The organism is Chromobacterium sinusclupearum, from assembly GCF_002902845.1.
Taxonomy (GTDB): domain Bacteria; phylum Pseudomonadota; class Gammaproteobacteria; order Burkholderiales; family Chromobacteriaceae; genus Chromobacterium; species Chromobacterium sinusclupearum.
The window spans coordinates 1-57671 of the sequence record NZ_PPTF01000005.1; the positions used below are offsets into that span (position 1 = coordinate 1).

The window sequence follows — 57671 nt, forward strand, 5'->3', positions numbered from 1 at the left end:
TGGGCCGTCCACTGGGCCAGGGCACTGTCCCAGTGCGCCGCTCGCTGCATGATCACATGCGCGCATTGCACCAGCAGCCGGCGCAGCGATTTGTCTCCGCGTTTGCTGATGCCTAACAGCTTGGCCTTGCCGCCTGTCGAGTGCTGCCGCGGCACCAGACCCAGCGAGGCGGCAAAGTCGCGCGCATGGCCGTACCCCTTGGCATTGCCTGCATCGGCCGCCAACTGGCTGGCGGTGATCGGGCCGATGCCCGGCACCGTCATCAAGCGCCGCGCCACATCATCCTGTTTAGCCTGAGCAGCGATCTCGCGATCCAGCGTCTCGATCTCCTGCAGCAGCAGATCGTGGTGCTGCAACTGTTTCTCCAACACGCGCCAGGCGCCTTCGGGCAAGGCGGCATCGTGTTCTCTCAGCAGCACATGCGCTTGCTGCAGCCCGCGCACTCCCTGCGGCAGCGCCAGGCCGAACTCCAGCAGCAAGGCGTGAATCTGGTTGCTGGTCTGCACCCGCTCGCGGATGCGCGCTTCACGCAAACGGTGCAGCGCCGACTGAGCCTGCTGTTCGGGCGATTTCACGGCGACGTAGCGCATGGTGGGACGCGATGCGGCTTCGCAAATGGCCTGGGCATCGAGAAAATCGTTCTTGTTGCCTTGGACGAAGGGACGCACGTATTGCGGCGCGATCAACGGGACGGCATGGCCGAAGCCGGCCAGCTTGCGGGCCAGCCAGTGCGCGCCGCAGCAGGCCTCCATGACGATGCGGCAGGGCGGGTGGCGGGCGAGGAAGTCGATCAGGGAGTGGCGGCCAAACTGGCGTTTGAGCAAGATATTGCCGTGGACATCGTGTGCCACCAAGTAAAAGCTGTGTTTGCCGATATCGATGCCGATGAGGGTGACGGTAGCCATGAGGACCTCCTGCGCAGAAAGGGAAACCGCCCTGCTAGCTTACGCCAGCAGGGCGGTTGAGTCGGGCTGACCATCACATTAGCCCCGCCGGAAGCGGGGCTTGCTGCTTGCAACGCGCTGTCAGTTGCTGTCGCTCAGCGACTGTTTGCCAGCGGTGACCGGATACTTCTCGCGCAGGGTCTTCAAATAAGCGCCCAGTTGACCATCGGCGCTGACCTGGCCCAGCTGGCCGCCCAGCTGGGCGCGCTCGGCATCGCTGATCGCCGGCGCGGCAATCACCTTGTTGACGCGATAGATCACATACTCGCCGGTATCGTGGCGCACGCCGGCAAAGCCGGGCAGCTTGGCCGCGCCCACCGCGAATACGGCGCGCATATCGGCCTGCGGCAGGCTGGGCGCGCGGCGGGACACCGTCTGCGCCGGCGTCCACTGCTGCGCGTCGATGTTTTTGCCGGCCTTCAGCTCGGCCAGCAGGGCCTGGCCCTTCTTGTCGGCCAGCTTGGCGCCGTCGCGGGCGATCAACTCGCCCTTGATCTGGTCGCGGACTTCCGCGATCGGCAGCTGACGCTCCGGCTGATGATCGGCGACGCGCGCCACCACCAAGCGGCCGCCGCCGACATCCACCACCTCGCTGTTATGCTTCTTCTTCAGCACGTCGTCGCTGAACACGGCCTGCAGCAGCTTGGTGTTGCCCAGCAGATCGTCCTGGGCAGGCTGGTTGCGCTGGATCCAGCCGGAATGCTTGACCTCCAGCTTCAACGCCTCCACCACGCCCTTCAGCGAATCCGCCTGCTGATAGGAAACCTCATTCAGCTTGTCGGATTGCTCGCGGAACAACGCGGCCGCCTTCTGCTTCTGCAGCTTGTCGATGATGGCGCCCTTCACCTGATCCAGCGTCTGGCTCTTGACCTCGTCCAGCTTGATGATGTGGAAGCCGTACTCGGTTTCCACCAGATCGCTGATCTGACCCGGCCTCATGGCGAATACCGCGTCATCGAACGGCTTGACCATCACGCCGCGGGCGTTGAAACCAAGGTCGCCGCCCTTCTCGGCCGAGCCCGGATCCTGCGACTTGGCCTTGGCGATTTCGGCAAACTTGGCCGGGTTGGCGCGCACGTCCTTCAGAATGGCTTCCGCCTCAGCCTTGATCTTGGCTTTCTGTTCCGGCTTGGCGCTCTTGTCCACCGCCAGCAGGATGTGCGAGGCGCGGCGCTGTTCGCCGGCCAAGTCCGCCTTGTGCTGGTCATAATACTTCTGCACGTCGGCATCGCTGATCTTGATGCCCTGCGCCACGGCGTCCTGCGACAACAGCACGTAGTCCAGCTTCACCTGCTCGGCGCTGCGGAAACGCTTGGCATTGGCATCGTAGAAGGCCTTGATCGCGGCGTCATCGGTCTTCACCTCGGCGGCGAAGTCGGACGGCTTGATCAGCAAGGCCTGCAGCTCGCGGCCTTCGCCCAGCAGCGCGGCCACATGGTTGACGATGACGTCAGGAACGAACTGGGTTCCGGCAACGCTGTCCAGTTGGCTGCGCACCAGCAGGTCGCGGCTGATTTCCGCCTCGAAAGCCTCGGCCGACGGGTAGCGGCTCTTCAGGAACTCGCTATAGCGGTCCGGACTGAACTGGCCGTTTTCCTGAAAGATGGGGATGGCCGCGATGAACTTGCGCAACTGATCCGGGCTGATGGTGCCGCCATGGTCGCGCGCGTCGGCCAGCAGCAGTTCGCGGCGGATCATGTTTTCCAGCATGGCCTGGCGGGTGGCCGGATCGCTGGATTGGCCCTCGAGCGCGCGATCGAGGTCACGCTTGTAGATCTTGGTGCTGCCCACTTTGACCAGATATGGGTCATCGGTCGCGCCGGTGTAGCTGCTGACGCCGAAGCCGACGAAGGTCAGGGCCACGGCGCCCAGGATCACTTGAATAACGGTTTTGTTGTTCTGGACAAACTCGAACATGGCAATTGGCTCTAGCCATCCCTTAAAAAAAAAGGTGAACGGGTTGAACCGGTTCACCTTCTCTCGTGTATTTGGCGGAGCGGACGGGACTCGAACCCGCGACCCCCGGCGTGACAGGCCGGTATTCTAACCAACTGAACTACCGCTCCGAGCTGTGGTGGGCGTTGACGGAGTCGAACCGCCGACATTCTGCTTGTAAGGCAGACGCTCTACCAACTGAGCTAAACGCCCTTACTTCGCCACCGTCTCAGACGACGGCGAAGCCGCGATTATAGCGCGTCTTTCAGTGCCTTGCCAGCACGGAACTTCGGAGAACGTGCCGCCGGGATCTTGATGGTTTCGCCGGTCTTCGGATTGCGGCCGCTGCGCTCGGCGCGCTCGCCCACATAGAAGGTGCCAAAGCCCACCAGAGTCACGGTATCGCCTTTCTTCAAGGCATCGGTAACGGCAGCAACCATGCCGTCCAGTGCCTTGGCGGCAGCAGCCTTGGAAATGTCGGCCTCTGCGGCGATGGCGTCAATCAGTTCAGACTTGTTCACGTAAGTCCCCTTTCGTCGTTCTTCGGTCTACGTAATTCGGATAAAAACGCTTGCTTTATAGCAAGCCGGAAATCCTTGTGTCAAGCGGCTTCCACGGGTGTTTTGCTATTCAGCAAGCCCATTTGCAAGTTGCGAAATCCAAGGATATTCACAGCTTCGCTAAGGTCATGATTCTTAATGCTTCAAAACCGAGAGTCCGCCACTGGCGTCCTGTGCCGGGGGAATCTCGCCAGATTGTTCTTCTTGCGACAATTCTTCCGGTTGACGCTCCAATGCCAGCGCGAGAACCTCGTCAATCCACTTGACAGGGTGGATTTCCAGCTTCTGCTTGATGTTAGCCGGAATCTCCGCCAAGTCTTTTTCGTTGCCTTTGGGAATCAGCACGTGGCGAATGCCGCCGCGATGAGCCGCCAACAACTTCTCCTTCAAACCGCCGATCGGCAACACCTCGCCGCGCAGCGTGATTTCGCCGGTCATCGCCACATCGGCGCGCACCGGAATGCCGGTCAACACCGAAACGATGGCCGTCGTCATCGCAATGCCCGCGCTCGGGCCATCCTTGGGCGTCGCGCCTTCCGGCACGTGGATGTGCATGTCGCACTTCTCGTAGAAGTCCGGCTTGATGCCCAGGCTGCGCGCCCTGCTGCGCACCACGCTCATCGCCGCCGTGATCGACTCCTGCATCACCTCGCCCAACTGGCCGGTGCGCACGATGCTACCCTTGCCCGGCAGCGATACTGCCTCGATGGTCAGCAATTCGCCGCCTACCTCGGTCCAGGCCAGGCCGGTAACCTGGCCGATGCGGTTTTCCTCTTCGGCCAAGCCGTAGTCGAAACGCCGCACACCCAGATACTTGTCCAGATTCTTGGCCGACACCGTAACCTTGCCAGTCTTGCCCGGCTTGAGCAAGGCCCCTGTCACAACCTTGCGGCAGATCTTGGCGATTTCGCGATCCAGACTGCGCACACCGGCCTCACGGGTATAGTAGCGCACGATGTCGCGGATGGCAGACTCCTGCACCAGCAACTCGCCCTCGCGCACGCCATTGGCCTCGATCTGCTTCGGCAGCAGGTACTTCAGCGCGATATTGACCTTCTCGTCTTCTGTGTAGCCTGACAAGCGGATGATTTCCATCCGATCCAGCAGCGCGGGCGGAATGTTCAGCGAGTTGGCCGTAGCGACGAACATCACATCGGACAGGTCGAACTCGACTTCGGCGTAATGATCGATGAAGGCATGGTTCTGTTCCGGATCCAGCACTTCCAGCAGCGCCGAGGACGGATCGCCGCGGAAATCGGCGCCCATCTTGTCCACTTCGTCCAGCAGGAACAGCGGGTTCTTGACGCCTACCTTGGACATATTCTGCAACACCTTGCCCGGCATGGAGCCGATATAGGTGCGGCGATGGCCGCGGATCTCGGACTCGTCGCGCACGCCGCCGAGCGCCATGCGCACGAACTTGCGATTGGTGGCGCGGGCCAAAGACTGCCCCAGGGAGGTCTTGCCGACGCCCGGAGGGCCGACCAGGCACAGGATGGGCGCCTTCAGGCGATCGACGCGCTGCTGCACCGCCAGATACTCCAGAATGCGTTCCTTGACCTTTTCCAGGCCAAAGTGATCCTCATCCAGCACTTCCTCGGCCTTGGCCACGTCTTTGCTGATCTTGGTCTTCTTCTTCCACGGCAGCTCGAGCAGCGTGTCGATGTAGTTGCGGACCACGGTGGCCTCGGCCGACATCGGCGACATCATCTTCAGCTTTTTCAGCTCGGACTGCGCTTTTTCGCGGCCTTCCTTGCTCATGCCGGCCACTTTGATGCGGCGCTCCAGCTCGTCCAGGTCGCTGGCCTCGTCCATCTCGCCCAGCTCTTTCTGGATGGCCTTGACCTGCTCGTTCAGGTAGTACTCGCGCTGGCTCTTTTCCATCTGGCGCTTGACGCGGCCGCGGATGCGCTTTTCCACCTGCAGGATGTCGATTTCGCCTTCCAGCTGCGACATCAGGTGCTCGAGGCGGGTCTGCACATCGAACATCTCCAGCACTTCCTGCTTCTGCTCCAGCTTCAGCGGCAGATGGGCGATGATGCTGTCGGCCATGCGGCCGGCGCGATCGATCCCAGCCAGCGAGTTCAGCACCTCCGGCGGGATCTTCTTGTTCAGTTTGACGTATTGTTCGAACTGGGCGAGCAGCGCGCGGCGCATCGCCTCGGTCTCATTGGTTTCTTCCAGCTCGCTGGACAGCGGCGTGAACTCTGCGACGAAGCAGCCATCCTCCTCGCCCACCTGCTTGATGGTGGCGCGCTGACGGCCTTCGACCAGCACCTTGACGGTGCCGTCCGGCAGCTTGAGCATCTGCAGCACGGCCGCGATGGTGCCGACGCTGTATAGATCCTCGGCCGAAGGCTCATCCTTGGAGGCCGAACGCTGGGCCACCAGCAGGATCTGCTTGCCTTCGTCCATCGCCAGTTCCAGCGCGCGGATGGACTTGGCCCGCCCGACGAACAGCGGGATGACCATATGCGGGAAGACCACCACATCGCGCAAGGGCAGCAGCGGCAGCGTGGTCTCTTCTCTGATTTCTGCGGGTTGCGGCATATCACCTAACCTTAGCTTGGGAATACAATGCTTGGGAAATGGGGCTCGATACCAAAATATCAACACCCCATACTAAAACAGATTACGACGGTGACAAATAAAAAACCGCCCTGCCGGGCGGTTCAGTCATTCAGGCCAGGCCTTCAGGCGGATTGTGCCACACCGCCGCCCTCGCGGTAGATGAAAAGCGGCTTGTCGCCCTTCTCGATCACCTTCTCGTCCACGACGACTTTCTCCACGTCCTGCATGGACGGCAGTTCGTACATCGTGTCCAGGAGCGCGCGCTCCAGGATGGAACGCAGGCCGCGGGCGCCGGTCTTGCGAGCCAGCGCCTGCTTGGCGATGACGCGCAGCGCGGACGGACGCACTTCCAGGTCCACCGATTCCAGCGAGAACAGCTTCTGGTACTGCTTGATCAGCGCGTTTCTCGGCTGGGTCAGGATGGAAACCAGCGCCTCCTCGTCCAGCTCTTCCAGCGTGGCGACCACCGGCAGACGGCCAATCAGCTCCGGAATCAGGCCGAAACGGATGATGTCCTGCGGCTCGACTTCCTGGAACAGCTTGGTCAGGCTCTTTCCGTCATCCTTGGAGGAGACTTCGGCGCCGAAGCCGATGCCGCCCTTTTCGGAACGCTGGCGGATGATCTTGTCCAGACCATCGAAAGCGCCGCCGCAAATGAACAGGATGTTGGTGGTGTCCACCTGGATGAATTCCTGGTTCGGATGCTTGCGGCCGCCTTGCGGCGGAACCGAGGCGACCGTGCCCTCGATCAGCTTCAACAGCGCCTGCTGCACGCCCTCGCCCGATACATCGCGGGTGATGGACGGGTTTTCCGACTTGCGCGAGATCTTGTCGATCTCGTCGATGTAGACGATGCCGCGCTGGGCCTTGTCCACATCGTAGTCGCACTTCTGCAGCAGCTTCTGGATGATGTGCTCGACATCCTCGCCCACGTACCCCGCCTCGGTCAGCGTGGTGGCGTCGGCGATGACGAAAGGCACATCCAACAGGCGCGCCAGCGATTGGGCCAGCAGAGTCTTGCCGGAGCCGGTCGGGCCGATCAAGAGGATGTTGCTCTTGGCCAGTTCGACGTCGTCCTTGCCGCCCTTGTTGTAGAGGCGCTTGTAGTGGTTGTACACCGCCACAGACAGGGTCTTCTTGGCGAAGTCCTGCCCGATGATGTACTGGTCCAGGTCCGCGCGAATCTCCTGCGGCGTCGGCAGCGGGCGCTCGGCGGAAACTCCGCCCAGCGTCTCGATGCTGCCGCCTTTTTCCAGCTCCTCGCGGATGATGTCGTTGCACAGCTCGACGCATTCATTGCAAATGAACACCTGCGGGCCGGCGATCAGCCGCTGCACCTCATGCTGGCTCTTTCCGCAGAAGGAGCAGTACAGAAGCTTTTCGTTGCTGTTTTTGTCAGCCATTAGCCAATTCCACTACTTACGCCGTCACGTCCCGGCGGGAAGACAGCACTTTATCGATCATGCCGTAGGCGCGGGCCTCTTCGGCAGACATGAAGTTGTCGCGCTCGGTATCGGCCATCACCCGCTCCAGCTCCTGGCCGGAGTGCTTGGCCAACAGCTCGTTCATCTTGGCCTTCACCTTGACCAGCTCGCGAGCATGGATCTCGATGTCGGTCACCTGACCGGACAGACCGCCGCCGTACAGCAGCGGCTGGTGGATCATCACCCGGCTGTTTTCCAGCGCGAAACGCTTGCCATGGGTGCCTGCGGCAAGCAGGAAGGCGCCCATGCTGGCCGCCTGCCCGATGCACAGGGTGGAAACATCCGGCTTGATGAAGTTCATCGTATCGTAGATCGACATGCCGGCGGTAATGGAGCCGCCCGGCGAGTTGATGTAGAAGTGGATGTCCTTGTCCGGGTTTTCCGATTCCAGGAACAGCATCTGCGCCACAACCAGGTTGGCCGACTCGTCGGTGACGGGGCCGACCAGGAAGACGATACGCTCTTTCAGGAGGCGCGAGTAGATGTCATAGGCGCGTTCGCCACGACCACTCTGCTCCACCACCATGGGCACCAGGCCCAGACCTTGCGGTTCCATCATAGATTTCATCGGCCACTCCACTTGGTTATCAGGCTTGGCTGCCCATCAGTTCGTCGAAGGACAGCTCCTTCGATACTACATTGGCCTGAGACAGCACAAATTCAACCACGTTGTCTTCCAGAACCATGGAAGTCGGGCCTTCCAGGCGGTCTGCGCTCTCATAGTACCAGGCCAGCACGTCTTCCGGCTGCTCGTAGCTGTCGGCGAACTCGGTGATCATGGCGCGAACCTGTTCCGGCTTGGCTTCCAGCTTGTTGGCTTCCACCATTTCGGACAGGATCAGACCCAGCTTGACGCGACGCTCGGCCTGGGCGGCGAACAGTTCCGGAGGGAACGGCATATCCTTGACGTTCATGCCGCGCTGTTGCATGTCGCGACGGGCCTGCTCGACCAGACGGCCGATCTCCAGGCTCACCAGAGCCTTCGGCAGTTCGATTTCGGTCGCGTCGATCAGCGCTTGCATCACGTTTTCCTTGATGCGGGCCTGCAGGCGGCGCTTCACTTCGCGCTCAACGTTCTTGCGGATTTCGGCGCGCATCTTTTCCACGTCGCCTTCGGCGATGCCCAGCGCCTTGGCGAAGTCGGCGTCGACTTCCGGCAGCACGGCTTCGGCGACGTTCTTCACCAGGATTTCGAACACGGCGGTTTTGCCGGCCACGTCCTTGCCGTGGTAATCAGCCGGGAAGCTCACTTCCACGCTCTTGATGTCGCCTTCTTTGGCGCCGATCACGCCGGCTTCGAACTCGGCCAGCATCTGGCCTTGGCCCAGCACGAACGGGAAGTTCTCGGCGGAACCGCCTTCGAAGGCCACGCCATCGATGACGCCCTTGAAGTCGATGATCACGCGGTCGCCGTTGGCCGCTTCGCGCTCAACGCGGTTGAAGCGGGTGCGCTGCTTGCGCAGGATGTCGATGGTCTTTTCGATCTCGGCATCGCCCACGGTGACGGTCGGCTTTTCGATTTCCTTGCCGGCCATCTCGGCTACCTTGACTTCCGGGTAGACTTCAAAAGTAGCGGCAAACTTGAAGTTTTCCTTGTCTTCGCCAGCGGCAACCGGCTCGAAGCGCGGGTAGCCGGCCACGCGCAGTTTCTGCTCGGTCACGGCTTGGTAGAAGCCTTGCTGCACCTGCTCACCCATCACTTCTTCACGCACCTGGGCGCCGTAGTTCATTTCCACGATCTTCAGCGGAGCCTTGCCCGGGCGGAAACCTTGGATCTTGGCGCCGCGAGCCACGCGCTTCAGGCGTTCGGCCACTTGCGTTTCGATGGCGGCCATCGGCAGGGCGATGTTCATGCGGCGCTCAAGATTGCTCAGAGTTTCCAGCTGTACTTGCATGTTGATTCCTTAGAGTGTGACAGGTTGTAGTCATCTGGGACGGTACGACGCCCGGCCAAGCCCGTCGCGGCGTTGCCGGCAGGCATGGAATCGGGCGCTGCGCGGAGTTACACCACGCACCCAACGAAACGAACAGTATATCACGCGTCGCGGGCTTGTCTGCTGCTTCACAGATAGGGCCTGCATGGATTGGTCCTTAACGCGCCGGCCTGGGATTCTTTCCGCCAAGCAGCGCGCAGCAGTTGCCGATTGATATTGCTCGGGATTTTTCTGGCGCGGCGCGATGGGCGGAATCGTCTGATATCATGAGCAGGCATGCAAATTGCCATTTTCATCGGTAAAAATATTCTCTAAGAATGACAACAATGCTCGGTGGACCATGTCACCGCCGCCCATCTTGAAAGCTCAGGCCATGAAAATACTCGCGCGCGCCGCGCTGACCGTCGCCCTTTTCATCCATGCCGTCGGCGCGGCTGCCGGCGTCGTCACTTTCAGTCCGCAGGGCGAAGTGAAGGAAGTCAGCCAGGTCCGGGCCACCTTTTCTTCCAGCATGATCGCGCTGGGCAATAGCGCGGCGCCGGCGCCGTTTGCCTGGAGCTGCGGCCTGAAAGGCAAAGGCCATTGGGTAGACGACAAGACTTGGGCGCTGGACCTCCCGGAAACCCCGCCCGCCAACACCGACTGCCGCTTCACGCTGAAACCCGGCCTCAAGGATCAGCAGGGCGACCCCGTCAGCGGACCGGCCTTCCGCTTCTTCACCGGACAGCCCATCATCCGCCAAAGCTGGCCGGACAACGGCCGCATCGAAGAAGACCAGGCCTTTGTGCTGCGCTTCAACGCGCCCAATGTGCAGCCGTCCTCGCTGTATTGCCAGTCCTCCAGCCTGCCGGAACGCATCCCGGCGCGCCCGCTTTCTGCGCCGGACCGCGCAGCGCTGCTCAAGCATCTGAAACTGGAAAAGGACGCCGCGCGCATGCTGACCGTCCGCTGCGATCAGCGGCTGGCGCCGGACAGCGCATTGTCGCTGATCCATCTGCGCGGCGCCGGCAAGCCGGACAAACTGGACTTTCAGGTCCGCCCGGCCTTCAGCGCGGCCATGCGCTGCCAGCGTGAAAACGCCAAAGGCCCTTGCACCCCGTTCAAGGCCATCGAGCTGAATTTCAGCTCTCCGGTGCCGGAAAAACTGGCGATGGCAGCGCGGCTATCCGGCGCCGGCGCGGAGCGCGCGCCGCAGGCGCAACAGCGCGTCAAGGGCGAGCCGGTGGACAGCATCCGCTTCGAGCCGCCCTTCCCGCCGCTGGAAACCTTGACCCTGACCCTGCCCAAGGACTTCCGCGACGAAATCGGCCGCACGCTGCTCAACGCCGGCCGCTTCCCGCTGGCGATCAAGCTCGGCGATTATCCGCCGCTGGCCAAGTTTGCCGCCGCGCCGTTCGGCATCATCGAATCCGGCGCGGATGCCGCGCTGCCGATCACCTTGCGCGGCGTGGAGCCGAACCTGGGCATCAAGACCGTGCAACTGGGCGGCCAGGCGCTGCGGCTCTCTCGCGACGCCGACATCATGAGCTGGCTGGCCAAGGTGCAGCGCTACCATGAAAGCTATCTGCCGGCCGGCAAGGACAAGACGATAGAGAGCCGCCGCGTCTCGCTGCTGAACAAAAACCGCGACGCCGCGCCGCTGAAGCTGCCCAGCCAGCCGGACAAAAGCGGCAAGTGGCCGTTCGAGGTGGTGGGCATCCCCCTGCCCAAGCCCGGCCTGTATGTGGTGGAAGTGTCGTCGCGCCTGCTCGGCAAGTCCTTGCTGGGCGCGGACAAGCCGATGTATGTGCGCTCCGCTGCCCTGGTCACCAATATGGCCGTGCATCTGAAACGCTCCGGCGAAAACGCGTCGGTGTGGGTCACCACGCTGGACAAAGGCAAGCCGGTGCCCGATGCCGCCATCCATATCTACAACTGCAAGGGCGAGGCCTTGTGGGCCGGCAAAACCGACAAGAACGGCATCGCCACGGCCGGCATGCAATTGAACGGCGGCGAATGCTCCAACGAGGAGCTGTCCGGCCTGTTCGTCACCGCACGCGCCAGGGATGCCCAGGGCGATGATGATGTCTCCTTCGTCCGCTCCAGCTGGAACCGCGGAATCGAGTCCTGGCGCTTCCCGTTCCCGACGCAATGGAACGACACCCCTTCCATCCTGGCGCATACCATCCTGGACCGGCCGCTGTTCCGCGCCGGCGAAACCGTCTCGATGAAACACCTGCTGCGCGTGCAGACCGGCAAGGGCCTGGGCCAATTGCGCCCGAATCAGTTGCCGCAGCAATTGCGCATCGTCCATGACGGCAGCGGCGACGAAATCAAGCTGCCGCTGACCTGGCGCGCAGGACGCTATGCCGAAAGCAGCTATGCCATCCCCAAAGAGGCCAAGCTGGGCGAGTACACGCTGTACCTGGAACGCAAGGGCACGCGCAGCCCGGACGACCAAGGCAAGCCGTCGAGCCCGGAGCTGGACGGCTACTCGCTGCAAAGCGGCGGCTTCCGCGTGGAGGAATTCCGCCTGCCGGCGATGACCGGCCGCATCTTCACCGCTAAAGGCGCGAACATCGGCGCCAAGCAGGTGCCGCTGAGCGTGTCCATGGCCTGGGGCAACGGCGGACCGGCCAAGGACTGGCCAGTGGAAGTCAGCGCCATGCTGGCCGACAGCTACACCCACATCAAGGCGTATTCCGACTTCAGCTTTTCCCCGCCGCAACGCGGCGCCGACCGCAGCGATGCCTCGCTGGACGGCAAAGTGGTGCTGGACAAGGCTGCGCTGAAGCTGGACGCCAATGGCAACGGCAAGGCGCTGATCGACAAGCTGCCCAAACTCGATCGCCGCTACGACCTCGTCACCGAAGCCGCCTACCGCGATCCTAACGGCGAAACCCAGACCATCAGCCGCCGCATCCCCTTGTGGCCGGCCGCGCTGCAGGTGGGCGTCAGCGTGGACAGCTGGATCACCGCCGGCCGCGCGCTGAAACTGAAAGCCGTGGTGCTGGACACCGCCGGCAAGCCCCTCGCCAAGCAGGACGTCAAAGTCACGCTGCGCGAGCATCGCTACTTGTCCAGCCGCAAGCGGCTGGTCGGCGGCTTCTACGCCTGGGACCACAACGAGGAGACCGAAGACAAGGGCAAGGTATGCAGCGGCACCACCGACGCGCGCGGCCTGGTATTCTGCGACATCAATCTGAAAGACGCCGGCGACATGGAGCTGATCGCCGAGGCCAAGGATGAGCAAGGCAACGTCGCCCAGGCCGCGCAGTCGGTGTGGGTCAGCAAGCACGACGAGCTGTGGTTCGACGTCGACAACAACGACCGCATAGACATCCTGGCCGAGAAAACCAGCTATCTGCCCGGCGAAACCGCCCGCTTCCAGGTGCGCATGCCCTTCCGCAAGGCCACCGCCTGGCTGGCGATCGAGCGTGAAGGGATTCTGGAAACCCGTGTGCTGGAGCTGGAAGGCAAGAACCCCACCATTGAATTAAAAGTTGAGCCGGACTGGACGCCCAATGTCTACGTCTCGGTGCTGGCGGTGCGCGGCCGCGTGCGCGACGTGCCGTGGTATTCGTTCTTCACCTGGGGCTGGAGGAGCCCGTCGGAATGGTGGGACGCCTACTGGAACGAAGGCGGCGACTACGCGCCGCCGACAGCGATGGTGGACTTGTCGCGCCCGGCCTTCAAGTACGGCGTCGCCGAAATCCAGGTAGGCGACGCCGCCAAGCGCCTCGACGTGTCAGTCACCCCGGCTCGCAAAACCTACGGCATACGCGAGAACGCCGAGGTCGCCATCCAGGTGAAGCTGCCCAACGGCAAACCGGCGCCGGCCGGCACCGAGGTGGCCTTCGCCGCCGTGGACCAAGCCCTGCTGGAGCTGCAGCCCAACCACAGCTGGGAACTGATGCAGGCCATGTACCAGCGCCACAGCTACGGCGTGGAAACCGCCACGGCGCAGCTGGAAGTGGTGGGCAAGCGCCACTATGGCCGCAAATCGTTGCCGCCGGGCGGCGGCGGGGGCAAGGCGCCGACGCGGGAGCTGCTGGATACGCTGCTGACCTGGCAGCCGCGCGTCGTGCTGGACGCCAACGGCAGCGCCCGGATCAAGGTGCCGATCAACGACGCCCTCACCCGCTTCCGCCTGGTAGCCGTGGCCGACGTCGGCAATGATCTGTTCGGCAGCGGCGAAGCCGAGATCAACGTCACGCAGGACCTGCAGCTGACATCCGGCATTCCGCCGCTGGCGCGCGAGGGCGACCAGTTCGCCGCCGGCGTCACCGTGCGCAACGGCGGCGACAAACCGCTGCAGGTCAAGGTTTCCGCCAGCGCGCCCGGCCTGCCGGCGCTGCCGCCGCGCCAGATCAGCCTGCCGGTGGGCGAAGCCCGTCCCATCAGCTGGCAGGTCACGGTGCCGGAAGGCGTCAAAACGCTGCAATGGACCTTCGCCGCGCAACAGGTGGACGGCAAGGCGGCCGACAAGCTGGCCATCAGCCAGCAGATCGATCCCGCCGTGCCGGTGACGGTGGAACAGGCCACGCTGCAACGCGTGTCGCCGGAGCTGTCCATTCCGGTGGCGCCGCCCCCGGGCGCCCTGCCGGGACGCGGCGGCATCCGCGTCAGCCTGCAAGCCAAGCTGGGCAACAGCCTGCCCGGCGTTCGCCGCTGGTTCGAAGACTATCCATATGTGTGCCTGGAGCAACGCAGCTCCGTCGCGCTGGGCCTGGCCGACGCCAAGCGCTGGAGCCAGCTGATGAGCGAACTGCCGCTGTACCTAGACGGCAACGGCCTAGCCGCCTACTTCCCGCTTGGCGAAGGCGCGCCGGACCGCGGCAGCGACGTGCTGACCAGCTATCTGCTGGCCGCGTCGCATGAGGCCGGGATGGCGATTCCGGAAGGTCCGCGCGGCAAGATGCTGGATGGGCTATCCGCCTTCGTCGAGGGCAAACTCAAGCGCGATTTGCCCAGCAGCCGCCAGGATGCAGACGCGCGCCGCCTCGCCGCCATGGAGGCGCTGGCGCGCTACGGCCGTTTCCACCCGGCCATGCTGGACGTGCTGGACCTGAACCCGCAGAAAATGGGCACGGCCATGCTGGTGGACTGGCTGTCGCTGCTGAACCACGTGGCAGACATCCCGCAGCGCGCCAGCCGCATCAGCGAGGCGTCCAATCTGCTGCGCGCGCGGCTCACTTATCAAGGCGCCAGGATGGGCTTCAGCACCGAGGCCAGCGACAACGCGTGGTGGCTGATGGGCAATGGCGACGTCAACGCCGCCAGGCTGCTGTTGGCCGCCCGCCAATTGCCGGACTGGCAGACCGACTTGCCCAGGCTGCTGACCGGGCTGCTGGGCCGCCAGCAGCGCGGCCACTGGAGCACCACCACCGCCAATCAATGGGGCGCGCTGGCGGTCGGGCAGTTCTCGCGCCAGTTCGAAACCACCCCAGTGAGCGGCCAGACCCGCGCGCAACTCGGCAAAACCAGCCTGAGCCTCCCCTGGCCGCAGGAGGGCGTGAAACAGCTGGGCTTGCTGCCGTGGCCTGCCGGCCCGGCCAGCCTGCAGCTGAAGCACGCCGGAGCCGGCGCGCCATGGGCCACGATCCAGGCCGAAGCGGCCATCCCGCTGAAAACTCCGCGCTACGCCGGCTACAGCATCAAGAAGACGCTGACGCCGGTGAGCCAGAAAGCAGCGGGCCGATATCAACCGGGCGACGTGGTGAAAGTCACGCTGGACATCCGCGCGCAGAGCGATATGAGCTGGGTGGTAGTGGACGACCCGATCCCCGCCGGCGCCACCATACAAGGCGGCGGCCTGGGCCGAGACTCCGCCATCGACGCCAAATCCGGCAGCGACGGCGACTACGCCGACTACATCGAACGCCGCTTCGCCGGCTACCGCGCCTACTACGGCTACGTGCCGCGCGGCGAGCTGAAGGTGGAATACACCATGCGCCTGAACAACCCGGGCGTCTTCAAGCTGCCGCCGACACGCGTCGAGGCAATGTATGCGCCTGAGGTGTTCGGCATGCTGCCGAATCCGCTGTTCAAAGTCGTAGATGACGGCAAATGATGCCGCGCGGCCCCTCTCCAGATGTGGGGAGGGGCCGCGTCATCCGCCCACCCTGCCTGGATTAGGACGGACCGGCGTGCCGAAAGACATTTTGCCAAATTGCTAATTTTTGCTTTAAAACGAATTGAAATTGCAATATGGATTTTGCAAAATGTCCAAACAGCCACTACTGGCCAGGCGGAGTAGAGAGATCATCCGCAAGCCAGAGGGCTCAAGGCAGGCAGGAAACGCCGGCGTTTTATCGTTAACAACCATTGATGGATTTGCTGCTGCCGCTCAGCCGCCCCGACCATGCCGCACCGCCTCACAAGATCGCCGCTCTGCCGGTTGCTCAACCTTCTCGCTTGTGCGGCATGCGCGTTCCTGACTGCTTTATCCGCTCACGGAGCGAACGAATCGACGCTAAGATGCGCGCCATCCGGCGCGCTCTACGACTACCGCTGGGCCTTGCTGAAATTAGCGCTGGATCATACCCGGCCCACGGGCAGCCCCTACCGGATCGACCAGGTGGACAGTTCCCGGACTACGCAATCTCGCCTGATGGCGATGATGCAAGCCGGGGCGCTGGATGTGATGGCCTTGCCGCCCAACCCGGAGCGGGAAGCGCATATGCGGCCGATCCGCGTCGACATACTGCGCGGCATGCTGGGCTATCGCGTCTTGCTGATCCGCAAGTCTGATGCGGCATGGTTCCAACGCCTGCAGCCCGTCGATCTGAAAAGCAAAATCAAACTCGGCTTCAACAGCCAGTGGGCGGATCTGGCCATTCTGCAGGCCAATGGCTTCCAGGTGGTGGCCAGCCCCGGTTACGAGGGCTTGTTCGCCATGCTGGATGCCCGTCGCTTCGATGCCTTTCCGCGCGGTCTCAACGAATTCTCCAAAGAGTTGACGCAGTACGGCTCGCGCTATCCCGAGCTGGCCGTGGACAAGACTTATGCCTTCTTCACGCCGTATCCGGTGTATTTCTGGGTGCGCCGCGGCAATGAGGCCTTGGCTCGGCAGATAGAAAACGGCCTGAACCTGGCGCTGCGCGATGGCTCTTTCAAGAAACTCTTCATCCAATACCATCAGCAGGAGATAAGCCTGCTGAAACGAGAAAATCACCGGGTGCTGTTTCTCAACAATCCCATGCTGCCGCGCCAGGGCGCGGATCAAGATTACAGCTGGTGGCTGCCTAAATCCGTCAAGATAGAGCGCTTGCCTTAGCAGCCGCGCCAAGGATTTGTCAGCAACCATCCCGCCGCTTCCCGTATCATGCCAAGCATTCCTTCCCCTCTGCGTTAGGCATGGCACGTTCATACCCTTGCTGGCTTCACCCCTTGCTCCCAAGCCGGGCGGCTCTATTTTTCATGGCCATTGGCTCCGCGCCCCGGCCATGGTCGATCTGCGCGCTTTGCCTGGCGCTGCTGACCACGCCCGCCTGGAGCCAACCATCCTTCAAGGAGGTCAAGGCCGCCTGGCAGCCATCCGACGTCGTGCTGTTGGACCGTCATGGCCAAACGCTTCAGCGCTTGCGCATCGACAAGCAGGCGCGGCGGCAGGACTGGGTCAGCCTGGCCGACACCTCGCCGGCGTTTCGCCAGGCGCTGGTGATGTCCGAAGACAAGCGTTTCTACCAACACAGCGGGGTGGACTGGTCCGGCGCGGCTGCGGCGGCCTGGGCCAACCTGTGGAACACCCGCACCCGCGGCGCCTCCACGCTGACCATGCAACTAGCCGGCCTGCTGGACGAGGATCTGAAGGTGGCCAAGGGCGGGCGCAGCCTGTGGCAGAAGATGGGCCAAACCTGGTCAGCCGCCTGGCTGGAGCGGCACTGGACCAAGGCGGAAATCCTTGAGGCGTATCTGAATCTAGTCGGCTTTCGCGGCGAGCTGGTGGGGCTGTCCGCCCTGTCGTCTACGCTATTCGGCAAATTGCCGGCCGGGCTGAATCTGGAAGAGTCCGCCATTGCGGTGGCGCTGATCCGCGCGCCGAATGCCGCCCCGGACCGGGTGGCGGCGCGCGCCTGCCGCATTCTGCAAGACATGGGCCGCAAGCCGGACTGCAACGTGGTAACCGTGCGCGCCAGCCAGGCGCTGGCCAAGAGCCGCGCCGCCAATCCGCTGGCGGAACAGGACGCGCCGCACTTTGCGCGCAAGCTGCTGCAGACGCGCGGCTACGCCGCAGGCAGCCGCGTCGCCACCACGCTGGACCTGCCGTTGCAGCGCTTCGCCGCCGCCGCGCTGCGCCGCCATCTGGCGGCGTTGTCGCAGCGCAATGTGCAGGACGGCGCGCTGGTGGTGCTGGACAACCGCAGCGGCGACATCCTGGCCTGGGTCGGCTCCAGCGGACGCGGCCTGTCCAATGCATCCGAGGTGGACGGCGTGACCGCCTTGCGCCAGGCCGGCTCCACGCTGAAACCGTTTCTGTATCAGCTGGCGCTGGAGAAGCATTACCTGACCGCCGCCTCGCTGCTGGACGACAGCCCGCTGGATCTGCAAACCGGCGCGGGGCTGTACGCGCCTCAGAACTATTCCAAAGACTTCAAGGGCCTGGTGCCGGTTCGCACCGCGCTGGCCTCGTCGCTGAACATCCCGGCGGTGCGGACCATAGAAATGGTCAGCCCCAACGCGCTGCGCGACCGCCTGGTCAAGCTGGGCCTGGCCAGCCTGACCGAGGATGGCGATTACTACGGCTACAGCCTGGCGCTGGGCGCGGCCGATATCCGCCTGCTGGACCTGGCCAACGCCTACCGCACGCTGGCCAACCAGGGCCTGGCCAGCCCGCCGCGCTGGACGCTGGCCGACGCCAAAGCCAAGCCGGTCCGCCAACTGGATGCCGCCAGCAGCTTCATCATTGCCGACATCCTGTCCGACCGCGCCGCGCGCGCGCTGACCTTCGGCCTGGAAAACGCCTTGTCGACGCGCTACTGGAGCGCCGTGAAAACCGGCACCAGCAAGGACATGCGCGACAACTGGGCCGTGGGTTTCTCGCGCCGCTTCACCGTTGCCGCATGGGTGGGCAACGCCAGCGGCGAGCCGATGTGGGATGTTTCCGGCATGCACGGCGCGGCGCCGGTGTGGCAGGCGGTGCTGGACCGCGCCCAGCAATCCGCCCCGGCATCCTCCCCGCCGGCCGCGCCGCCAGGTTTGGTCCAGCAACGCGTGCGCTATCAGGGCGACGTGGCGGCCAGCCGACTGGAATGGTTCCTCGCCGGGACCGAACGCTCGCTGATCGTGCCGCAGCGCGGCAGCGCGGCCAACCTGACGCCCGGCATCGTCGCGCCGGTGGAGGGCAGCATCTTCGCGCTCGATCCGGACGTCCCGCCGGCCAATCAGCGCATGGTGCTGCGCGCGCGCGGGGTCAGCAACCCCCAATGGTGGCTGAACGGCAAGCGGCTGGGCAAAGGCATGGCCTTGCCGTGGTTTCCATGGCCGGGCCGGCATCGGCTGGAGCTGCGCGGCGGCGATGGCAAGGTGGTGGATGCGGTAAGGTTTGAGGTGCGGGGCGCCTCCTTGCGCCCCAAACCGCGCTGAGGCGCCGCGGATTACGGTTTGGCCTTGCGTTGCCGCAGCGCCTGCATCAGTTGATCGGCGCGCAGGGCCGCGGCCGTCTTCTGCTGCTCGGTCAACGCCTGGTAGTCCTTGGTTTTCAGGAACCAGTCGGCGCTGAGCGCATCGCCGGCGCGGCGCGCCACGACATTCCAGGCAGCGGCTTCTTCCGGCTGTTTTTCCAGCAAATAGCTTTCCGAGATCATCGCCGCGGCATGCGCGTTGCCAGCCGCATAGGCTTGCTGCAAAGCCTCTCTGGCCTCCTCTCGATAATGAAAGCCAGGCTCATAGTCCGGCTCGCGCGGATGGCCATCGAGTTGGAACAGATAACGCTCCGCCAGATGGGTCAGCGCTTGCGGATCGCCATGGCGCGCCTGCTCGCGCAGCTCGGCCAGCGACATGCGGTAATAGCGCGCGTCGATCTGATAACCCAGCTTGCGCAGCTGCTGCTTGCGCGCCTTTTCCTCCGCGCTGTCCTGCGCCTCTGCCGGATGCTGCCCGGATGATGGCATCGCGGAATCGCCGCCCACCGCGAAGCTGAAACCCTCCGCCACAGGCTTGGTGCCGCCCTGGCCTGCCGCTTCCCCCGTCCCGTTCCGCAGCTCGATGCCGGCTTGCGCCGCGAGGGCCGGCTGGCCGCCGGCCCCTGCGGAGTGAACGGGCAGCCAGAACCATGCCGCCGCGGCCGCTGTCCCGGCAGCCGCAATCAACAGTAAGGTTGCCCTTTTCATCGTCAGATCCGCGTCATGCAGCTATTGAAGCCATTGGCGTAGCCATAGCGCGAGTAGTAGTCGCGCTGCGACGGGGTGCCATGCTCCTGGTAATCCGCCGCGTCGCGCGCCGAGGCCACCGCGTTCTCGATGAAGCTGGGGTAGCGCAGATTGGTTTCGGCGTATTTGGCGAAAGTGCCGCCCACGCAATCCGCCTGCAGCTCCTGCATCGGCGGCCGGCGGTCGATCCCGCGAGTGAATTGAACAGAATGCCCCCACTCATGCGCCAGGATGAACTTGGCCACATAGTTGCCATAGCTGTTCTCCTGCTGCTGCAGGAAACTGGTGCCAACGCTGATGGTATACGGGCCGCAGGCCATGGCGCTGGTCTCCGGCTCGCCGCAAGCATTTTGGTCCACATAGACTGTGGGCCTGGCGTAACTGCCCAGAAAACCGCGAATCTCGCCGGCGCTGGCCTGGATGTAGCTGTTGTTCACCGGCATCGCCAGCGCGCCTTGGCCTGCCAGAGCCGCCCCGAGGACGAACAGGCGGATGAATCGATGGGTCATGATCTCTTTCTCCTTGTTGTGTGGTGCCACGGAGATTTATTTATGCAATATGGGTATTGAAGTTTGAAAGAATCAATTCTGCTAAACGCCCAACTTGATATGCATATTGCATTTCATGGCTTTATCGTCCCCTCCCGCCAGAGTCCCCCGAAAAACAACCACCCAAAACTAAAGCGAGCCGCCTCTCGGCGCTCGCTTTGGTTTTTCACTTCCCGTCCCAGGCTCAGGCGGCTTGGCCAGTGGCCGCCAGCACGATCTCGCGGATGCACACCCGTTGCGGCTGGCCGTAAGCATAGGCGATGGCCTGGGCGACATCGTCTGCCGCCAGCACGCCGCCCATCTGCTGCTTCCACTCCTGATAACCGGCCTTGATCGCCTCGTCGGTGGTATGGCCCAGCAGCTCGGTTTCCACCGCGCCCGGCGCGATGGTGATGACCCGCACGCCCTGCCCGGATACTTCCTCGCGCAGGTTTTCCGAGATCGCATGCACGGCGAACTTGGTGCCGCAATAGGCTACGTGGCTGGGAAAGGTCTTGCGGCCAGCAATCGAGCTGATATTGATGATGGTGCCGCGACCGCGCGCCTGCATGCCGGCCAGCACCGCATGGATGCCGTTGAGCAGGCCCTTGACGTTGACGTCCAGCATGCGCTGCCATTCGTCCGGATCCTGCTGCGCCATCGCGCCCAGCAACATCACGCCGGCATTGTTGACGATGGCGTCTGCCGGACCATACTTGGCCTCCGCTTCCGCCAGCGCTTGCCGCATGGCGGCGCGGTCAACCACGTCTACCTGGCGGCACAGGGTATTCGGCAGCGCCAAGGCTTCCAGCCGCTCCACGCGGCGGGCCAGCAGCAACAGCGGATGGCCCGCCTGGGCGAACAGTTTGGCAGTAGCGGCGCCGATGCCGGAACTGGCGCCGGTGATCACGATCAGGGGCTTGTTCATGGATTGTCTCCTTCCATAAAAAAAAACGATGCAGAGTTAATGCATGGCAGTATAGTGAGCCTATATCGCCCTGAAAAATGATAAAAACCACTATCAGCCATCGGATTTTTCTATGGATATTCGCCAACTCAAGGCTTTTGTCGCCGTATTCGAAGAGCGCAGCATCACACTGGCGGCGCAACGGCTGTTCGTCACCCAGCCTACGCTGTCGGTCACCATCCGCCAGCTGGAAGAGGAACTGGGAACCGCATTGTTTGAGCGTCTGCCTCGCGGCGTGGCCGTCAGCGAGCATGCCAGGCTGCTGTACCCGCAAGCGCGGCGGATGCTGGCGCAAGCCGACGCCCTATCGAGAATGTTTCGCCAACAGCAAGACTGTCTGCCCTTGCGCGTGGGCATCGATCCAGACATCAGCCGCAGCCAGCTGGAAAGCTTGCTCGCGCGAATCGCCGCGGCGAAACCGGGGATTCTGGCCGAGGTGGTGGAAGGCTGCGATGGAGACGTCAGGCTGGCCGCGGAGGATGGCCGTTGCGAAGACGAGCTTTTCCAGCCGCTATGGGAAGAGGATTTCGTGCTGGCGGTGCCGTCTGGGCACGCCTTGGCTGCCTGCGCCGAAGCAGACCCGGCGCTGCTGGATGAGCCGGACTGGATCATCTGCCCTGGCCACCCCAGCCATCAGCGACTGTTGGACCTGCACGCGGCCGCCGCGCCATCCCTGGCGGTGGCGGCTCGCGCCGGCAGCCTGAGACTGGCCGCTCACATGGCCGCCACGGGGATGGGAGTGGCGCTGCTGCCCGCCTCGCTGGCGGCAGACCATCCCGGCTTGCAGGCGGTAGCGCTGGCCGGGGCGCGGCCTACTCGGCGAGTCGGCCTGTGCTATCCGGCGCAAGCGCTGGAGCTGCCTGCGCTGCAGGCATTGCAGGAAAATTTGGATGCTTACAGCGGCAGCGGCGCGGCCAGGCCGTAGTTGTAGATCAGCATGGAGGCGGTGAACAGCATGACGAAACCGATCACACAATCCAGCACGCGCCAGCTGACCGGTTTTTCGAACAACGGCGCCAGCTTGCCGGCAAACAGGCCGATGATGCCGAACCACAGCACGGAGGCGCACAGGCTGCCCAGCAGGAAGGACAGATTGGCCTCTTCGCCGTAGACCGTGGACACGCCGCCGATCAGCACCACGGTATCCAGCCAGACATAAGGATTAAGCAGCGTCACCACCAGGATGGTTCGAATGGCGCGTTTGCGGTCGCGCTCCACGCTGCCCGCCAGCGACATGCCGTCGGCGCTCCACGCGGCGTGGAAAGACTTGAAGCCCAGCCACAAGATGAAGGCCGCGCCGCCCCAGGTCACCACGCTGAGAAAGCCCGGGATGCCGGCCACCACCTTGCCCATGCCCAGCACGCCGCTGGCAATCAAGAGAATATCCGCGACGATGCAGATGGCGATGATGGGCAGGACATGGCTGCGCCCTATGCCTTGGCGCAGCACATAGGCGTTTTGCGGGCCGATGCCGACGATCTGGCTGAACGAGATGCCCAGCGCGGAGAGAAAAACACTGAAATTGAACATAGCCTGCTCCTGAATCGTTAGCAGGCAGATTAACCGCAGATAGATAGTTAAGTAAAACTAATAAAAATCATGATACATAAGCAGGATTAATACTGTGCACATCCATGCCGCACAGATTCCAGTCGCGCACCCATCCGGGCAGCTCATGCGCCGCCAAAGGCGGCGAAATGCCATAGCCCTGCCCGTCATGGCAGCCTATCTCCTGCAGCCGCTGCCAGATCGCCCGGCTCTCCACGCCCTCCACCACCAGCTTGCGGCCGGTATAGTGCGCAAACGACAGCATGCTGCGGATGATGGCCTCGTTGCCGGGCATGTCCAGCAGCAGGCGGACGAAACGCTGGTCAATCTTGATGGTGTCGAAGGGCAGTTGCTGCAAATGCACCAGCGACGACGCGCCGGTGCCGAAATCGTCCAGCGCGATGGACAGGCCCAGATCGCGGCAACGCTCCAGCTTGGCCGTGATTTGCTCCGCCTCCTGCTGGGTAACGCTCTCCAACACTTCCAGCTCCAGGAATCCATCAGGCATAGGATGGCTTTCCAGCAGCGCGTTGAGCAGGGGCAGAAAATCGTCGTGCTTCAGCGTGGCCGCGGAAAGATTGACGCTGACGGGTATCGACTGCCCCTGGCTGCGCCACTCGCTGGCCTGGCGCACCGCTTCGCGCAGCACCCACCAGTCCAGCTCCCGCATCAAACCGCTATTCTCGATGGCGGGGAAGAACTCGCCGGGCAGGACAAAACCGCCATCGCGCACCCAGCGCACCAACGCTTCCGCGCCTTCGATGCGGTTGGTCTGCAAATTGATCTTGGGTTGGAAATAAAGCCTTAGCTCGCCGCGCGGCACTGCCATGGCGAAGGCGCTGCGCATCGCGTGCAGGCGGTGGATTTCCTCATCCAGCGCCGCGTCGTAGTGGCGGCAATGGCCGCCGCCCTGCTCCTTGGCGCGATTCAGCGCCAGATTGGCCCGCCGCAGCAGGCTGGCAGGATCGCACGGTCCGGCCGGGCTGACCGCCACCCCGACGCTGCAACGCGCCTCCACCGTGACGCCCATCACTTCTACCGGCAGCGGCAGCTGCCGCAACACCGCGTCCACCAGCGCCTGAACGCGGTCTACGCGCTCGGTGCAGGCCATGAAGCGAGACGCCCCCACGCGGCCAACGTGTCCGAATGGGTAGATGGCGTCGCGCAGCCTGCGCGCCATCTCGCACAGCACCATGTCGCCGCCGTCGTAGCCTAGCCTGGCGTTGATATCGTGAAAGCCTTCCACCGCGACCGCCAGCACCGCCACCTGACTGCCGCCATGCCTGGCGCCCAGGAGACGACCGATCAGATCCTGCATCTGGCTGCGGTTGGGCAGGCCGGTCAGGGCATCGTGGCGGCTGAGAAAATCGAGTTCGGTTTCGATGCGCTGGCTGCGCTCCAGCGCCTCATGCCGCTCCAGCGCGCGGCCGATCTCGCGCGCCATCACGTCGAACAGGGCGAGCCGGGTTTGATCGAAGAAACCGCAGTGCCGGGAATGCAGCGCCAACACGCCGATGACCTGCTGGCGCGCCAGCAGCGGCGCCACCAGCAAGCTGCCCTCGTCCAGGCCGCCCAGCCCATCGCGCCAGCCATGCAGGCCGGAATCATTGCGCACATCGTTGCTGACTTGCAGGGCGCGGCTGCGAACGGCGCGGACCGCCGGATTGGCTTCATGGCCGGCATCCAGCCGGACAAAGGAGAACATTTCCTCGCCTGGCGTGCTCCAGCCCTGATGCGCCAAGGCGGTCATCTGCAACTCGCCGCCATCCAGCATGCCCACCCAGGCGATATTGAAAGAGGATTCCTGCACGCATACATCGCAAACCGACTGCAGCATCACTCGGCGATCCACGCTGTCGGCCAGCGCCAGCGTGACGCCGCTCAAGGTGGAGTACAAGGCCGATATCGACTGCAGATGCTGCTGGCAGGAAGCCGATTCTTGCTGGATGCCGCGCTGGTAACCATGAGTTTTCAGCATCTGATCCAGCAGGATGCGCTTGCGCAACAGCCTCGCGGCCTCGGCGGCGGCCTCTTCGGGCAGCGGCGCTTGCGCCAGGCTGGCCAGCAGATGCGCCTGCACCCGCTCATACAGGCCGGACATCCAATCCAGGCCGATGCCCAGCCGGCAATAGGCTTCGCCGGCCTGGCTGAGCTGGCGGGCCCGCGCTTCGTCCAAAGGATGGCGCAGCAGCTTTTCCCAATCCTGCAACAAGCGCTCCACCGCCGCATCCAGGCAGCCCGCCTGTTGCAGCAGCAGCTCAGACTCGCGCTCGCTCTTCAGCAGATGCCAATACAGCTCCTTGGCCAGCAAGGGCCGCCGCGCCAGGCAAAGCTCGGCGTAGCGCGGCAATTGCGCCAGGTGTTCGGCCCGGATGCCGATAAAACGGCACATCCCCGCCAGGAGTGCCTTGTCTTCCGTCTGCATCTTCACATTCCGCGCCTGATTTGCATCAGGTCCGCCCCTTGCCCGCATCCATCGCTGCAATCATGACAACCCGCCCATGAGCGAGCTTTTTCTTGTATTGTGTTCCGGCGTCCCGATTCTGCGGCTGGCGGCAAGCCCATGGCGCGCAATCGAGATGCCGAAACCGGAACATGCCACGACGCTGGCTTTTAAGCAAGTCCAGCGGCATTGTTAAGCGGTATTATTAATCGGATTTTTACTCATACCTCTTCGGTGAGCGACTCTTGCTAGATCCAAGACAACTGCAGACCCTGGCGGCGGTGGCGGAAACCGGCGGATTCGACAAGGCTGCGAAAAAGCTGTTCCTGACCCAATCCGCCGTGTCGCAACGCATACGCCAGCTCGAAGAACTGCTGGGGCAGCCCGTTCTAACCCGCACGGTGCCGGCGGAGGCGACCGAAAGCGGCCGCCAGCTGCTGCAGCACTATCAGCAGCTGCTGCTGATGGAAGGCCAGCTGTTGCAAAAACTCAACCCCGCCACCCGGCAACGCGAATTCACCACGCTGGCGGTGGGCGTCAATGCCGACAGCCTGGCCACCTGGTATATGCAGGCGGTGGCGCCGGTATTGTCGGAGCGCGACCTGCTGCTCGACATCGTGGTGGACGACCAGGACCACACCCACGAACTGATGCGCACCGGCCACGTGATAGGCTGCGTCGGCACGCGCCCGGTGCCCATCCAGGGCGGGATCCAGCATTATCTGGGCGCGATGCGCTACCTATGCCTGGCCACGCCGGCATTCGCCGCCCGCTATTTTCCCAACGGCGTGGACCATGCCACGCTGGCGCGCGCGCCGTCCATCCTGTTCAGCCGCAAGGACGCGGTGCAGGGCCAGTTTCTGCGGCAGGCCGCCGGCTACGATGGCAGCTTTCCCAGCTTCACCATCCCATCGGCGCAGGGCTTCGTGGAACTGACGCGGCAAGGACTGGCCTATTGCCTGCTGCCGGAGCTGCTGCTGGAAGACGACTTGGCCAGCGGCAAACTGATAGACCTGTTTCCAGGCCAATACATAGACATTCCGCTGTACTGGCATCACTGGCGCGTAGAGTCGCAGCTGTCGCATGCGCTGACCGAAGCGATGCTGGACTATTGCGGACGATACTTGCGCCAAGACAAAGTGAAACAAGCCGAGCAATAGCAGAATCCATTCGACAACACGCTTGGGATCGGCGCGGCAAGCCTGCATTGACAAGGCCTTCGCCCTGTCGCATCATCCGACGCCGACCTGGTTTTATGGAGGCAGCATGACCAGCAATCAGCATGTACCCAGCAATGAACAGTGGGCAGAACTGGAAATGGCAGCGCGTCTGGCCGCGAAACAGGCTTACGCGCCCTATAGCAAGTTCTCCGTCGGCGCCGCCATTCTCGATGGCAACGGCAAAATCCACATCGGCTGCAATGTGGAAAACGCTTCATTCGGCCTGACCAACTGCGCGGAGCGCACCGCCGTTTACGCCGCGCGCGCCAATCAAGGCATGCAGGAAGTGACCGCCGTGTGCATCTACACCCCCACCGACACCCCTACCCCGCCCTGCGGTGCCTGCCGCCAGGTGCTGAACGAATTCGGCCCGACCATGCGAGTGCGCGCCATCTGCGATGGCGACGAGATGATAGACACCACGCTGGACCTGCTGCTGCCGGGCGCCTTCGGCCCCAAAAATCTGCAGGAACCCGTGGCCTGACCATCAATCGGTTCAGCCGCTCACAAAACAAAACGGAAACCCGAAGGTTTCCGTTTTGTGCTTCTCATCCGCACTCAAGCGCCAGCTACATGGCATAGCAAACCCAGCTGCTGCGCGGCTGGCAACCAAAGTAGCAACTGCGCGCGCTGACGCCCAGCCTCGTCCGCATCAGCAGAGCGGCACAACGCATCGGATACGGAACCGCCGTCGCGCATGGCACGCAGCAGCTGGTATTGCCATGGGTCAAGCGCATGAATCTGCACTCGCCATTGCGTCCTGGCCAAGGCCAACATGCAATGCCTGGCCTCCGGCTGCGGCGGCTCCGCATCTTCGCGCCGCAAAGCCTGCCAATACTCATGCACCGGCAGCGTGGTTTCCAACAGCCTGACGCTGGCCGGAACGCGCAGGCCGGCAAACGGATCGGCGGCGGCCAGCAGCGACAGCCACTCGTCCAGCGGGGCCTGCTCCATCGTCTCCACCCCCATCGCCCGCGACGCCTCCACATAGGCCCGCTCCAAGCTGGCCAACTCCACCGGCAGCCGGCACGATGATTGGTCTCCATCCGGCTGGCTGGCCGCCAGGAAAGCGGCGAAGCCGGCGCCCAGATCATGCAAGGAGGGCGAGCGCGACGGCCGCGAAGCGATATAGCCGCGCGCGAACAGATCAAACAACGACGGCCCCAGCAGCTTGAGCAGCATGGGGTAATCGGCGCGCAAACACTCCAGCAGCCGCTGCCAGTAGCCGTGGTGGTAGATGCCGATGCGGTCGAGACGATCGCCGCGCGGGGGGGCGGACACGATGTTCTCATCGACGCCGAGGCTGCGCGCGGCCAAGGCCAGCCCATGCGACAAGCCCTTGCACGCCGTCATGGCCGTCAGCAGCCAGAGCTGGCTGTCAAGCAAGGCAGGCTGGCTCATGGCTTTCCTTTCCGCCGGGCAAAGTTTCCGGCGCCTGTTCGTCCAACAGCCGGCGCGCCTTGCCCAGCTCCGCCAGCAAGTCCGGATACGGCGGAATATCCGCATCCCATTCCAGCAGCGTGCTGACGCCGCCGCAATGCCGCTGCGCTTGCAGATAAAGCTGCCAGACCTGTTCCGGCACCGGATGGTCGTGGGTATCGATCAGGCAGTCGCCGCAGTCGCTGGGTCCGGCCAGATGAATCTGCACGATATGCTCGGCCGGCAATTGGCGAATGTAGTGCGCCGGATCGAAGCCATGGTTGTAGCCGGAAACATAGACATTGTTGACATCCAGCAGCAGGCCGCAGCCGCACTCCTGCGCCAGCCGCGACAAGAAGGCCCACTCCGGAATCGTGGAGTGAGAAAATTGCAGATAGCTGCTGGGATTCTCCAGCACCAGCGGACGACCCAGGAAATCCTGCACCTGGTTCAGCCGGTCTCGCACATGCCGATAGCTCTCCTCAGTCAGCGGCAGGGGCAGCAGATCATGCGAGTTGACCGCCGCCACGCCGGTCCAGCACAGATGATCGGACAACCACGCCGGCCGCAGCTCTTCGGCCAGCCGGCGCAGTTGTTCCAGATAGCCCCGGTTCAGCGGATCGCAGCTGCCGATGGAGAGCGAGACCCCATGCATCACGATAGGCACGGCTTGCCTTAGCCCATCCAGAGCGTGCCTGGCATAGCCGTGGTGATCGATGAAGTTCTCACTGATGATCTCGAACCAATCGACGCCGGCGCCATGCTCGGCAATGTGCGGCAGATGCACAGTGCGCAAGCCCACGCCGAAACCGAGATTGGGCAAGCCTAACCGGGGCTGGGTCACTGCGATCTCCTTGTCAGGTCGACGGCGGCAGGGCGATACGCAGCGGCGTCGGATTCGGCGGATCGCTCACAGTGACGCTAGGCGCCCGCTTGGCCATTACCTCGCGGTAGGCCTGCCAGGCCTTGTCGTACACCACCTCGCCGACGGCGAAGTCCAGCGTCTGCGGCAAGGGCTGGCTGGCATGCTCCGGCCCGACAAAGTCGTACAACTTCATCTTGCCCTGGCTGGGGAATAGTTGCGACGCCGAGATAGGCACCGCGCAGCCGCCGAAGCTGGCGCACTTGTTGTCGCTGGGGGCGCTATACAGATCAGACCCCGGCGTCGGCGACGGTCCGCCGCATTGGCCGCAGGAAGCGCCTGCGGCATGCGCGTGCATCGTCGGCGCGGCTCGGCGCATCGCCGAACAGGAGCCGCCGCCGCTATCGCTCTGGACAAAGCCGCAGCCGCCTTCAGCCTTGCAACTATTGGAGCCGCGACAGGTGTGGTAGATCTCGATGGCGGCGCAAGTTTGGTCGGACGACCCATCAAGACTCATGCCCTGGCAGGCATGGTACAACCTACCGGCCTCGCGCTGCCCCACGCCCAGCGATAAGTCCGGCGCCTTGCCGAACACTGCCCAGCACAAGGAGACGCGGTCGCCCGAACCCACCATGGACGGATACGGGAAAGTCGCCTTTTGGTTTTCCCAATAGTTGTTCAGCACCGTAGTGATGCCTGCGATGGCGCCCACCGACACCTGGCTCAGTACCGAATACATCGTTCGGTCCTGCCTCAAGGTATTCAACGCGTCTGCCACCTGGGCCGGAGCGGGAATGTTCTTAGGCGCGGTGGCGGGATTGTATTCGGCATTGGTCAGCATGCCTGCCGTCCAGCGGTTGCCGCGGGCATGCCATTGCTCCCAGGTCTCGATCCGGCTTAGCAGCAGGTACAGTTCGGTAAAACGCTCGTAATGGGTCCACTCCGAACTGTCGCAGCGCGCGGCCGCGTCCGCCGAAGGCACTTGCCCGCCGGCGCCGTCATAAGACGGGTAATCCACATCCAACGCGGTGCGATCTTCCCGGTACGGCTCCTTCACCTCCTGCAAGAGGGCGCCGCGGCGGTAGCGTCGCAGGCTGATTTCGGCGCCCTCGCCCTGGTCGGTGATGGCCGCCATCATGTCTATGGCCTTGTTGAACGAGCGGTCGCCATCCGTAAAGTCCTCCCGCGTGAACAGCGTGGACATCTGCGGAAACTCTTTCATCGGATGGCTCGGATTGCTGGCGCCATGGACATTGAACAAGTCCTGCTGCACCGAATCCGACGCCGCCAATTTGTCCCACAGCGTCTTGCCGTCGGTGTATTCGATGCTGATGTACTGAGCCAAGCATTCGTACATCCAGCCTATGGTGCCGAACATCGGCAGGTCTTGCACACCCATCGTCGGCTTCCAGCCGGCGAACGGCACCTGCGGGAAGTAGCGGGCCTGCACTTGCGGCGGCTGCTTGGACAGCTCGGCGCGGGCCGCGCCCTCCGGCTGCTCGATGGCCCGGAACAGGGCGATCTGGTTTTCATTGAGCGCTTCCAGGTTCACCTGGACGTTGCGGTAGGTATCGGTGTCGCGCAGATTGATGATGTGCGGCAGCACCGACTGCTGCGGCCCATAGCAGATCCAGCCCAGATCCTTGTCCACCAGCGCCGGCGGCGTGAAATCCGGCTTGACCCCCATGGCGGTAGCCAGGTTGCCGGCCATCTGCAGATGCAGCATTTCCTGGATGAACACGCTGAAAATGATGTTGAAGGCGCGCTCGTTGTCGTTGCTCGCCTTGGCAACCGGCGCCGCGCCCGGCCACTGCCGGCCGCGATAGTAATCCTGGCCTTTGCTATTGATTTGGTGGGTGCCCTGAATCGAGTACATCGTGGTCATGTACAGCGGGATGGTGAACAACTCCACGCTGACGGCCGCCTGGATGATGGCGCGAGCGGCCGACTTGTCGCTTTCCAACTCGTTCAGACTGCGGTCGCAGATAGGCGCCATCCTGGCGCCGAGAACCGGAATTTCCATCTCATCCTCCTAAGAGAGCGCGCAAGGCGCAAGGCTGGGCACTGCCTTATGAATTTAGAAATTACTACTGGATATAAAAGCCCCGAATGGATATCTAAGGAATACTACTGACCTTAAGCGCAGCCTGGAAATCGGGACCAGGCCATTTTCCAGCCGCAGAAAAACCCCGCCTGCGTCGCACGGCGGGGTTGTATGCAGCCCGGACAGTGGCTTAGCGTCCGCCCAGAATGGCCTGCGCCACCGCCTCGGCGATCTTGATGCCGTCCACGCCCGCCGACAGAATGCCGCCGGCGTAGCCGGCGCCCTCGCCGGCTGGGAACAGCCCCTTGACGTTCAGGCTCTGGTAGTCGTCGCCGCGCGTGATGCGTAGCGGCGAGCTGGTACGGGTTTCCAGGCCAGTCAGCACCGCATCGTGCAGATCATAACCGCGGATCTGGCGCGCAAAATGCGGAATCGCCTCGCGCATCGCCTCCACGCAGAAGTCCGGCAGAATGCGCGCGAGGTCCGTCATAGTCACGCCCGGCTTGTACGACGGCTCTACCTCGCCCAGCTTGGTGGACGGTTTGCCGGCCATGAAGTCGCCCAATAGCTGCGCAGGCGCGAAGTAGTCGCCGCCGCCCAGGTCGTAGGCCTTGCTTTCCAACTCGCGCTGGAAATCCAGACCGGCGAGCGGGCCGCCCGGATAATCGACTTCCGGCGAGATGCTGACCACGAAGCCGGAATTGGCGTTGCGCTCGTTGCGCGAATACTGGCTCATGCCGTTGGTGACCACGCGTTTCTCTTCCGAGGTGGCCGCCACCACGGTGCCGCCCGGGCACATGCAGAAGCTGTACACCGCGCGGCCGTTGCTGGCGTGGTGCACCAGCTTGTAATCGGCGGCGCCCAGGATGGGATGGCCGGCATACTTGCCCCAGCGCGCCTGGTCTATCAGCGATTGCGGGTGTTCTATGCGCACACCGATGGAAAACGGCTTGGCCTCCATATACACACCTCGCTTTTCCAGCATCTGGAAGGTGTCGCGCGCGCTGTGGCCCAGGGCCAGCACCACGTAATCGCTGAGCACCTCGCCGCCATCGGCCAGCTTCACGCCGCGGATGCGGCCGTTTTCCAGAATCACGTCGTCGACGCGCTGCTCGAAGCGGATTTCGCCGCCAAGGGCGATGATCTCGGCGCGCATATTCTCCACCATGCTGACAAGGCGGAAGGTGCCGATGTGCGGACGGGCCAAGTAAAGGATTTCTTCCGGCGCGCCGGCCTTGACGAACTCGGTCAGCACCTTGCGGCCCAGATGGCGCGGGTCTTTGATCTGGCTGTACAGTTTGCCGTCGGAGAAGGTGCCGGCGCCGCCTTCGCCGTATTGCACATTGGATTCGGTATTGAGCTGGCTCTTGCGCCACAGGCCCCAGGTATCCTTGGTGCGCTGGCGCACTTCCTTGCCGCGCTCCAGTACGATGGGCTTGAAGCCCATTTGGGCCAGGATCAGCGCGGCGAAAATGCCGCAGGGGCCGAAGCCGACCACCACCGGCCGCTGCTTCAGCTCGGCCGGTGCCTGGCCGACATAGTAGTAGTTTGTGTCAGGCGTGGGCGCCACGCGGCGATCGCCCTTGAAACGGGCGAACAGCTTGTCTTCATTGGCCACATCGACATCAATGATGTAGACCAGGCTCATCACGCCCTTGCGCGCGTCGTAGCTGCGCTTGAACACGGTAAAACCGCGAACGTCTTCGGCCGCCACTTTCAGAAAATCCGCCACGGCTGCGGCCAGCTCCTCCGGAGTATGATCCAGCGGCAGTTTCAGTTCGGAAATACGCAACATAAAAATCCAGTACCAGGTTGGTGTCTATTCAACGAGGCGCCATTGTAGCGGCAAACGGACGCGGCGGCACGACCCAGGTCAAGCCGCCGATTGCAATGCGTTCGGATGTTGACTATAGCCTTCTGTATAGTTCCCGCCGTCCGCCTATGGACTCCTGATGACAGCCGACGGCCCGCACCACCATTCCCCGCCCGCCTCCGCTCTGCGCCAAAGACGCGGCAGGCCTGCATGGGCGCACCGAAGATTTTGGCGTATCAGGAGCAAGACCATGAATCTGGAAATGCTGACGCAACCGATCATCCGATCAGCAATACAGGCATTGCAGCAGGGAGACCACTCCGCGTGGCTGGCTCAATTCAGCCCGGACCTCACCTTCACCGACGAGGGTCTGCCCGCCAACTTCCTCAAGTTCAGCGAACACGCCATGGGGCATGAGCGCTTCACGCGCATAGACCGCGTGGAGAATCAGGGCTTGGATATCTATGGAGCCTTCCACAGCGACCGCTGGGGAGATTTCGAGACCTTCTTCAAATTCCAGCTGGGCGGCGACGGCAAGATCCGCCAACTGGACATCGGCCAAGTCAGCCCCTTGGGCTAACCCGGCTCCGGCGTATGAAAGCGGCGCCTTCGCGGTGCCGCAAGCCTTGCACGCCGGCTCAAGCCACCCGCGCCAGCCTGCCGCCGTCTTCGTCCGGCGATTCGAAGCGCTTCCAGTCCACGATCATCACCTGGCTCAGGCCGCAATCGCGCGCCAACTGCGCTTCTATCTCTTCCAAGACCATATGCCCATGAATCACGCCGTTGATGACGACTTCGGCGCGGCGCATCACGCTATCGTCCGCGCTGACAAACCAGATGCAGTAACGACTCATCGGCAATCCTCCGGCTGGTGGTGCTGCGACACTGATGGAGATGTAAATATGGTCTGAATTGCCACTGCGCCGCAAGCCCGAATGCGCGCGATGCCGTTTTCCGCTGCGGCGGCATGGCAAACACGCCACGCCTTGCGCCTTATCGCGCCAGCGCCTCACGCAAGACAGACCAAGCCTGAGCCTTGGCCTCGAGCGGCAAGGTATGCGCCGGACTGGACGACGGCAGATCGATCAGCAGCAGATCGTCGCCGCAAGACTTCAACTGCCGCCGGCCGATTTTGGCTGCCGTGCCGCCGTTGAACGCCACGGCGCGCAGCGCCGGCAGCCCGCCCAGCAAATCAAGCAGCGCATTATGTTTCTGATTGCGGATGGCGGCGTCCAGGCTGCCCTTGCGCTCGGCCTGCGCGATGACGTCCCACAAGCCCACGCCATGGGCCAACAACGATTCCAATCTCGCGGGGTATGGCAGCGCGCGCAGATCGACGCGAATGACCGCGCCCAGCAGTTCCCAGAATTTATTGTGGGGATACGCGTAATACTGCCCGGCGGCCAAAGAGGCGTCGCCGGGCAGCGAACCCAGGATCAGCAAACGGGTATGGCTGTTTACCACCGGGGCAAAGCAGCGCTTGTCTCCTGGCGACATATCTCAGAACAGCTGTCCCTGCTGACGCGCCAGCCAGGCCTTGACCGGGCCAAAGGTCTTGCGATGCGCCGGCAGGATGCCGTGGGATTCGATCGCCGCCAGATGCTCCGCCGTGGGATAGCCCTTGTGGCGGGCGAAGCCGTATTGCGGGTGCAGGACATCCAGCGCCACCAGTTCGGCGTCGCGCGCGGTCTTGGCCAGGATGGACGCGGCGGAAATGGCCGCGACCTTGGCATCGCCCTTGACGATGGCCTCCCCCGGAACCGGCAGTTGCTTGGGCACGCGATTGCCGTCTATCTGCGCCAATGCCGGCCGTACCGACAATCCTTCCACCGCGCGCGTCATCGCCAGCATGGTCGCCTGCAGGATATTGAGCTTGTCGATCTCGTCCACGCTGGCGCTGGCGATGCACCAAGCCAGCGCGTCGCGCTTGATCAGCTCGGCCAGCGCGTCGCGCCTCGCCTCGCTCAGCACCTTGGAATCAGCCAGGCCGTCAATGGGCTTGGCCGGGTCCAAAATGACCGCCGCGGCGAATACCGCGCCAGCCAGCGGCCCCCGGCCGGCTTCGTCCACGCCGGCCAGCAAGGGACTCAATTGCATCGCGCCACATCCAGCACCGCGCGGGCCGCGCGGTTGGCCGTATCCTGGCGCAGGGTCAGCTGCAGCTCGGTGAAAGTTTTGACCATGTCGGCCCGCGCCGCGGTATCGGTGTACAGCCGCTGCATCTCTTCGGCCAGTTTTTCCGGCGTTGCCTGCTTCTGCAACAGCTCGGGCACCACGAAGCGGCCGCACAGGATATTGGGCAGACCCACATACGGCAGCTTGATCTTGCGTTTGACCAATCGATAGGTCAGCGCCGACAGCTTGTAGCTGATGACCATCGGCCGCTTGGTCAGCGCCACTTCCAGCGTGGCGGTGCCGCTGGTGACCAGCACCACGTCGCTGGCGATCATCGCCATCTGGGCATGGCCGAACAGTTTGCGGATGGGCAAATCGCGCGCCTTGAACTGATACAGCATGCGCTCGAACTGCTCCATCGTGGCGCGGGTGGCCAACGGCACCAGAAACTGCGCATCCGGATATTGCCTGAGCAGCAGCCGGGCCGTATCCAGATAGACCGGCACCATGTATTCCAGCTCGCTCTGCCGGCTGCCCGGCATCAGGGTGAATACCGGCACATCCAGCGGCAGGCCCAGTTGATCGCGCATCGCCTCCTGATCCGGTTCCAGCGGGATCTCGCTGGCCAGCGGATGGCCGACATACGTCACCGGGATGCCCGCCTGGCGGTACAGCGGCGGCTCCATCGGGAACAGGCACAGCACATGGTTGGCCGCGTGGCCGATTTTCTGGATGCGCTCCGGCCGCCAGGCCCATATCGACGGGCTGACATAGTGCACGGTTTGCACGCCGCCCTTCTTCAACGCGGCCTCCAGCCCCAAATTGAAGTCGGGCGCGTCGATGCCGATGAAGACGTCCGGCCGTTCCGTCAGCAGCTGCTCGCGCAGCTGGCGACGGATGCGCAGCAGTTCCGGCAGGCTTTTCAGCACCTCGGAATAACCGCGCACCGCCAGCTTCTCCTGCGGCACCATGCTGTGAAAACCGCGGGACTCCATGCGCGGGCCGCCGATGCCGGCGAATTCGATATCGCTGCGGTGCGCCCGCAGCGCGTCCATCAGATGAGCGCCCAATAGGTCGCCCGAGGCCTCGCCGGCCACCATGGCCACCTTCAGGGCGCCTTTGCGCTTGAACAGGTGATCGCTCATAAGCTCAGCGGATGATTCCTCGCGCCGATTGACCAAAGAAACGCACGAACGGCTCCAGCTCGGCGTGGCCTTCGCCAGCCTCGGCCAGGATGGCGGCCTTGGCCTCGTCGTAGCTCAAACCCTGGCGGTACAGGGTTTTGTAGGCGTTGCGCACGCGGCGGATCTGATCCGGCGTGAAGCCGCGGCGCTTCATGCCTTCCGCGTTGATGCCGGAAGGCACGGCGCGGTTGCCGTGCGCGGTCACATAGGCAGGGATGTCCTGCGCCACGGCGCTGGCGAACGCCGTCATCGCATGTTCGCCCACGATGACAAACTGGTGCACGCTGGTGAAACCGCCCAGGAAGACCCAGTCCCCCAGATGCACGTGCCCCGCCAGCGTGGCGTTGTTGGCCAGGATGATGTGGCTGCCGACCTGGCAATCATGGGCGATGTGCACATAGGCCATGATCCAGTTGTCGTTGCCGATGCGGGTGACGCCCCCATCCTGCACCGTGCCGGTATTGAAGGTGCAGAATTCGCGGATGGTGTTGTTGTCGCCGATTTCCAGCCGTGTCGGCTCGCCGGCGTACTTCAGGTCCTGCGGCATGGCACCCAGCGAACAGAACTGGAACACGCGGTTGTTCTTGCCGATGCGGGTATGGCCCTCGATCACCACATGCGGGCCGATCCAGCTGCCGCTGTCTATGCTGACATTTGGGCCGATGATGGAGTAGGCACCGATTTCCACGTCATCAGCAATCTGCGCCTTCGGGTCAACGATGGCGGTCGGATGAATGGTCATATCACACCTCGCGTTTGGCGCACATGATTTCCGCTTCGCACGCCACCTGGCCGTCCACCAGCGCGCGGGCCGAGTACTTGCCGATGCCGCGCTTCAGCGCCATCTGCTCCACCTCGAATACCAGCTGGTCGCCCGGCACGACCTGGCGCTTGAAGCGGGCGTTGTCGATGCCGACGAAGAAATACAACTCGTTTTCGGCGCGCTCGCCCTGGCTCTTGATCGCCAGAATGCCGGCGGCCTGCGCCAGCGCTTCGATGATCAGCACGCCCGGCATCACCGGATACTGTTCAAAGTGGCCCGCGAAGAACGGCTCATTGATGGTCACGTTCTTCAAGGCCTTGATGCGGGTATTGGCTTCGAATTCGGTGACGCGGTCTACCAGCAGGAACGGATAGCGATGCGGCAGGTAGCGCATGATCTCGCGGACGTCGATCGAGACAGCGTGTTCACTCATGAGGTTCTTCCTTCGAATTTTTCAATGTTTCCAGTTCTCGCTCAAGCTGCTTGATGCGCTTGGCGAAATCATCCAGATGGCGGACATGGACGGCATTGGCCAACCAGTCCTTCATGCTTTGCAGGGGGTAGGACGAGGCATAAGTGCCCGCTTCCTTGATCGATTTCGACACTAGGGTGCCGCCGCCGATATGTGTGCGATCCGCCACGTCGATGTGGCCGACGAACATCGCCGCGCCGCCCACTGTGCAGCGCGCGCCGATCTTGGTGCTGCCGGCGATGCCGACGCAACCGGCGATGGCGGTGTGCTCGCCGATTTCCACGTTATGGGCGATCTGCACCAGGTTGTCTATCTTGGCGCCTTTACGGATCACCGTATCCACCAGCGCGCCGCGGTCCACCGTGGTATTGGCGCCGATTTCCACGTCGTCTTCCAGCACTACCCGGCCGGTCTGCGGAATCTTGAACCAGTGGTCCTTGTCCCAGGCCAGGCCGAAGCCATCGCCGCCGATCACGCTGCCGGAATGCACGCCGACGCGGTTGCCGATCACGCAGCCATGATAAACCGTGACATTGGGGTACAGCGTGACGTCGTCGCCAAGCACGCAGCCGTCGCCGACCACCACGCCGGGCATCAGCCGGCAGCGCTCGCCGATGACGACATCGTCGCCGATGGTGACGTTGGCGGCGATCTCGCAGCTCTGGCCAATCCGGCAGCCCTCTCCCACCACCGCGCGCGGATGAATGCCGGCGCGCGGCGCTTTGGGCGGATGAAACAAGGTGGCCAGCCGCGCAAAATACAGGTAAGGATCCGCGGTGACGATCAGCGAGCGGCCATCAAGCTCGGCTGCGAGCGCCTCGGTTACGATCAGCGCGCCAGCCGCGCTTGCCAGCATCTGGCGGCGGAACTTGGCGCTGGCGACAAAGGCCACCTCGCCGGCGACGGCGCTTTCCAGCGGCGCCAGCCGCTCGACTGCCAGATCCGGGCCGCGCAGCTCGCCGCCCAGTTGTTCAACGATGTATGCGAGTGTGTAGGACATCAAAAACAAAGCCGACCGCGGGTCGGCTTACTCCGGTGACGGTTTAAACGATTACTTGTCCAGCTCTTTGAGCACTTGCGGCGTGAGATCGAACTTGGGGTTGATGTACACCGCCTCCTGCAGGATGAGGTCGTAGTTCTCGCGCTGGGCGATCTCCTTGACCACGCGGTTGGCCCGTTCGGTCACGCCGGCGAACTCTTCGTTGCGCCGCTGGTTGTAATCTTCGGCCAGCTCGCGCGACTTGGCGCGGTAATCGCGGTCCAGGCTGGCGTATTCGCGTTCAAAACGCTTGCGATCGTCCTGAGACAGGCTATTGCCGCCGAGCTGGGACTCCAAATCCTTGGCCCGCGTTTCCATCTTTTTCAACTCTTCGCGGCGATCCGAGAACTCTTTGTCGAGCTTCTTGTAGATGGCTATGGACGCGCCAGCCTCGCGATAAATCCGCTCGACGTTGATGTAGCCGAGCTTGAAGTCGGCGGCATGCACCGGCATGGCCGCAACGCTCAACATAGCCAGCCACCATTTCCATGCTTTCATGATTGCGTCCTCGGATAGCGTTTAGAACGTGGTGCCCATCTGGAACTGGAAGCGCTGAATCTTGTCATTCGGCTCCTTCTTCAGCGGATTGGCAAGACTGAACTTCATCGGGCCCATCGGCGACAGCCAGGTCAGCGCCAGGCCTGCCGAGTAACGCAAGCCATCGCTCGCCGAGCTGTAAATCCCCGCGGCGTTTTGCTGGCTGGTCAGATTGGTGTTCCATAGCGTGCCGACGTCGACGAAGGCGCTGAGGCGCACGGATTTATTATCCTTCAAGCCAGGCATCGGGAACAGGATTTCCGCATTGGCCACCGCCTTGCGGTTACCGCCCAGATAGGAATTGGCTACGGAATCATACGGACCGATACTGCTGGTATCATAGCCGCGCACCGAACCCAGGCCACCCATGTAGAAGTTCTGGAAGAACGGCAGCACCTTGGTCTTGCCGTAACCGTCGGCATAGCCCAACTCGCCGTTCAGCATCAGCGTAAAGTCCTTGGACAGCGGGAAGTACCAGGTCTGCTGGTGCGTCAGACGGTAATATTCCAGCGAACCGCCAGGCAGACCCGCATCGGCATTGACGCGAATGGTGGCGCCGCGCGTCGGCCAAAGCGCGCTATCGCGCGTATCGCGGCTCCAGCCTACCGTGCCAAGTATGGTGTAGTTGCTGCTGCCATACTGGTTGACGAAGTCGATGTACTGCTGCGGGCTATTACTATACGTCGTGATGTCGGTCTTTTCCGCGCCCAACGTGAAGTTGATGCGGTCGTACTCGGTGATCGGCACCCCAAAGCGCACGTCAGCGCCTATCGTGCCGGTCTTGTATGCCGAGATAGAGGTCGCGTCCGGGTTGTAGACGCGGTCGTACACGTCATAACCCAGGCTGACGCCATCCGGCGTGAAGTACGGATCGGTGAACGACAGCGAGTAATTCTTGTTGACCTTCCCGGTGGACATGCCCAAAGACATGTATTTGCCGGAGCCGAAGATATTGCTCTGCGAGATGTTGGCGCCGATCACCAGGCCTTCGCCCTGCACAAAGCCCAGGCTGCCGGAGATGCTGCCGGTGGAGCGTTCCTTCAGGCTGATGTTCATGTCCACCTGATCCGGCGCGTCCGGCACCGCAGGCGTTTCCACGTTCACGTCTTCGAAGTAACCCAGGCCGTCCAGGCGCTCCTTGCTGCGCTTCACATCGGCAGCGTTGTACGGGGCGCCTTCCATCTGGCGCAATTCGCGGCGAATCACTTCATCGCGGGTCTTGTTGTTGCCGGCCACATTGACGCGGCGGACATAGGTTTTGCGGCCCGGATCGACGAAGAAGGTGAAAGCCGCGGTCTGCTTGTCGTGATCGATATCCGGCAGCACGTTGACGTTGGCGAAGGCGTAACCGGCCTCGCCCAGGCGGTCGCTGATCGCCTTGACCGCTTCAGTCACTTTCTCATTATTGAAAGTGTCCCCGTTCTTGATGCTGATCAGCTTGCGCAGCTCCGGCTCCGGCACTTTCAGATCGCCGGCCAAGCGCACGTCGGACACGGTGAACTTCTTGCCCTCATGCACATTGATGATCAAGTACATGCTCTGCTTGTCCGGGCTGATCGACACTTGCGACGAGTCGATGCCGAACTCCATATAGCCCTGATTCTGGTAGAGAGCCTTGAGCTTCTCCAGATCGCCAGTCAGTTTCTGCTTGGAATACTGGTCATCCTTGGTGATCCATGACAGCCAGCCGCCCGTGGTCAGGCTGAACTCATCAAGCAGCTTGGACTGCGAGAAAGCGTTGGCGCCGACGATGCGGATTTCCTTGATGCGCGCGGTCACGCCCTCGTTGATGTCCAGCGTGACCGACACGCGGTTGCGCTCCAGCTTGGTGACGGACGGCGTGATCTCCACCGAATACTTGCCGCGGCTGTAATACTGGCGCTTCAATTCCTGCACCGCGCCATCCAGCAAGGCCTGGTCAAAGATCAGCGACTCGGCGAAACCATTGTCCTTCAGCGCCTTTTTCAGTTGATCCTTGCTGAATTCCTTGGCGCCGTTGATGTTGAGCTGGGTGATCACCGGGCGCTCCGCCACGGTGACGATCAAGGTGGCGCCACGGCTCTCGACGCGCACGTCGTTGAAGAAACCGGTGTTGAACAGCGCTTTGATCGATTCCTGCGCCTTGGCATCGGTAAAGGTGTCGCCCACCTTGACCGGCAGATAGTTGAAGACCGTGCCCGGCTCGGTACGCTGCAGGCCCTCAACGCGAATATCCTTGATGACGAAAGGATCAGCGGCCATCGCAGTGGAGGCCATGGATAGGCCCAGCACGGCCGCTGAAAGTAGCTTCAATTTCATAGGTACGTTTTAACCCCCAAATAGGCGGCTGAAATCATTCAGCATGGCAAACGCCATCAAAGACGCCAGCAATATGAAACCAATTTTTTGTCCGAGCATTTGCGCCCGTTCGCTGACGGGCTTACCTCTTACCAGCTCCGCGACATAATACATTAAGTGGCCGCCATCCAGAACCGGTATGGGCAGCAGATTGAGTATGCCGATGCTGATGCTGATCAGCGCCAGAAATTCCAGATACGGCGTCAGTCCCTCGCGCGCCGTCTGCCCCGCCACATTGGCGATGGTCAGCGGACCGGACAGGTTGTTCAAAGAAGCGTGGCCAATCAACATATTGCCCAGAAACTTCAGGCTCATCCAGGCGGTGTCGCCCGTCTTCACCGCAGCCTGCTGCAATGCGCCGAACACGCCATAATGCACCATGAAGCTCAGCTTGTCGTTCCAAGCCGCATCCGGCAACGGCGCGACGCCAATGCGCCCCACCACTTCATCATACTGCGTCACCGCCTGCGGCCGCAGGCTCAATTGCATCGGCTTGCCGTCGCGCTCGATGCGGATTTGCAAATCCTTGCCAGGGCTATTGCGCACCTGCTGCACCCAAGCCTCCCAGCTGGATAGCGGCTGGCCGCCGACAGACAACAGCTTGTCGCCGGGCTTCAAACCAGCTTTGGCAGCCACGCCACCCGGCTCCACGACGCCCACGGCCGGCAGAAAGCGCGCAGGCGAAAACCCGGGATCGCCCTGCTGCAAGGCCTGCACCGCCTTGTCGCCAAAGCGGGCGGCATCGATACGCCGCTCCGCAGCGGCGCCGGAGGCATTCTGCACCCGCACGGGGATCACGTCGCCTGACATGGCGGCATCGACCAGGGCCAGGCGGATTTCCTGCCAGCTGGACACCGCGCGCCCAGCCACGCTGACCACCCGGTCGCCATCGCGAAACCCCGCCGCGGCCGCCGGCGTCTGCGCCACCACGGTGCCGATCAGCGGCTTCAGCTGCGGCACGCCCTGGGCAATCACGCCCCAGTACAACAAGACGGCCAGCAGCAGATTCGCCAGCGGGCCAGCCGCCACGATGGCGATGCGCTTGAGCACATGCTGGTTGTTGAAGGCGCGGGGCCGCTCCTCCGGATCGACATAGCCTTCGCGCTCATCCAGCATCTTGACGTAGCCGCCCAGCGGAATCGGGCAAATCACCCACTCGGTCTCACGCGGCTTGAAGCGGAACAGCGGACTGCCAAAACCGATGGAGAAACGCAATACGCGCACGCCGCACAGCTTGGCAACCCAATAGTGGCCAAGCTCGTGAAACGTCACCAACACGCCTATCGCCAGCAGGAACGCGAATACAGTCAACATAAGGCCACCCTCTGCTCCGCGTAGCGCCGGGCCTCGGCATCCCGCGCCAGTAATCCGGCCAGCGAATCGCTGGCCGCAGCCGGGACGCCGGACAAGGTGTCAGCCACGATGCGCGGTATGTCAATGAAACGAATCCGCCCTTCCAGGAAGGCGGCCACCGCCACCTCATTGGCGGCGTTCAACACGGCGGGCGCGTCGCCGCCGGATTCCAGCGCATCGAAAGCCAGCTGCAAGCACGGGAAGCGCCGCATATCCGGTTTTTCAAAGGTCAAGTCGCCCAGAGCGAAGAAATCCAGCGACTCCACGCCCGCCTCTATGCGCTCCGGCCAGGACAGGGCGCACGCGATAGGCGTGCGCATATCGGGAGAACCCAGTTGCGCCATCACCGAACCATCCCGATATTGCACCATGGAATGGATCACGCTCTGCGGGTGCACCACTACATCGATGCGGCTTGGCGGCACATTAAACAGCCAGCGGGCCTCTATGACTTCCAGCCCCTTGTTCATCAGCGTGGCGGAGTCTACCGAAATCTTGCGTCCCATGCTCCAGTTGGGATGGCGGCAGGCGTCATCCGGAGAGACATCCAACAGCTCGGCGGCGGACTTGCCGCGAAACGGGCCGCCAGAGGCAGTCAGGATGATCTTGCGGACGCCGGCGACATCCGGCTGGCCGGCATATCCCGCCGGCAGCGACTGGAAAATCGCGCTGTGCTCGCTATCCACCGGCAGCAAGCTCGCGCCGCTGCCATGGACCGCGTCCATGAACAGACGGCCGGCCACCACCAGCGATTCCTTGTTCGCCAGCAGGATGCGCTTGCCGGCCCGCGCCGCGGCCAGCGCCGACGGCAAGCCGGCCGCGCCGACGATGGCGGCCATCACCGCGTCGACTTCCGGCAAGACGGCCACCTGCTCCAAGGCCTGCGCGCCAAACAGCACCTCGCCCGCCAAGCCGGCATCGGCCAGGCGCAGGCGCAATTGCGCAGCGGATTCGGCATCCGCCACTACCAGATAATCGGGATGAAAACGACTTGCCTGCTCGAACAGTTTGTCGAGCTGGCGATGAGCGGTCAGCGCCACCACCCGGTAGCGCTCGGGATGACGGGCGATCACGTCCAGCGTGCTGCAGCCTACGCTGCCGGTCGCCCCCAGTACGGCAATACCCTGAGGTTTGCTCATGTGAACCTTCCAGAATTACATGCCGCCCAGCGCGCGCAGGGCGTTGCTGACCGCCAGCACGGCGATCAGACTGTCGATACGATCGTACACGCCGCCATGGCCGGGCAGTAGCGCGCTGCTGTCCTTGATGCCGGCCGAACGCTTGAACCAGGATTCCAGCAAATCGCCGCACACGCTGACCGCGGTCAGCGGCAAAGCCAACAACAATAGCCCCCACAGCGGCAGATGAATGTCCAGCCAGCCAAAGTGATCGACCAGCGCCACATACAAGGCCACGCACGCCACGGCGCCGTAAACGCCCTCCCAGCTCTTGCCGGGACTGATCGCCGGCGCCAGCTTGCGCCGGCCAAAGGCCTTGCCGGAGAAATAGGCGGCCACATCGGCCACCCAAACCAGCCCCATCACGGCCAACAAGGCCAGCGCATCATGCCGCGTCGGCTCCGGCCGCCACTCCATGAAGGCGAACCAGGCCGGCAGCATCAGGGCCCAACCGAGCAGCCAAGCCGCTGCGCCCGACGGAATCGGCCAGCGCTTAACCAGCCAGGCCGGCACCAGGACCAGCCAGAACGCCAGCGCCAGGCCATGAACGGCGGCATGCGTGTGCCAATGGCCGAACCAGGCGATCACCGCCAGCAGCGAAGACAAGGCCAAATAGGCGGCTTGCTCAGGCAGGCGCATCTTGACCATGCGGGAGTACTCCCACAGGGCCAGAATGACGATCAACCAGGAAAAGCCGCCCCAGGCGGCCGCAGGAAACAGGAAAAGTGCCGCCAGCATCAGCGGAAGCAGCACCAGCGCAGTCAGAATACGCGTTTTGAGCATGAAAGGTTAGGGTCGGTCGCGGCGCAAATGTTCCGGCAGTTGCTCGCTGGTGCGACCAAAGCGCCGTTCACGCTGCCAGTAGGAAGAAACGGCCTGCTCCAGCGCCGCGCGATCGAAATCGGGCCACAGCAGATCGGTGAAGTACAGCTCGGAATACGCCAGCTGCCATAGCAGGAAGTTGCTGATGCGCTGCTCGCCGCCGGTGCGGATGAACAAATCCGGTTCCGGCGCCCAGGACATCGTCAACTGGCGGCTCAGGGCCTCCTCGGTGATTTCAGTCGCGCCCTGCCGCAACAACTGGTTGGCAGCCTGCACGATATCCCAGCGGCCGCCATAATCGGCGGCGATGCTGAGCACCAGGCCATCATTGCCGGCCGTTTTTTGCTCCGCGCGATCGATGCGCTCGCACAGCTCGGCGCTGAACCGCTCGCGCGAACCCAACACCTTCAGACGGATATTGTTGCCATGCAGACGCTCCACCTCATTGTCCAGCGCGCGCAGAAACAGCTCCATCAGGAAGCTGACTTCCTCTTGCGGCCGACGCCAGTTTTCAGTGGAGAACGCGAACAGCGTCAGATAGCCGACGCCCAGCTCCTTGCAGGCCTTGACGATCTCGCGGACCGCGTCCAGTCCACGCTTGTGGCCGGCCACGCGCGGCAGGAAACGCTTCTTGGCCCAACGGCCATTGCCATCCATGATGATGGCGATATGCCGGGGCGGCTCGCGCCCCTCCGGCGTATCCTTCCAGGATGCGGAAAACAAGAGCAGCCCCTTACACAGCCATCAGATCGGCTTCTTTGGCGGCCAGCATCTTGTCGATTTCTGCGGTGTACTTGTCGGTCAGCTTCTGGATTTCGTCCTGGCCGCGGCGCTCGTCGTCCTCGGTGATGGTCTTGTCCTTCAGCAGATTCTTGAATTCAGTGTTGGAATCGCGGCGGATATTGCGCACGGCCACGCGCGCGCCTTCGGCCTCGCCGCGCACCACCTTGATCAGGTCCTTGCGGCGCTCCTCGGTCAGCATCGGCATCGGCACGCGGATGACTTCGCCCATGGACGCCGGGTTCAGGCCCAGATCGGAATCACGGATGGCCTTCTCGATTTTGGCCAGCATCGGCTTTTCCCACGGCTGCACGCCGATGGTGCGCGCGTCGATCAGCGTGACGTTGGCCACCTGATTCACCGGCACATCGCTGCCGTAGTAGTCAACCATGACATGATCCAGAATACCGGTGTGGGCGCGGCCGGTACGAACCTTGGCCAAGTCGTTCTTGAACGCCTCCAGCGATTTCTGCATTTTTTGTTCGGCCGATTTCTTGATCTCGTTAATCATGTCGCACTCCCAATCGAAACTTCAAATAACAAGGCGAAAACGGCCATTGCCGTTTTCGCCTTCAGCAATTTTCAAACTCAGCAGTGTACCAGCGTGCCTTCGTCTTCGCCAAGCACGACCCGGCGCAGCGCGCCGTTCTTGAAGATGCTGAACACCTTGATATTCAGCTGCTGGTCGCGGCACAGCGCAAAGGCGGTGGCGTCCATCACTTTCAGATTACGCGAAATGGCCTCGTCGAAAGTCAGGGTCTGGTAGCGCACCGCATCCGGGTTCTTTTTCGGGTCGTCGGTATACACGCCGTCCACCTTGGTGGCCTTCAGCATGATGTCGACGTTCATTTCCATGCCGCGCAGCGCGGCGGCGGTATCGGTAGTGAAGAAGGGGTTGCCGGTGCCGGCGGCGAAGATCACGACCTTGCCCTCTTCCAAGTACTGCATGGCCTTGCCGCGCACATAAGGCTCGGCGATCTGCTGCATGGTCAGCGCGGACTGCACGCGGGCGATCAGGCCCACCTTGGTCATGGCATCCTTCAGCGCCAGCGCATTCATCACGGTGGCCATCATGCCCATGTAGTCCGCGGTGGCGCGGTCCATGCCGGCGGCCGCCGGCGCCACGCCGCGGAAGATGTTGCCGCCGCCGATGACGATGCCTACCTCTACGCCAAGCTCCACCACTTCCTTGATCTGGCCGACGATCTGCTCGATCGTGGCGCGGTTGATACCATAGCTGTCATCGCCCATCAGGGCTTCGCCGGAAAGTTTCAGCAGAATGCGTTTATAGGCAGGAACTTGGCTCATGATGTCCTCGGTGTTGGCGGTTTATGGTATTTCAGTTTGCAAAACGGCACCCTGCATGCAGGGTGCCGTCGGTACAGCGGTAGCGTCAGGCTTACAGCTTGGCGGCGGCAGCCACTTCAGCGGCGTAATCCACTACCTTCTTCTCGATGCCTTCGCCCACCACGAACATGGCGAACGCCTTCACCGAGGCCTTTTGTTCGGCCAGCAGCTTTTCAACGGTCTGATCCGGGTTCTTGACGAAGGGCTGACCCAGCAGGGTCACTTCAGCCAGGAACTTGTTCACGCGGCCTTCCACCATCTTGGCGACGATGTCGGCCGGCTTGCCGGATTCGGCAGCCTGAGCGGTGTAGATCTTGCGCTCTTGCTCCAGGGTCTCGGCCGGAACCTGATCCTTGGACACGCACAGCGGCTTGGAAGCGGCGATGTGCATGGCCACGTCCTTGCCCACTTGCTCGGCGCCGGCGTAGTCGACGATCACGCCGATCTTCGCGCCGTGCAGGTAGGTGGCGATCGCGCCTTCGGTCTGGTAGCGAACAAAGCGACGGATGGTCATGTTCTCGCCCAGCTTGGCGATGGCGGCCTTGCGGATTTCCTCCACTTGCACGCCGTCCACCTCAACCGCGCCCAGCGCTTCCACATCGGCCGGATTGGCGATGGCGACAGCCTTGGCGGCGGCGGTAGCCAGGGCGACGAAGGTCGGGTCCTTGGCCACGAAGTCGGTTTCGCAGTTCACTTCAACCAGCGCGCCCACGCCAGCTTCAACGTAGGAACCGATGATGCCTTCGGCAGCCAGGCGACCGGCCATCTTGGAGGCCTTGTTGCCGGACTTGATGCGCAGGATTTCTTCCGCCTTGGCGAAGTCGCCTTCAGCCTCAACCAGAGCCTTCTTGCATTCCATCATGCCCAGGCCGGTGGCCACGCGCAGATCCGAAACCATTTTTGCGGTGATTTCCGCCATGCTTCACTCCTAATAATTTGGATTACGTAAATGATCGGGTCCAAAAAAAGGGGCTTGCGCCCCTTTTGGTCCGCTTACTCGGCCTGAGCCGTTTCAGCAGCAGCGACGATCTCTTGCAGAGAGTGCGCGCGACCTTCCAGCACCGCGTCGGCGATGCCGCGAGCGTACAGACGGATGGCGCGGCTGGAGTCGTCGTTACCCGGGATCACGTAATCGATGCCGTCCGGGGAGTTGTTGGTATCAACAACGCCGATCACCGGAATGCCCAGCTTCTTGGCTTCGACGATGGTACCCTTCTGGTAGCCGGTGTCGATAACGAAGATGGCGTCCGGCAGGCCCTTCATATCCTTGATACCGCCCAGCGAGCGCTCGAGCTTTTCAACTTCGCGCTGCAGGTCCAGCAGTTCTTTCTTGTTGTAACCGGTTTCGCCGGCGGATTCCAGGATGGCGCGCTTTTCTTCAAGACGCTTGATGGACTGCTTCACGGTCTTGTAGTTGGTCAGCATGCCGCCCAGCCAGCGGTGGTCGACAAACGGCATGCCGCAACGGGCAGCTTCTTCACGTACGATCTCACGCGCTTGACGCTTGGTGCCCACGAACATCACGGTGCCCTTGTTGGCAGCCAGACGACGCACATACTCCTGGGACTCTACGAACAGCGGCAGGGTCTTTTCCAGGTTGATGATGTGGATCTTGTTGCGGCTGCCAAAGATGTACTTAGCCATCTTCGGGTTCCAGAAGCGGGTTTGGTGGCCGAAGTGAACGCCGGCCTCAAGCATTTGACGCATGGTAACGTTGGTGGACATGCAAAAACTCCTAAAAGGGTTAAGCCTCCATCCGCGCAGACAACCCGTTCTGGAAACTGGTTCCGCCGGGCACCCTTTGGCGCGGATGTGCGTAGTTTTGATTAAAATCCCAGCCGATATGGCAAGGACGCAAGATTCTAGCACCGGAAAGCCTTCCGCCTCAAGCTTTCCGTCCCTGTTCTCGCTCCGCGCGGCGGCGACGCAGCTTGTTGCGTACCACCCATGCGACAAACCAGGTTGGCAGCACCCCGAGCAGGAAGCCGACAGCCAATCCGGCCGCCACGGAATCCTGCGCTACGGCAAGCATCAATACCACATATAACCAGGCCATCAGCACGATCAGCATCATAATTAAAACAATCGTTTGAATTTCAGGAAAAATACATCAACAATAAGGCGTCATTGTAAACCAGCCATCGGCCGCCATCATGCACACCGCCATCACCCGCCTGTTTGGCATAGAACGCCCGCTGCTCTGCCCCGGCATGAGCTATATCGCCACACCGGAACTGGTCGCCGCCGTCGGCAATGCCGGCGGCCTGGGCATCCTCGCCACCGGCCCGCTCTCCGCCGACGCCACCCGGGCCGCTATCCGCCGCATCCGGGAGTTGACTGACAAGCCCTTCGGCGTCGGCTGCACCTTGATGATGCCGGGCGCGGCCGACAATGCCAGGGTCGCGCTGGAAGAACAGGCGCCGGTGATCAACTACTCGCTGGGCAAGGGCGACTGGATCGCCGAGGCGGCGCACCGCTACGGCGGCAAAGTGCTGGCGACGGTGGTCACGGAGAAGCACGCCGTCTCGGCGGAAAAATGCGGGGCCGACGCCTTGTTGGTGACTGGGCACGAGGCAGCGGCGCACGGCGGCAGCGTCACCTCGCTGGTGCTGGTGCCGGCGATCCGGCGCGCCAGCTCGCTGCCCATCGTCGCCGCCGGCGGCTTTGCCGGCGGCGAGGGCCTCATCGCGGCGCTGGCGCTGGGCGCGGACGCCGTCGCCATGGGCACCCGGCTCGCCATGACGCGGGAAAGCCCGGTGCATGCCAACACCAAGGACATGGTGCTGCAGCGCGGCGTAGCCGACACGCTGTATTCGAAAAACTTCGACGGACTCTGGTGCCGAATGATGGACACCCCCGCCGCGCGCCGCGCCAGCCGCAAACCACTGGGGCTGATCCCTGCCGCCTTCCGCGCCAGCGCGGTCGCCCGTCGCATGGGGATGCCCGTGATAAAGGTGGCGATAGGCGGCATGCTGAGCCAGCCGCAAGCCTTGCGCCAACTTGCGCTGTTCGGCGCCGCGACGGAATCCATCCGCCTCGCCATCCAGGACGGCGACCATGAAAAGGGCGTGCAGTTGATAGGCCAGGCTCAGGGCCTAATCGACGATGTGCCGACGGTGGCCGAACTGCTTGCCCGCATCATGGACGAGGCGCAAGCCTGCCGCGCGCGGCTGGCCCAGTTGTGATTGAAAAAGCCGGGGCTACGGTTACAGCGCCGACATCGACTCCCCTCGCCGCTCGCGACTGAAGCGGATCAATATCGCGATGGCCAATGCCACCAAGCCGGCGACGATGGCCATCGCCAGCCCATAGTCGCCGCCATTGGTCTTGGCCATGTGCGCCTGCATCGGACTATTGACCGATGCCAGCAGATTGCCCAGCTGATAGACCAGCCCGGGAAAGGTGGCGCGCACCGCCAGCGGCGAGATTTCGTTCAGGTGCGCCGGGATCACCCCCCAAGCGCCCTGCACCGCGATTTGCATCAAAAAGGCGCCGGCCGCCAGCATCAGCGGCGTGCTGGAGAAAGCCCACAACGGCAGCACCGGCAGCGCGAACAGCGCCGCCAACGTAATGGCGTTGCGCCGACCTATCTTTTCCGACAGCGCGCCGACCGACAAGCCGCCGATAATCGCCCCCACATTGAGGCAAATGCCTATCATCTGCACCGTATGCGGATCGAACTTGTGCTGCACCCGCAGGAAAGTCGGATACATGTCCTGCGTGCCGTGGGAAAAGAAGTTGAAGCAGGTCATCAGCGCGATGGCGTACAACGACAGCCTCCACTGCGCGACTATGGTCTCCAGCAGGCCAGGCTTGTCGTGATGGCGCGCGGCTTCCCAGCTGGGACTTTCCGGCACATTGCGCCGGATATACAAGGTCAGCAATGCCGGCAACAGGCTGAGCATGAACATGCCGCGCCAGCCTATATGCTCGAACAACTGGCCGAAAGCCAGCGTCGCCAGCAGGTAGCCGCTGGGATAACCAGCCTGCAGCAGGCCGGAGACGAAACCGCGCGATTCCTTGGGTATGCTCTCCATCGTCAGCGACGAACCCACGCCCCACTCCCCGCCCATCGCCACGCCGAACAGGGTGCGCAGCACCAGCAGCACGATCAGATTGGGCGCAAAGGCAGAGGAAAAACCCAACACGGAATACAGCACGATATTGGCCATCAGCACCGGACGCCGGCCGAATCGATCCGCCAACCGGCCAAATATCAACGCGCCTATCGGCCGCGCCGCCAGCGTCAGCATCGTCGCCCAGCTGACCGCCTCGATATCGGTGCCGAACTCGCGGGCGATATCCTTGAGCACGAACACCATCAAGAAGAAATCGAACGCATCCAGCGTCCAACCCAGATAGCAGGCGAACACCGTTTGCCTTTGCGCTTTCGTCCAAGCCATTGCCCGCTCCTCCTTCATTATTCTCGATGGACCATCCAGTTCATGATAAATGAATCAAGCAAACGCGCAGCGGCAGCGCAAAAAATCGCAACAAACTAAAACAGCGAAACACCTAAGAGACGGCAAACGGCAATCCGCCATGCATCCAACATGGTTTTTGACTAGTCTGAAAACACTGGCCGTTGCCGGCCAAACCGCAAAGGAGAAATGCAATGAAGGCTCAAGCTGCATGGTTTTGGCTGGGATGCTGCTTCATGCTGGCATCCTGTGGCGGCGGTAGCGGCGGCGGCAGCTCAGGATCGAGCAGCTTGTCCGGGACCGTGGCGGTAGGCGCGCCGATGCAGAATGCCACGCTGACGGTGCTAGGCGCCAATGGCCAGACCGCCAGCGTCAGCGTCAATAGCGACGGCAGCTACAGCAACCTGGACGTCAGCGCGCTGACCGCGCCCTTCCGACTGCAGGCCTGCGGCCTGGTCAACGCGGTCTACACCTGTCATTACGCCGTCGCCCAAAGCGCGGGCACCGCCAATGTCACGTCGTTGACCACCGCCCTGGTCACGCTGGCCAGCGGCAGCGACGCCGCCAACATCATGACCGCCGGCGCGCCATCCGCCAGCGCGCTCAGCAGCAGCCAGCAAACACTGCAGGGCGCTTTATCTCAAGTCCTGGCCGCATCCGGCCTCAATAGCGGCGCTGACCTCACCACCACGGCCTTCAGCGCCAATCGCACCGGGATGGACAAGGTGCTGGACGCCATCGCCGCCAATACCGGGACCAATAACGGCCATACCTTCGTACAGCTGGAGGGGCGCTTTGGCAGCAGCAACTTCTACGTGGACAATAGCGGCAGCCAATCCGGCAGCCTGAGCGACAGCACCTTGATCAATGGGCTTAGCTTGGACCTGACCAGCATCAGCCAGATATTTTCGGCATTGAATAGCGCCGCCGGCAGCAGCAGCGCCAGCGCCTGCGCCGCCGTGCTGAACAACAACGTCGGCCTGCTGGATCCTCAGTTCACACTCAGCATCAACCAGCAAACGCTCAATACCAGCAATTTCGCTTCGCAAATCTGCGGCTTCCTGTCGCAAGGCGGCTTGCTCGGCGGCAGCGTCGCCAACCCCACGCTGCGCGATTGCGACTTCTCCGGCAGCGACAAAATCTGCACGGCCGGCTTCGACGTCATCAACGGCAGCACAGTGCAGGAAGGCGCGGAAATGGCGGTGGTGCTGCGCAACGGCACAACGGCGTGGAAACTGCTGGGCCAGGCATCGCCCTATGAAATCCATGTCAACGCCAATGTGCAGCGCACGCTGCGAGTAGGCGTCAGCAATCCACAACCCAGCTATTACCGCGCGATTTCTTTTGAGATTCATACCAGCGCCAATGGCGTCAGCAACGTGATTCAGTCCGCCAAGGTCTATCAACGCAACGCCACCGGCACCGGCTGGGACAGCACACCCATCGCGACGCTCAGCAATGCCGGCTGCACCAGCCAATCCTGGCTCACCATGCAAGGCAGCAGTTGCGGAAGCACATGGCTGGGCTTGGACGGCTTCAATAATGGCAACCTCGCCTCCGGCGATGCCCTGATCTCCGCCTTCTTCCAGCGCGGACGGCAAGTGAAGATCGACCTGTACTCCGACAATGCCTTCGGCAGCCTGATCACCAGCGTCTTCACTCGCGTGGATGGCGTGCCGCCTCAATCGTCTCAGCTGGCGACACTGCCTTGGCTGACGCTGGACAGCGCCAGTCAGAGCGCCTTGGCCAACTACGCCAGCGCCCAGGGCAACACCTTGAGCTTCTCCTGGACAGGGGACAATGCCGTCGTCCCGCATGATGCCTCATTCTGCAACAGCGGCAGCTGCAACAATCCCGTCCACATCGACCTGGGCGGCAAGCTTGGCAGCGCCGGCAGCGCCAGCTTCAACCTGTCCAGCCTGACGCTGGCCGCCAGCGATTACAAGATGCTCGCGCTGTACGGACGAGACCGCAGCAATCTCGGCTTCGAGAGCAATTACGTCAGCTGCGTCAGCGGCAGCAACAACTGCCCCTGATCAAGCGTTCAACCTGATCAGCCGTTGATTATCCGACCCCCGCCAGGGCTTGCTGGTCGGCAAGTCCTGGCGGTAGCGGCCGTCTATCAGCACATCGACGTAGCGCAGAATATCCAGCTCAGCCACTTCCTCATGCCGGTAGCCGGTCCATAGCCAGATATCCTTGTCCGGATAGCGGGCCTTGAAGCGCCGGCACAAGTCCAGAATCTCGCCGCGATTGGCCGGGTGCAGCGGATCGCCGCCCGATAGGCTCAGGCCGTCGTGCTTGGCGCAATGCGCCAGCAACTGCTCGCGCACTTCCGGGGTGAACGGCCGGCCCGCCTTGCGGTCCCAGGTCGACGGGTTGTGGCAGCCTGGGCAGGCATGCGGACAACCGGTGACAAACAGCGTCACCCTCACCCCTTCGCCATTGAGCAAATCGCAGGTGTAGTAGCGGTCGTAATTCATCGCTACCTCAATGCTCGCCGCCATAATGCTTGACGCGCCGCATCACTTCCTTCTGTTTGCCCGCATTGAACGGCCGGGCATTGGGACTGCCCAGATAACCGCACACCCGGCGCGTCACCGACAGCGAGGCGCTGTCGCGGTTGCTGCATTGCGGGCAGCAAAACCCCGCCGCGTCGGCCACGGCCTCTCCCATGAAGCCGCACTGGCCGCAGGAGTCCACCGGGGTATTGCTGCCGAAGTACGGCACGCGCTGCAAGGCGTAATCCCAGATCGCCTCCAGCGCCTTCAGATTGTGCTGCATGTTCGGCAGCTCGACATAAGTGATATGGCCGCCGTTGGCCAGCTCGGCGAAGCCGGTTTCGAAGTCTATCTTCTCAAACGGGTTGACCTTGCGGAACACGTCCAGATGGAAAGAGTTGGTGTAATAGCCCTTGTCCGTGACATCGGGAATATTGCCAAACCTCTCCTTATCCAGCTTGCAGAAGCGATGGCACAAGGACTCGCTGGGCGTGGAGTACAAGGAGAAGGCGAAGCCGGTTTCGCGCCGCCATTCCGCGGCGGCTTCCTTCATCCGCGCCACCACCTGGCGCTGGAATGCCTGAGCCTCGCGGCTGTCCGCCGGATGCGCGCCGAACAGCAGCACGCCCACCTCATGCAGGCCGATGTAACCCAGGGAAATGGAGGCGCGCCCGCCCTCGAACAAACGCATGATGTCCTCGTCCGGCTGCAGCCGCATGCCGAAGGCGCCTTCGGTGTACAAAATCGGCGCCACATTGGCCTTGACCCCGCGCAGCCGCTCGATGCGCAGCATCAGCGCGCGGAAACACAGCTGCAGACGCGGCTCCAGCAAGCGCCAAAACGCCTCGGCATCGCCGCGCGCCTCGATGGCGATGCGCGGCAGATTCAGGCTGACCACGCCCAGATTGTTGCGGCCATCCAGCACCTCCCGGCCCGACGCGTCGCGCCACACCGACAGGAAACTGCGGCACCCCATGGGCGAAACCGGCACCGAAGAGCCGGTGGTCTGGCGGATCAAGGCGGCGGAAATGATGTCCGGATACATGCGCTTGGACGTGCATTCCAGCGCCAGCTGCTTGATATCGTAATTGGGATCGCCCGGCTTCAGATTGACCCCATCGTCGATGAACATCACCAGCTTGGGGAATACCGGCGTGATGCCTTCCTTGCCCAGGCCTTTGATGCGCACGCGCAGGATGGACTGCTGAATGATGCGCTCCTCCCAAGCCGTACCCATGCCGAAGGAGAAAGTCACGAACGGCTGCTGGCCGTTGGAGCTGAACAGGGTGTTGATCTCATACTCGCAAGCCTGAATGCCATCGTAACATTCCTTCTCCGTCCGCTCGCGGGCGTAACGATCAGGATCGGGGATGGCGTATTGCCTGGCCACATCCAGATTCTTGCGATAGCTCTTCAGCACATACGGCGCCAGCGTCTGATCGATATTCGGGATGGTGGTGCCGCCGTACTGGTGGCTGGCCACCTGCGCGATGATCTGCGCGGTGACGGCGCACGCCACGCCTATCGACTTGGGACTCTCGATCTGGGCATTGCCCAGGCGGAAACCCTGCTCCAGCATGCCCTGCAAATCCACCAGGCAGCAATTGGTGAACGGCAGGAACGGCGAGTAGTCCAGATCATGAAAATGGATATCGCCATCATCATGCGCTGCCAGGATATCCTTGGGCAGGAAGTTGCCGGCGAACTGCTTGGACACGATGCCCGCCATCAGGTCGCGCATCACCGGAAACACATTAGCATCCTTGTTGGCGTTCTCGGTGGTGGCCTCCTCATCGGTCTTGTGCACCAGGCCCATCAGTTTGGCGTGCAGCTCGGAACCGCGGGCGCGCACGGTGTCGCGGTCATGGCGGTACTCGATATAGACACGCGCCACTTCCGGATAACGCCGCATCAGCGCATCCTCTACCCGCTTCTGGATGGCCGGAATGTCCAGACGGCCATCCCGCGCCAATTCGCGGCACTCGCGCTCCACTTGCGCAGCGATTTCCAGCGCCAGACCGGCCGGTTCCGCATGGCCGGCCGCCGCCGCCGCCCGCCGGCAAGCATTGGCAATCTTGCCGATGTCGAATTCCACCACCGCGCCATCGCGCTTGCGCACCTGAAGCATCGTCGCCCCCTCCACAGTTCTATCGTCGGAAAACGGAAATCGGCGCGCACTGTCGCGCGCCGGCTCCGCAACGGACGTTATTGTGGCGAAATCCACCAGGCGCTGCCCGGCTTTTTATTCAAAATATGGGGAAAGAATTTGCCATCGATCAATATATTGTGATTTCACAGCAATCGATGATGATGCGCACAATATGAAACACCAATGGCATGAAATCGCCGCTAAAGTGCATGACAATATTCAACGGAGCAAAGCCATGCGCCGTATTGTGATGTTTTATCTGCTGGCCGCACTGAGTGCGCACAGTCTGGCGGCCGATAACGAACAAGTTCAGGGCCAGGGAGGCAACATTCTGCGCTACAGCTCGACGCAACTCCGCATCGAGCCTTCCGCCCAAGAAAACCAGAGCTACCTGCAAGTGCGGGATACGCGCCTGGAAGGCGCGACCACGGCCTCGGCGCTGCAGGCGGGACGCAAGGCGCTGGAAGCGCTGGGATACAACCGCATCGAAGTCGACGCCGACTACGGCCTGATTCGGGCGGAAAAGGATGAGGTGCTGATCAGCCAGTCGCGACAAATTTTACGCGGCATCCTGAAATTGAAGTTCCCGCTGCCCGGCAAACCCGACCACCAAACCACGGAAACCCTGCTGACACTGCGCCCAGGCGGACAAGCCGGCCAAGTCTTGCTGCGCGCGCATATCCGCCAGACCATCTGGGACAGCAACGGCAATTCACGCACCAAGCTATGCAGCGACCAGGCCGTCTATCGCCAGTTGTACGACAAAATGAACAGCGCGCTGAGCGGACGCCAGTAGTGAAAAAAAGCCCCGCTTGCGCGGGGCTTGTTTCATGCCAAGCTGTAAAGCCTGATCAGTTGCTTTCGATCTTGGCCATCTTGCGGCGCTCATGCTCTTGCAGGTAGCGCTTGCGGATGCGGATGGACTTCGGCGTGATTTCCACCAGCTCGTCGTCGTCGATGAACTCCACAGCCGATTCCAGCGTCAGCTTGATCGGGGTGGTCAGGCGCACGGCTTCGTCGGTGCCGGAGGCGCGCACGTTGGTCAGCTGCTTGCCCTTGACCGGGTTCACCACCAGGTCGTTGTCGCGGCTGTGAATGCCGATGATCATGCCTTCGTACAGCTTGTCGCCCGGGGAGACGAACATGCGGCCGCGATCTTCCAGCTTCCACAGCGCGTAAGCGACAGCCTCGCCGTTTTCCTGCGAGATCAGCACGCCATTGTGACGGCCCGGCAGATCCGGCTTCACCGGCGCGTAGTCGTCGAACACGTGGCTCATCAGGCCGGTGCCGCGGGTCATGGTCATGAAGTCGGACTGGAAGCCGATCAGACCGCGCGCCGGGATATGGTATTCCAGGCGAGTGCGGCCCATGCCGTCCGATTCCATATTGGTCAGCTCGCCGCGGCGGCGGCCGATTTCTTCCATCACGCCGCCCTGGTGATCGTCTTCCAGGTCGATGGTCAGGTTTTCATACGGCTCGCACTTCTGGCCGTTGATTTCCTTGTAAACCACGCGCGGCTTGGCCACAGCCATTTCGAAGCCTTCGCGGCGCATGTTTTCCAGCAGGATGGTCAGGTGCAGTTCGCCGCGGCCGGACACGCGGAACACGTCGGCGTCGCCGGTGTCTTCCACGCGCAGCGCCACGTTGGTCAGCAGCTCTTTGTTCAGACGATCGCGAATCTGGCGCGAGGTCACGAACTTGCCTTCGGTGCCGGCCAGCGGCGAGGTGTTCACCATGAAGTCCATGGTCAGCGTCGGCTCGTCCACGGACAGCACCGGCAGGCCAACCGGCTGGTCCTTGTCGCAGATGGTCACGCCGATGCCGATATCCTCGATGCCGGAGATGATCACGATGTCGCCGGCTTCCGCTTCCGGCACTTCCACGCGCTCCAGGCCCTTGAAGCCCAGCACCTGATTGATGCGGCCGGTGGCAACCTGTTCTTCGTGGTTCATCACCACCACTTGCTGACCCGGCTTGATGCGGCCGTTCAGCACGCGGCCCAGGCCCAGGCGGCCGGTATAGGTGGAGTAGTCCAGCGCGGAGATCTGCA

The 57671-nt window shown here is 62.8% G+C and carries 48 protein-coding genes and 2 tRNA genes (1 of these 50 running past the window's edge); 10 read left to right on the forward strand and 40 right to left on the reverse strand.

The window, feature by feature from the left end:
* The 9 genes from C2134_RS00955 to tig all read right to left on the reverse strand — a co-directional run.
* Positions 1 to 905 (reverse strand): IS110 family RNA-guided transposase (locus C2134_RS00955; RefSeq protein WP_103316776.1); only part of this gene is annotated, 905 nt, incomplete at its 3' end.
* A 120-nt stretch (positions 906 to 1025) separates the two neighbouring features.
* Positions 1026 to 2861 (reverse strand): SurA N-terminal domain-containing protein, encoded by a 1836-nt coding sequence (locus C2134_RS00960; protein ID WP_103316778.1) that lies wholly within the window; start codon positions 2859 to 2861, stop codon positions 1026 to 1028.
* 72 nt (positions 2862 to 2933) lie between these two features.
* Positions 2934 to 3010, reverse strand: a tRNA-Asp gene (locus tag C2134_RS00965).
* A 6-nt stretch (positions 3011 to 3016) separates the two neighbouring features.
* Positions 3017 to 3092: transfer RNA gene (locus C2134_RS00970), tRNA-Val, on the reverse strand.
* A gap of 38 nt (positions 3093 to 3130) precedes the next feature.
* The gene (locus tag C2134_RS00975; protein WP_043572292.1) at positions 3131 to 3400 is read right to left on the reverse strand and encodes an HU family DNA-binding protein; all 270 of its coding nucleotides are present in this window, start codon (positions 3398 to 3400) and stop codon (positions 3131 to 3133) included.
* 174 nt (positions 3401 to 3574) lie between these two features.
* Positions 3575 to 5989: an endopeptidase La gene (gene lon / locus C2134_RS00980; RefSeq protein ID WP_103316780.1), complete on the reverse strand. Its 2415-nt coding sequence runs from the start codon at positions 5987 to 5989 to the stop codon at positions 3575 to 3577.
* A 143-nt stretch (positions 5990 to 6132) separates the two neighbouring features.
* Positions 6133 to 7413 (reverse strand): ATP-dependent Clp protease ATP-binding subunit ClpX, encoded by a 1281-nt coding sequence (gene clpX, locus C2134_RS00985; protein ID WP_103316782.1) that lies wholly within the window; start codon positions 7411 to 7413, stop codon positions 6133 to 6135.
* Positions 7414 to 7429: 16 nt separating this feature from the next.
* Positions 7430 to 8062, reverse strand: coding sequence for an ATP-dependent Clp endopeptidase proteolytic subunit ClpP (gene clpP, locus C2134_RS00990; RefSeq protein WP_103316783.1), 633 nt, complete (start codon positions 8060 to 8062; stop codon positions 7430 to 7432).
* 19 nt (positions 8063 to 8081) lie between these two features.
* On the reverse strand, positions 8082 to 9389 hold the full coding sequence (tig, locus tag C2134_RS00995) for a trigger factor (RefSeq protein WP_103316785.1): 1308 nt from the start codon (positions 9387 to 9389) through the stop codon (positions 8082 to 8084).
* A gap of 412 nt (positions 9390 to 9801) precedes the next feature.
* On the opposite strand from tig, the gene C2134_RS01000 reads away from it, so the two are divergent.
* The 3 genes from C2134_RS01000 (at position 9802) to pbpC (ending at position 18995) form a co-directional block, all read left to right on the forward strand.
* A complete protein-coding gene (locus C2134_RS01000; protein WP_199179841.1) occupies positions 9802 to 15480 on the forward strand; it encodes an alpha-2-macroglobulin family protein in 5679 nt (1892 codons plus the stop codon).
* A 291-nt stretch (positions 15481 to 15771) separates the two neighbouring features.
* Positions 15772 to 16686 (forward strand): substrate-binding periplasmic protein, encoded by a 915-nt coding sequence (locus C2134_RS01005; RefSeq protein WP_199179842.1) that lies wholly within the window; start codon positions 15772 to 15774, stop codon positions 16684 to 16686.
* Positions 16687 to 16829: 143 nt separating this feature from the next.
* Positions 16830 to 18995: a penicillin-binding protein 1C gene (gene pbpC / locus C2134_RS01010; RefSeq protein WP_103316789.1), complete on the forward strand. Its 2166-nt coding sequence runs from the start codon at positions 16830 to 16832 to the stop codon at positions 18993 to 18995.
* Between the two features lie 11 nt (positions 18996 to 19006).
* Here the strand turns inward: pbpC and C2134_RS01015 are convergent, their stop codons facing one another.
* The 3 genes from C2134_RS01015 to C2134_RS01025 form a co-directional block, all read right to left on the reverse strand.
* On the reverse strand, positions 19007 to 19741 hold the full coding sequence (locus tag C2134_RS01015) for a hypothetical protein (protein ID WP_146042044.1): 735 nt from the start codon (positions 19739 to 19741) through the stop codon (positions 19007 to 19009).
* Between the two features lie 2 nt (positions 19742 to 19743).
* Positions 19744 to 20289 carry a neutral zinc metallopeptidase gene (locus C2134_RS01020; protein WP_103316792.1) on the reverse strand — a complete coding sequence of 182 codons (546 nt, stop codon included), beginning with the start codon at positions 20287 to 20289 and terminating at the stop codon, positions 19744 to 19746.
* A gap of 223 nt (positions 20290 to 20512) precedes the next feature.
* Positions 20513 to 21235 carry an SDR family oxidoreductase gene (locus C2134_RS01025; RefSeq protein WP_103316794.1) on the reverse strand — a complete coding sequence of 241 codons (723 nt, stop codon included), beginning with the start codon at positions 21233 to 21235 and terminating at the stop codon, positions 20513 to 20515.
* A gap of 112 nt (positions 21236 to 21347) precedes the next feature.
* On the opposite strand from C2134_RS01025, the gene C2134_RS01030 reads away from it, so the two are divergent.
* Complete coding sequence (locus C2134_RS01030; RefSeq protein WP_103316796.1) at positions 21348 to 22199, forward strand: LysR family transcriptional regulator; 852 nt, start codon at positions 21348 to 21350, stop codon at positions 22197 to 22199.
* Here the strand turns inward: C2134_RS01030 and C2134_RS01035 are convergent.
* Together C2134_RS01035 and C2134_RS01040 are read right to left on the reverse strand one after the other, a co-directional pair.
* On the reverse strand, positions 22169 to 22804 hold the full coding sequence (locus tag C2134_RS01035; protein ID WP_103316798.1) for a LysE/ArgO family amino acid transporter: 636 nt from the start codon (positions 22802 to 22804) through the stop codon (positions 22169 to 22171). The genes C2134_RS01030 and C2134_RS01035 overlap by 31 nt on opposite strands.
* A 67-nt stretch (positions 22805 to 22871) precedes the next feature.
* Positions 22872 to 25247: an EAL domain-containing protein gene (locus tag C2134_RS01040; RefSeq protein WP_158248659.1), complete on the reverse strand. Its 2376-nt coding sequence runs from the start codon at positions 25245 to 25247 to the stop codon at positions 22872 to 22874.
* A 263-nt stretch (positions 25248 to 25510) separates the two neighbouring features.
* Between C2134_RS01040 and C2134_RS01050 the strand changes: the two genes are divergently transcribed.
* Complete coding sequence (locus C2134_RS01050; RefSeq protein ID WP_103316805.1) at positions 25511 to 26425, forward strand: ArgP/LysG family DNA-binding transcriptional regulator; 915 nt, start codon at positions 25511 to 25513, stop codon at positions 26423 to 26425.
* 106 nt (positions 26426 to 26531) lie between these two features.
* On the forward strand, positions 26532 to 26969 hold the full coding sequence (locus tag C2134_RS01055; RefSeq protein ID WP_103316881.1) for a cytidine deaminase: 438 nt from the start codon (positions 26532 to 26534) through the stop codon (positions 26967 to 26969).
* A 74-nt stretch (positions 26970 to 27043) separates the two neighbouring features.
* Here the strand turns inward: C2134_RS01055 and C2134_RS01060 are convergent, their stop codons facing one another.
* The 4 genes from C2134_RS01060 to C2134_RS01075 form a co-directional block, all read right to left on the reverse strand.
* The gene (locus C2134_RS01060) at positions 27044 to 27886 is read right to left on the reverse strand and encodes an HvfC/BufC N-terminal domain-containing protein (protein WP_103316808.1); all 843 of its coding nucleotides are present in this window, start codon (positions 27884 to 27886) and stop codon (positions 27044 to 27046) included.
* Positions 27864 to 28748: an MNIO family bufferin maturase gene (gene bufB, locus C2134_RS01065; RefSeq protein WP_103316810.1), complete on the reverse strand. Its 885-nt coding sequence runs from the start codon at positions 28746 to 28748 to the stop codon at positions 27864 to 27866. The genes C2134_RS01060 and bufB overlap by 23 nt, the downstream gene beginning before the upstream one ends.
* A gap of 13 nt (positions 28749 to 28761) precedes the next feature.
* Positions 28762 to 30789: a ferritin-like domain-containing protein gene (locus C2134_RS01070; RefSeq protein WP_103316812.1), complete on the reverse strand. Its 2028-nt coding sequence runs from the start codon at positions 30787 to 30789 to the stop codon at positions 28762 to 28764.
* Between the two features lie 211 nt (positions 30790 to 31000).
* The gene (locus C2134_RS01075; protein WP_103316814.1) at positions 31001 to 32605 is read right to left on the reverse strand and encodes an NAD(P)/FAD-dependent oxidoreductase; all 1605 of its coding nucleotides are present in this window, start codon (positions 32603 to 32605) and stop codon (positions 31001 to 31003) included.
* A gap of 268 nt (positions 32606 to 32873) precedes the next feature.
* Here C2134_RS01075 and C2134_RS01080 point away from each other — a divergent pair, with 268 nt between their 5' ends.
* Positions 32874 to 33203 carry a nuclear transport factor 2-like protein gene (locus C2134_RS01080; RefSeq protein WP_103316816.1) on the forward strand — a complete coding sequence of 110 codons (330 nt, stop codon included), beginning with the start codon at positions 32874 to 32876 and terminating at the stop codon, positions 33201 to 33203.
* Between the two features lie 58 nt (positions 33204 to 33261).
* On the opposite strand, the gene C2134_RS01085 is transcribed toward C2134_RS01080, so the two are convergent.
* From C2134_RS01085 to C2134_RS01170, 18 genes are all read right to left on the reverse strand, one after another.
* The gene (locus C2134_RS01085; protein ID WP_071108530.1) at positions 33262 to 33477 is read right to left on the reverse strand and encodes a hypothetical protein; all 216 of its coding nucleotides are present in this window, start codon (positions 33475 to 33477) and stop codon (positions 33262 to 33264) included.
* Between the two features lie 139 nt (positions 33478 to 33616).
* Positions 33617 to 34120 carry a DNA-deoxyinosine glycosylase gene (locus C2134_RS01090; RefSeq protein ID WP_103316818.1) on the reverse strand — a complete coding sequence of 168 codons (504 nt, stop codon included), beginning with the start codon at positions 34118 to 34120 and terminating at the stop codon, positions 33617 to 33619.
* Between the two features lie 3 nt (positions 34121 to 34123).
* Positions 34124 to 34720 (reverse strand): ribonuclease HII, encoded by a 597-nt coding sequence (gene rnhB / locus C2134_RS01095; RefSeq protein WP_199155516.1) that lies wholly within the window; start codon positions 34718 to 34720, stop codon positions 34124 to 34126.
* Complete coding sequence (gene lpxB, locus C2134_RS01100; RefSeq protein WP_103316820.1) at positions 34711 to 35883, reverse strand: lipid-A-disaccharide synthase; 1173 nt, start codon at positions 35881 to 35883, stop codon at positions 34711 to 34713. Before lpxB ends, rnhB begins: the two co-directional genes overlap by 10 nt.
* A gap of 4 nt (positions 35884 to 35887) precedes the next feature.
* Positions 35888 to 36664, reverse strand: a complete 777-nt coding sequence (lpxA, locus tag C2134_RS01105; protein WP_103316822.1) for an acyl-ACP--UDP-N-acetylglucosamine O-acyltransferase — start codon at positions 36662 to 36664, stop codon at positions 35888 to 35890.
* Position 36665: 1 nt separating this feature from the next.
* On the reverse strand, positions 36666 to 37118 hold the full coding sequence (gene fabZ, locus C2134_RS01110; RefSeq protein ID WP_103316824.1) for a 3-hydroxyacyl-ACP dehydratase FabZ: 453 nt from the start codon (positions 37116 to 37118) through the stop codon (positions 36666 to 36668).
* Complete coding sequence (lpxD, locus tag C2134_RS01115) at positions 37111 to 38157, reverse strand: UDP-3-O-(3-hydroxymyristoyl)glucosamine N-acyltransferase (RefSeq protein WP_103316826.1); 1047 nt, start codon at positions 38155 to 38157, stop codon at positions 37111 to 37113. Before lpxD ends, fabZ begins: the two co-directional genes overlap by 8 nt.
* A 51-nt stretch (positions 38158 to 38208) precedes the next feature.
* A complete protein-coding gene (locus tag C2134_RS01120) occupies positions 38209 to 38694 on the reverse strand; it encodes an OmpH/Skp family outer membrane protein (protein WP_103316828.1) in 486 nt (161 codons plus the stop codon).
* Positions 38695 to 38715: 21 nt separating this feature from the next.
* Positions 38716 to 41031 carry an outer membrane protein assembly factor BamA gene (bamA, locus tag C2134_RS01125; RefSeq protein ID WP_103316830.1) on the reverse strand — a complete coding sequence of 772 codons (2316 nt, stop codon included), beginning with the start codon at positions 41029 to 41031 and terminating at the stop codon, positions 38716 to 38718.
* Between the two features lie 9 nt (positions 41032 to 41040).
* On the reverse strand, positions 41041 to 42384 hold the full coding sequence (rseP, locus tag C2134_RS01130) for an RIP metalloprotease RseP (RefSeq protein WP_103316832.1): 1344 nt from the start codon (positions 42382 to 42384) through the stop codon (positions 41041 to 41043).
* On the reverse strand, positions 42378 to 43562 hold the full coding sequence (gene ispC / locus C2134_RS01135; RefSeq protein WP_103316834.1) for a 1-deoxy-D-xylulose-5-phosphate reductoisomerase: 1185 nt from the start codon (positions 43560 to 43562) through the stop codon (positions 42378 to 42380). The genes rseP and ispC overlap by 7 nt, the downstream gene beginning before the upstream one ends.
* A 15-nt stretch (positions 43563 to 43577) precedes the next feature.
* The gene (locus tag C2134_RS01140) at positions 43578 to 44384 is read right to left on the reverse strand and encodes a phosphatidate cytidylyltransferase (protein WP_103316836.1); all 807 of its coding nucleotides are present in this window, start codon (positions 44382 to 44384) and stop codon (positions 43578 to 43580) included.
* 6 nt (positions 44385 to 44390) lie between these two features.
* On the reverse strand, positions 44391 to 45146 hold the full coding sequence (gene uppS, locus C2134_RS01145; RefSeq protein WP_233196327.1) for an undecaprenyl pyrophosphate synthase: 756 nt from the start codon (positions 45144 to 45146) through the stop codon (positions 44391 to 44393).
* A gap of 10 nt (positions 45147 to 45156) precedes the next feature.
* On the reverse strand, positions 45157 to 45714 hold the full coding sequence (frr, locus tag C2134_RS01150) for a ribosome recycling factor (protein WP_103316838.1): 558 nt from the start codon (positions 45712 to 45714) through the stop codon (positions 45157 to 45159).
* 77 nt (positions 45715 to 45791) lie between these two features.
* A complete protein-coding gene (gene pyrH, locus C2134_RS01155; protein ID WP_103316840.1) occupies positions 45792 to 46511 on the reverse strand; it encodes a UMP kinase in 720 nt (239 codons plus the stop codon).
* Positions 46512 to 46602: 91 nt separating this feature from the next.
* Positions 46603 to 47469, reverse strand: a complete 867-nt coding sequence (gene tsf / locus C2134_RS01160; protein WP_103316842.1) for a translation elongation factor Ts — start codon at positions 47467 to 47469, stop codon at positions 46603 to 46605.
* A 74-nt stretch (positions 47470 to 47543) separates the two neighbouring features.
* On the reverse strand, positions 47544 to 48275 hold the full coding sequence (gene rpsB / locus C2134_RS01165) for a 30S ribosomal protein S2 (RefSeq protein ID WP_043624984.1): 732 nt from the start codon (positions 48273 to 48275) through the stop codon (positions 47544 to 47546).
* A gap of 160 nt (positions 48276 to 48435) precedes the next feature.
* Positions 48436 to 48624, reverse strand: a complete 189-nt coding sequence (locus tag C2134_RS01170; protein ID WP_233163941.1) for an ATP synthase subunit I — start codon at positions 48622 to 48624, stop codon at positions 48436 to 48438.
* Positions 48625 to 48676: 52 nt separating this feature from the next.
* On the opposite strand from C2134_RS01170, the gene C2134_RS01175 reads away from it, so the two are divergent.
* Entirely contained in the window at positions 48677 to 49735 is a 1059-nt protein-coding gene (locus tag C2134_RS01175) for an NAD(P)H-dependent flavin oxidoreductase (RefSeq protein WP_304529164.1), read from the forward strand.
* 21 nt (positions 49736 to 49756) lie between these two features.
* Here the strand turns inward: C2134_RS01175 and C2134_RS01180 are convergent, their stop codons facing one another.
* Positions 49757 to 50953, reverse strand: coding sequence for an MFS transporter (locus tag C2134_RS01180; RefSeq protein ID WP_103316848.1), 1197 nt, complete (start codon positions 50951 to 50953; stop codon positions 49757 to 49759).
* A 212-nt stretch (positions 50954 to 51165) separates the two neighbouring features.
* Here C2134_RS01180 and C2134_RS01185 point away from each other — a divergent pair, with 212 nt between their 5' ends.
* Positions 51166 to 53007, forward strand: a complete 1842-nt coding sequence (locus C2134_RS01185) for a hypothetical protein (protein ID WP_103316850.1) — start codon at positions 51166 to 51168, stop codon at positions 53005 to 53007.
* On the opposite strand, the gene nrdG is transcribed toward C2134_RS01185, so the two are convergent.
* Together nrdG and nrdD are read right to left on the reverse strand one after the other, a co-directional pair.
* Positions 53008 to 53454, reverse strand: a complete 447-nt coding sequence (gene nrdG / locus C2134_RS01190; protein ID WP_103316887.1) for an anaerobic ribonucleoside-triphosphate reductase activating protein — start codon at positions 53452 to 53454, stop codon at positions 53008 to 53010.
* Positions 53455 to 53461: 7 nt separating this feature from the next.
* Positions 53462 to 55600, reverse strand: coding sequence for an anaerobic ribonucleoside-triphosphate reductase (gene nrdD / locus C2134_RS01195; RefSeq protein WP_103316852.1), 2139 nt, complete (start codon positions 55598 to 55600; stop codon positions 53462 to 53464).
* Between the two features lie 82 nt (positions 55601 to 55682).
* Between nrdD and C2134_RS01200 the strand changes: the two genes are divergently transcribed.
* Positions 55683 to 56417 (forward strand): hypothetical protein, encoded by a 735-nt coding sequence (locus C2134_RS01200; protein WP_146042046.1) that lies wholly within the window; start codon positions 55683 to 55685, stop codon positions 56415 to 56417.
* A 55-nt stretch (positions 56418 to 56472) separates the two neighbouring features.
* Here C2134_RS01200 and typA read toward each other — a convergent pair whose 3' ends face one another.
* Positions 56473 to 57671 carry the 3' portion of a translational GTPase TypA gene (gene typA / locus C2134_RS01205; protein WP_103316856.1) on the reverse strand. It continues 619 nt past the right edge of the window, so only the last 1199 of its 1818 coding nucleotides appear in the window; the start codon falls outside the window, past its right edge; the stop codon is at positions 56473 to 56475.

Bases quoted from the DNA above. Each gene is read 5' to 3' on its own strand.
- C2134_RS01170 (WP_233163941.1), bottom strand. From the start codon at position 48,624: ATGATGCTGATCGTGCTGATGGCCTGGTTATATGTGGTATTGATGCTT.
- C2134_RS01040 (WP_158248659.1), bottom strand. From the start codon at position 25,247: ATGCAGACGGAAGACAAGGCACTCCTGGCGGGGATGTGCCGTTTTATC.
- clpP (WP_103316783.1), bottom strand. From the start codon at position 8,062: ATGAAATCTATGATGGAACCGCAAGGTCTGGGCCTGGTGCCCATGGTG.
- C2134_RS01025 (WP_103316794.1), bottom strand. From the start codon at position 21,235: ATGAACAAGCCCCTGATCGTGATCACCGGCGCCAGTTCCGGCATCGGC.
- nrdD (WP_103316852.1), bottom strand. From the start codon at position 55,600: ATGCTTCAGGTGCGCAAGCGCGATGGCGCGGTGGTGGAATTCGACATC.
- C2134_RS01185 (WP_103316850.1), top strand. From the start codon at position 51,166: ATGAAGGCTCAAGCTGCATGGTTTTGGCTGGGATGCTGCTTCATGCTG.
- pbpC (WP_103316789.1), top strand. From the start codon at position 16,830: ATGGCCATTGGCTCCGCGCCCCGGCCATGGTCGATCTGCGCGCTTTGC.
- C2134_RS01060 (WP_103316808.1), bottom strand. From the start codon at position 27,886: ATGAGCCAGCCTGCCTTGCTTGACAGCCAGCTCTGGCTGCTGACGGCC.
- C2134_RS00960 (WP_103316778.1), bottom strand. From the start codon at position 2,861: ATGTTCGAGTTTGTCCAGAACAACAAAACCGTTATTCAAGTGATCCTG.
- lpxA (WP_103316822.1), bottom strand. From the start codon at position 36,664: ATGACCATTCATCCGACCGCCATCGTTGACCCGAAGGCGCAGATTGCT.
- lpxB (WP_103316820.1), bottom strand. From the start codon at position 35,883: ATGAGCGATCACCTGTTCAAGCGCAAAGGCGCCCTGAAGGTGGCCATG.
- C2134_RS01055 (WP_103316881.1), top strand. From the start codon at position 26,532: ATGACCAGCAATCAGCATGTACCCAGCAATGAACAGTGGGCAGAACTG.
- C2134_RS01030 (WP_103316796.1), top strand. From the start codon at position 21,348: ATGGATATTCGCCAACTCAAGGCTTTTGTCGCCGTATTCGAAGAGCGC.
- bamA (WP_103316830.1), bottom strand. From the start codon at position 41,031: ATGAAATTGAAGCTACTTTCAGCGGCCGTGCTGGGCCTATCCATGGCC.
- C2134_RS01005 (WP_199179842.1), top strand. From the start codon at position 15,772: ATGCCGCACCGCCTCACAAGATCGCCGCTCTGCCGGTTGCTCAACCTT.
- ispC (WP_103316834.1), bottom strand. From the start codon at position 43,562: ATGAGCAAACCTCAGGGTATTGCCGTACTGGGGGCGACCGGCAGCGTA.
- frr (WP_103316838.1), bottom strand. From the start codon at position 45,714: ATGATTAACGAGATCAAGAAATCGGCCGAACAAAAAATGCAGAAATCG.
- C2134_RS01000 (WP_199179841.1), top strand. From the start codon at position 9,802: ATGAAAATACTCGCGCGCGCCGCGCTGACCGTCGCCCTTTTCATCCAT.
- C2134_RS01020 (WP_103316792.1), bottom strand. From the start codon at position 20,289: ATGACCCATCGATTCATCCGCCTGTTCGTCCTCGGGGCGGCTCTGGCA.
- pyrH (WP_103316840.1), bottom strand. From the start codon at position 46,511: ATGAGCCAAGTTCCTGCCTATAAACGCATTCTGCTGAAACTTTCCGGC.
- lpxD (WP_103316826.1), bottom strand. From the start codon at position 38,157: ATGTCCTACACACTCGCATACATCGTTGAACAACTGGGCGGCGAGCTG.
- rnhB (WP_199155516.1), bottom strand. From the start codon at position 34,720: ATGCAATTGAGTCCCTTGCTGGCCGGCGTGGACGAAGCCGGCCGGGGG.
- C2134_RS01120 (WP_103316828.1), bottom strand. From the start codon at position 38,694: ATGAAAGCATGGAAATGGTGGCTGGCTATGTTGAGCGTTGCGGCCATG.
- C2134_RS01085 (WP_071108530.1), bottom strand. From the start codon at position 33,477: ATGAGTCGTTACTGCATCTGGTTTGTCAGCGCGGACGATAGCGTGATG.
- C2134_RS01140 (WP_103316836.1), bottom strand. From the start codon at position 44,384: ATGCTCAAAACGCGTATTCTGACTGCGCTGGTGCTGCTTCCGCTGATG.
- C2134_RS01180 (WP_103316848.1), bottom strand. From the start codon at position 50,953: ATGGCTTGGACGAAAGCGCAAAGGCAAACGGTGTTCGCCTGCTATCTG.
- fabZ (WP_103316824.1), bottom strand. From the start codon at position 37,118: ATGAGTGAACACGCTGTCTCGATCGACGTCCGCGAGATCATGCGCTAC.
- nrdG (WP_103316887.1), bottom strand. From the start codon at position 53,454: ATGAATTACGACCGCTACTACACCTGCGATTTGCTCAATGGCGAAGGG.
- rpsB (WP_043624984.1), bottom strand. From the start codon at position 48,275: ATGTCCACCAACGTTACCATGCGTCAAATGCTTGAGGCCGGCGTTCAC.
- C2134_RS01075 (WP_103316814.1), bottom strand. From the start codon at position 32,605: ATGTTGCGTATTTCCGAACTGAAACTGCCGCTGGATCATACTCCGGAG.
- C2134_RS01080 (WP_103316816.1), top strand. From the start codon at position 32,874: ATGAATCTGGAAATGCTGACGCAACCGATCATCCGATCAGCAATACAG.
- C2134_RS01090 (WP_103316818.1), bottom strand. From the start codon at position 34,120: ATGTCGCCAGGAGACAAGCGCTGCTTTGCCCCGGTGGTAAACAGCCAT.
- C2134_RS01035 (WP_103316798.1), bottom strand. From the start codon at position 22,804: ATGTTCAATTTCAGTGTTTTTCTCTCCGCGCTGGGCATCTCGTTCAGC.
- C2134_RS01015 (WP_146042044.1), bottom strand. From the start codon at position 19,741: ATGAAAAGGGCAACCTTACTGTTGATTGCGGCTGCCGGGACAGCGGCC.
- C2134_RS01070 (WP_103316812.1), bottom strand. From the start codon at position 30,789: ATGGAAATTCCGGTTCTCGGCGCCAGGATGGCGCCTATCTGCGACCGC.
- lon (WP_103316780.1), bottom strand. From the start codon at position 5,989: ATGCCGCAACCCGCAGAAATCAGAGAAGAGACCACGCTGCCGCTGCTG.
- rseP (WP_103316832.1), bottom strand. From the start codon at position 42,384: ATGTTGACTGTATTCGCGTTCCTGCTGGCGATAGGCGTGTTGGTGACG.
- tig (WP_103316785.1), bottom strand. From the start codon at position 9,389: ATGCAAGTACAGCTGGAAACTCTGAGCAATCTTGAGCGCCGCATGAAC.
- clpX (WP_103316782.1), bottom strand. From the start codon at position 7,413: ATGGCTGACAAAAACAGCAACGAAAAGCTTCTGTACTGCTCCTTCTGC.
- tsf (WP_103316842.1), bottom strand. From the start codon at position 47,469: ATGGCGGAAATCACCGCAAAAATGGTTTCGGATCTGCGCGTGGCCACC.